The 56,193-nt window shown below is 66.6% G+C and carries 51 protein-coding genes (1 of these 51 only partly in view); 40 read left to right on the top strand and 11 right to left on the bottom strand.

The features are described from left to right. The first annotated feature begins 41 nt into the window (after nt 1–41). Genes aceF through lpdA (ACSQ9A_RS17165) form a run of 3 tightly spaced genes read left to right on the top strand, consistent with a single transcriptional unit; the run spans nt 42 to nt 4,101 of the window. On the top strand, nt 42–1,700 hold the full coding sequence (gene aceF, locus ACSQ9A_RS17175; RefSeq protein WP_436304519.1) for a dihydrolipoyllysine-residue acetyltransferase: 1,659 nt from the start codon (nt 42–44) through the stop codon (nt 1,698–1,700). Continuing rightward, nucleotides 1,697–2,287: an MFS transporter gene (locus tag ACSQ9A_RS17170; protein WP_436304518.1), complete on the top strand. Its 591-nt coding sequence runs from the start codon at nt 1,697–1,699 to the stop codon at nt 2,285–2,287. The genes aceF and ACSQ9A_RS17170 overlap by 4 nt, the downstream gene beginning before the upstream one ends. After that, nucleotides 2,284–4,101 carry a dihydrolipoyl dehydrogenase gene (gene lpdA / locus ACSQ9A_RS17165; RefSeq protein WP_436304517.1) on the top strand — a complete coding sequence of 606 codons (1,818 nt, stop codon included), beginning with the start codon at nt 2,284–2,286 and terminating at the stop codon, nt 4,099–4,101. The genes ACSQ9A_RS17170 and lpdA (ACSQ9A_RS17165) overlap by 4 nt, the downstream gene beginning before the upstream one ends. A 59-nt stretch (nt 4,102–4,160) precedes the next feature. Here the strand turns inward: lpdA (ACSQ9A_RS17165) and ACSQ9A_RS17160 are convergent, their stop codons facing one another. Further along, nucleotides 4,161–4,757, bottom strand: coding sequence for a C40 family peptidase (locus tag ACSQ9A_RS17160; RefSeq protein WP_436292722.1), 597 nt, complete (start codon nt 4,755–4,757; stop codon nt 4,161–4,163). Between the two features lie 207 nt (nt 4,758–4,964). Between ACSQ9A_RS17160 and ACSQ9A_RS17155 the strand changes: the two genes are divergently transcribed. Both ACSQ9A_RS17155 and ACSQ9A_RS17150 read left to right on the top strand, forming a co-directional pair. Further along, a complete protein-coding gene (locus ACSQ9A_RS17155) occupies nt 4,965–6,074 on the top strand; it encodes a PQQ-dependent sugar dehydrogenase (RefSeq protein ID WP_436306313.1) in 1,110 nt (369 codons plus the stop codon). 72 nt (nt 6,075–6,146) lie between these two features. Next, entirely contained in the window at nt 6,147–6,746 is a 600-nt protein-coding gene (locus ACSQ9A_RS17150; RefSeq protein ID WP_436304516.1) for an isochorismatase family protein, read from the top strand. Nucleotides 6,747–6,761: 15 nt separating this feature from the next. Here the strand turns inward: ACSQ9A_RS17150 and ACSQ9A_RS17145 are convergent, their stop codons facing one another. Beyond that, nucleotides 6,762–7,691 (bottom strand): LysR family transcriptional regulator, encoded by a 930-nt coding sequence (locus tag ACSQ9A_RS17145; RefSeq protein WP_436304515.1) that lies wholly within the window; start codon nt 7,689–7,691, stop codon nt 6,762–6,764. A gap of 106 nt (nt 7,692–7,797) precedes the next feature. Here ACSQ9A_RS17145 and ACSQ9A_RS17140 point away from each other — a divergent pair, with 106 nt between their 5' ends. Beyond that, on the top strand, nt 7,798–9,324 hold the full coding sequence (locus ACSQ9A_RS17140; RefSeq protein ID WP_436304514.1) for a CoA-acylating methylmalonate-semialdehyde dehydrogenase: 1,527 nt from the start codon (nt 7,798–7,800) through the stop codon (nt 9,322–9,324). Between the two features lie 6 nt (nt 9,325–9,330). On the opposite strand, the gene ACSQ9A_RS17135 is transcribed toward ACSQ9A_RS17140, so the two are convergent. Further along, on the bottom strand, nt 9,331–10,446 hold the full coding sequence (locus ACSQ9A_RS17135; RefSeq protein WP_436304513.1) for a 3-deoxy-7-phosphoheptulonate synthase: 1,116 nt from the start codon (nt 10,444–10,446) through the stop codon (nt 9,331–9,333). Between the two features lie 109 nt (nt 10,447–10,555). Between ACSQ9A_RS17135 and ACSQ9A_RS17130 the strand changes: the two genes are divergently transcribed. The 4 genes from ACSQ9A_RS17130 (at nt 10,556) to ACSQ9A_RS17115 (ending at nt 13,265) form a co-directional block, all read left to right on the top strand. Then, a complete protein-coding gene (locus tag ACSQ9A_RS17130; RefSeq protein ID WP_436304512.1) occupies nt 10,556–11,587 on the top strand; it encodes an isocitrate/isopropylmalate dehydrogenase family protein in 1,032 nt (343 codons plus the stop codon). A 7-nt stretch (nt 11,588–11,594) separates the two neighbouring features. Continuing rightward, nucleotides 11,595–12,317, top strand: a complete 723-nt coding sequence (locus ACSQ9A_RS17125; protein ID WP_436304511.1) for a hypothetical protein — start codon at nt 11,595–11,597, stop codon at nt 12,315–12,317. A gap of 157 nt (nt 12,318–12,474) precedes the next feature. Continuing rightward, the gene (locus tag ACSQ9A_RS17120; protein WP_436304510.1) at nt 12,475–12,600 is read left to right on the top strand and encodes a hypothetical protein; all 126 of its coding nucleotides are present in this window, start codon (nt 12,475–12,477) and stop codon (nt 12,598–12,600) included. A gap of 155 nt (nt 12,601–12,755) precedes the next feature. Further along, nucleotides 12,756–13,265 carry a hypothetical protein gene (locus ACSQ9A_RS17115; RefSeq protein WP_436304509.1) on the top strand — a complete coding sequence of 170 codons (510 nt, stop codon included), beginning with the start codon at nt 12,756–12,758 and terminating at the stop codon, nt 13,263–13,265. On the opposite strand, the gene ACSQ9A_RS17110 is transcribed toward ACSQ9A_RS17115, so the two are convergent. Next, nucleotides 13,244–14,083, bottom strand: coding sequence for a tetratricopeptide repeat protein (locus tag ACSQ9A_RS17110; protein ID WP_436304508.1), 840 nt, complete (start codon nt 14,081–14,083; stop codon nt 13,244–13,246). The two genes, ACSQ9A_RS17115 and ACSQ9A_RS17110, sit on opposite strands and share 22 nt — an antisense overlap. After that, nucleotides 14,080–15,000, bottom strand: a complete 921-nt coding sequence (locus tag ACSQ9A_RS17105; protein WP_436304507.1) for a Ku protein — start codon at nt 14,998–15,000, stop codon at nt 14,080–14,082. The genes ACSQ9A_RS17110 and ACSQ9A_RS17105 overlap by 4 nt, the downstream gene beginning before the upstream one ends. Before the next feature lie 845 nt (nt 15,001–15,845). On the opposite strand from ACSQ9A_RS17105, the gene ACSQ9A_RS17100 reads away from it, so the two are divergent. Both ACSQ9A_RS17100 and ACSQ9A_RS17095 read left to right on the top strand, forming a co-directional pair. Continuing rightward, complete coding sequence (locus ACSQ9A_RS17100; RefSeq protein ID WP_436304506.1) at nt 15,846–16,088, top strand: helix-turn-helix domain-containing protein; 243 nt, start codon at nt 15,846–15,848, stop codon at nt 16,086–16,088. Further along, on the top strand, nt 16,088–17,374 hold the full coding sequence (locus ACSQ9A_RS17095; protein ID WP_436304505.1) for a type II toxin-antitoxin system HipA family toxin: 1,287 nt from the start codon (nt 16,088–16,090) through the stop codon (nt 17,372–17,374). The genes ACSQ9A_RS17100 and ACSQ9A_RS17095 overlap by 1 nt, the downstream gene beginning before the upstream one ends. Before the next feature lie 428 nt (nt 17,375–17,802). Here ACSQ9A_RS17095 and ACSQ9A_RS17090 read toward each other — a convergent pair whose 3' ends face one another. Both ACSQ9A_RS17090 and ACSQ9A_RS17085 read right to left on the bottom strand, forming a co-directional pair. After that, complete coding sequence (locus ACSQ9A_RS17090; protein ID WP_436296795.1) at nt 17,803–18,981, bottom strand: IS91 family transposase; 1,179 nt, start codon at nt 18,979–18,981, stop codon at nt 17,803–17,805. 12 nt (nt 18,982–18,993) lie between these two features. Continuing rightward, nucleotides 18,994–19,914 carry a tyrosine-type recombinase/integrase gene (locus tag ACSQ9A_RS17085; RefSeq protein WP_436304504.1) on the bottom strand — a complete coding sequence of 307 codons (921 nt, stop codon included), beginning with the start codon at nt 19,912–19,914 and terminating at the stop codon, nt 18,994–18,996. Between the two features lie 286 nt (nt 19,915–20,200). Here ACSQ9A_RS17085 and ACSQ9A_RS17080 point away from each other — a divergent pair, with 286 nt between their 5' ends. Together ACSQ9A_RS17080 and ACSQ9A_RS17075 are read left to right on the top strand one after the other, a co-directional pair. Further along, nucleotides 20,201–20,653 (top strand): hypothetical protein, encoded by a 453-nt coding sequence (locus tag ACSQ9A_RS17080; RefSeq protein WP_436304503.1) that lies wholly within the window; start codon nt 20,201–20,203, stop codon nt 20,651–20,653. 82 nt (nt 20,654–20,735) lie between these two features. After that, the gene (locus ACSQ9A_RS17075) at nt 20,736–21,320 is read left to right on the top strand and encodes a phosphatase PAP2 family protein (protein ID WP_436304502.1); all 585 of its coding nucleotides are present in this window, start codon (nt 20,736–20,738) and stop codon (nt 21,318–21,320) included. Nucleotides 21,321–21,746: 426 nt separating this feature from the next. Here ACSQ9A_RS17075 and ACSQ9A_RS17070 read toward each other — a convergent pair whose 3' ends face one another. Then, nucleotides 21,747–22,262: a hypothetical protein gene (locus tag ACSQ9A_RS17070; RefSeq protein WP_436304501.1), complete on the bottom strand. Its 516-nt coding sequence runs from the start codon at nt 22,260–22,262 to the stop codon at nt 21,747–21,749. A gap of 288 nt (nt 22,263–22,550) precedes the next feature. Here ACSQ9A_RS17070 and ACSQ9A_RS17065 point away from each other — a divergent pair, with 288 nt between their 5' ends. Continuing rightward, complete coding sequence (locus tag ACSQ9A_RS17065; RefSeq protein ID WP_436304500.1) at nt 22,551–23,183, top strand: hypothetical protein; 633 nt, start codon at nt 22,551–22,553, stop codon at nt 23,181–23,183. Between the two features lie 160 nt (nt 23,184–23,343). Then, nucleotides 23,344–24,381 carry a VWA domain-containing protein gene (locus ACSQ9A_RS17060; RefSeq protein WP_436304499.1) on the top strand — a complete coding sequence of 346 codons (1,038 nt, stop codon included), beginning with the start codon at nt 23,344–23,346 and terminating at the stop codon, nt 24,379–24,381. 16 nt (nt 24,382–24,397) lie between these two features. Here the strand turns inward: ACSQ9A_RS17060 and corA are convergent, their stop codons facing one another. Then, nucleotides 24,398–25,372, bottom strand: coding sequence for a magnesium/cobalt transporter CorA (gene corA, locus ACSQ9A_RS17055; protein WP_436304498.1), 975 nt, complete (start codon nt 25,370–25,372; stop codon nt 24,398–24,400). A 682-nt stretch (nt 25,373–26,054) separates the two neighbouring features. On the opposite strand from corA, the gene ACSQ9A_RS17050 reads away from it, so the two are divergent. The 6 genes from ACSQ9A_RS17050 (at nt 26,055) to ACSQ9A_RS17025 (ending at nt 35,535) form a co-directional block, all read left to right on the top strand. Then, nucleotides 26,055–27,965, top strand: a complete 1,911-nt coding sequence (locus ACSQ9A_RS17050) for a propionate--CoA ligase (RefSeq protein ID WP_436304497.1) — start codon at nt 26,055–26,057, stop codon at nt 27,963–27,965. A 167-nt stretch (nt 27,966–28,132) separates the two neighbouring features. Further along, nucleotides 28,133–31,018 (top strand): 2-oxoglutarate dehydrogenase E1 component, encoded by a 2,886-nt coding sequence (locus ACSQ9A_RS17045; RefSeq protein ID WP_436304496.1) that lies wholly within the window; start codon nt 28,133–28,135, stop codon nt 31,016–31,018. 51 nt (nt 31,019–31,069) lie between these two features. Further along, on the top strand, nt 31,070–32,344 hold the full coding sequence (odhB, locus tag ACSQ9A_RS17040; protein WP_436304495.1) for a 2-oxoglutarate dehydrogenase complex dihydrolipoyllysine-residue succinyltransferase: 1,275 nt from the start codon (nt 31,070–31,072) through the stop codon (nt 32,342–32,344). A gap of 11 nt (nt 32,345–32,355) precedes the next feature. Further along, nucleotides 32,356–33,786, top strand: coding sequence for a dihydrolipoyl dehydrogenase (gene lpdA / locus ACSQ9A_RS17035; RefSeq protein ID WP_436304494.1), 1,431 nt, complete (start codon nt 32,356–32,358; stop codon nt 33,784–33,786). 4 nt (nt 33,787–33,790) lie between these two features. Then, nucleotides 33,791–34,888 (top strand): cell division protein ZapE, encoded by a 1,098-nt coding sequence (zapE, locus tag ACSQ9A_RS17030; protein ID WP_436304493.1) that lies wholly within the window; start codon nt 33,791–33,793, stop codon nt 34,886–34,888. Then, nucleotides 34,885–35,535, top strand: a complete 651-nt coding sequence (locus tag ACSQ9A_RS17025) for a hypothetical protein (protein WP_436304492.1) — start codon at nt 34,885–34,887, stop codon at nt 35,533–35,535. The genes zapE and ACSQ9A_RS17025 overlap by 4 nt, the downstream gene beginning before the upstream one ends. A gap of 21 nt (nt 35,536–35,556) precedes the next feature. Here the strand turns inward: ACSQ9A_RS17025 and ACSQ9A_RS17020 are convergent, their stop codons facing one another. Then, nucleotides 35,557–36,372, bottom strand: coding sequence for a PP2C family protein-serine/threonine phosphatase (locus tag ACSQ9A_RS17020; RefSeq protein WP_093108108.1), 816 nt, complete (start codon nt 36,370–36,372; stop codon nt 35,557–35,559). 89 nt (nt 36,373–36,461) lie between these two features. Between ACSQ9A_RS17020 and ACSQ9A_RS17015 the strand changes: the two genes are divergently transcribed. Both ACSQ9A_RS17015 and ACSQ9A_RS17010 read left to right on the top strand, forming a co-directional pair. Further along, a complete protein-coding gene (locus ACSQ9A_RS17015) occupies nt 36,462–36,665 on the top strand; it encodes a DUF465 domain-containing protein (RefSeq protein ID WP_093108106.1) in 204 nt (67 codons plus the stop codon). Continuing rightward, nucleotides 36,665–38,665 carry an ATP-dependent DNA helicase gene (locus ACSQ9A_RS17010; RefSeq protein ID WP_436304491.1) on the top strand — a complete coding sequence of 667 codons (2,001 nt, stop codon included), beginning with the start codon at nt 36,665–36,667 and terminating at the stop codon, nt 38,663–38,665. Before ACSQ9A_RS17015 ends, ACSQ9A_RS17010 begins: the two co-directional genes overlap by 1 nt. Before the next feature lie 38 nt (nt 38,666–38,703). Here ACSQ9A_RS17010 and ACSQ9A_RS17005 read toward each other — a convergent pair whose 3' ends face one another. Continuing rightward, nucleotides 38,704–39,513: an outer membrane protein assembly factor BamD gene (locus ACSQ9A_RS17005; protein ID WP_436304490.1), complete on the bottom strand. Its 810-nt coding sequence runs from the start codon at nt 39,511–39,513 to the stop codon at nt 38,704–38,706. A gap of 23 nt (nt 39,514–39,536) precedes the next feature. Between ACSQ9A_RS17005 and ACSQ9A_RS17000 the strand changes: the two genes are divergently transcribed. The 16 genes from ACSQ9A_RS17000 to hflC all read left to right on the top strand — a co-directional run. After that, entirely contained in the window at nt 39,537–40,553 is a 1,017-nt protein-coding gene (locus tag ACSQ9A_RS17000) for an RluA family pseudouridine synthase (RefSeq protein ID WP_436306312.1), read from the top strand. A 129-nt stretch (nt 40,554–40,682) separates the two neighbouring features. Next, nucleotides 40,683–41,474, top strand: a complete 792-nt coding sequence (scpB, locus tag ACSQ9A_RS16995; protein ID WP_436304489.1) for an SMC-Scp complex subunit ScpB — start codon at nt 40,683–40,685, stop codon at nt 41,472–41,474. Next, nucleotides 41,471–43,105, top strand: coding sequence for a pseudouridine synthase (locus tag ACSQ9A_RS16990; RefSeq protein WP_436304488.1), 1,635 nt, complete (start codon nt 41,471–41,473; stop codon nt 43,103–43,105). Before scpB ends, ACSQ9A_RS16990 begins: the two co-directional genes overlap by 4 nt. A 150-nt stretch (nt 43,106–43,255) precedes the next feature. Further along, nucleotides 43,256–43,675 (top strand): nucleoside-diphosphate kinase, encoded by a 420-nt coding sequence (ndk, locus tag ACSQ9A_RS16985; RefSeq protein WP_436292747.1) that lies wholly within the window; start codon nt 43,256–43,258, stop codon nt 43,673–43,675. Between the two features lie 19 nt (nt 43,676–43,694). Beyond that, nucleotides 43,695–44,855, top strand: coding sequence for a 23S rRNA (adenine(2503)-C(2))-methyltransferase RlmN (gene rlmN / locus ACSQ9A_RS16980; protein WP_436304487.1), 1,161 nt, complete (start codon nt 43,695–43,697; stop codon nt 44,853–44,855). Nucleotides 44,856–44,859: 4 nt separating this feature from the next. After that, complete coding sequence (pilW, locus tag ACSQ9A_RS16975) at nt 44,860–45,693, top strand: type IV pilus biogenesis/stability protein PilW (RefSeq protein ID WP_436304486.1); 834 nt, start codon at nt 44,860–44,862, stop codon at nt 45,691–45,693. Next, nucleotides 45,686–46,624, top strand: coding sequence for a helix-turn-helix domain-containing protein (locus tag ACSQ9A_RS16970; protein ID WP_436304485.1), 939 nt, complete (start codon nt 45,686–45,688; stop codon nt 46,622–46,624). The genes pilW and ACSQ9A_RS16970 overlap by 8 nt, the downstream gene beginning before the upstream one ends. After that, the gene (ispG, locus tag ACSQ9A_RS16965; RefSeq protein ID WP_093108089.1) at nt 46,621–47,913 is read left to right on the top strand and encodes a flavodoxin-dependent (E)-4-hydroxy-3-methylbut-2-enyl-diphosphate synthase; all 1,293 of its coding nucleotides are present in this window, start codon (nt 46,621–46,623) and stop codon (nt 47,911–47,913) included. Before ACSQ9A_RS16970 ends, ispG begins: the two co-directional genes overlap by 4 nt. A gap of 8 nt (nt 47,914–47,921) precedes the next feature. Beyond that, the gene (hisS, locus tag ACSQ9A_RS16960; RefSeq protein WP_436304484.1) at nt 47,922–49,232 is read left to right on the top strand and encodes a histidine--tRNA ligase; all 1,311 of its coding nucleotides are present in this window, start codon (nt 47,922–47,924) and stop codon (nt 49,230–49,232) included. Nucleotides 49,233–49,238: 6 nt separating this feature from the next. After that, complete coding sequence (locus ACSQ9A_RS16955; protein ID WP_436304483.1) at nt 49,239–49,934, top strand: YfgM family protein; 696 nt, start codon at nt 49,239–49,241, stop codon at nt 49,932–49,934. Beyond that, on the top strand, nt 49,931–51,073 hold the full coding sequence (gene bamB, locus ACSQ9A_RS16950) for an outer membrane protein assembly factor BamB (RefSeq protein ID WP_436304481.1): 1,143 nt from the start codon (nt 49,931–49,933) through the stop codon (nt 51,071–51,073). Before ACSQ9A_RS16955 ends, bamB begins: the two co-directional genes overlap by 4 nt. 18 nt (nt 51,074–51,091) lie before the next feature. Then, nucleotides 51,092–52,438 (top strand): ribosome biogenesis GTPase Der, encoded by a 1,347-nt coding sequence (gene der / locus ACSQ9A_RS16945; RefSeq protein ID WP_436304480.1) that lies wholly within the window; start codon nt 51,092–51,094, stop codon nt 52,436–52,438. Nucleotides 52,439–52,623: 185 nt separating this feature from the next. Further along, the gene (gene hfq / locus ACSQ9A_RS16940) at nt 52,624–52,869 is read left to right on the top strand and encodes an RNA chaperone Hfq (RefSeq protein WP_093108079.1); all 246 of its coding nucleotides are present in this window, start codon (nt 52,624–52,626) and stop codon (nt 52,867–52,869) included. Nucleotides 52,870–52,923: 54 nt separating this feature from the next. Next, the gene (gene hflX, locus ACSQ9A_RS16935; protein ID WP_436304479.1) at nt 52,924–54,093 is read left to right on the top strand and encodes a GTPase HflX; all 1,170 of its coding nucleotides are present in this window, start codon (nt 52,924–52,926) and stop codon (nt 54,091–54,093) included. A 76-nt stretch (nt 54,094–54,169) separates the two neighbouring features. Then, nucleotides 54,170–55,507 (top strand): FtsH protease activity modulator HflK, encoded by a 1,338-nt coding sequence (gene hflK, locus ACSQ9A_RS16930; RefSeq protein ID WP_436304478.1) that lies wholly within the window; start codon nt 54,170–54,172, stop codon nt 55,505–55,507. 10 nt (nt 55,508–55,517) lie between these two features. Further along, nucleotides 55,518–56,193, top strand: the 5' portion of a protein-coding gene (gene hflC, locus ACSQ9A_RS16925; RefSeq protein ID WP_436304477.1) for a protease modulator HflC. 224 nt of this gene lie beyond the right edge of the window; the window shows 676 of its 900 coding nt (coding positions 1–676); its start codon is at nt 55,518–55,520; the stop codon falls past the right edge of the window.

Genomic DNA, 56,193 nt, shown 5'->3' with positions numbered 1-56,193 from the left:
AACCAACAATCAACTGCGCCTCTAGGGCGGGAGACACTTTTATGGCAACAGTGGAAGTCAAGGTGCCGGACATCGGCGATTTCGATGAAGTCGCAGTGATCGAAGTGCTGGTAAAGGTGGGCGATTCGGTGAAGGCCGAGCAATCGCTCATCACGGTGGAGTCGGACAAGGCCTCGATGGAAATTCCGTCGAGCCAGGCCGGCGTCGTGAAGGAACTCAAGGTCCAGGTCGGCAGCAAGGTCAAGGAAGGCTCGGTCGTGCTGGTGCTCGAAGGCGAGGGCGCAGCTGCGGCACCTGCTGCATCCGCGCCGCCGGCCGCGGCACCGGCGCCGGCAGCAGCTGCACCAGCGCCGGCTGCGGCTGCTCCGGCCGCTGCCGCGGCCACAGGCCCGGTCGAGGTCAAGGTGCCGGACATCGGCGACTTCAAGGATGTCGCGGTGATCGAGGTGCTGGTGAAGCCGGGCGACACCATCAAGGAAGAGCAGTCGCTGATCACGGTCGAGTCGGACAAGGCCTCGATGGAGATTCCGTCGTCCGCGGCCGGCGTGCTGAAGGAACTCAAGGTCAAGGTCGGTGACACGGTCAACATCGGGGACCTGATCGCGGTGGTCGAAGGTTCGGGCGGCGGCGCTGCCGCCGCTCCGGCGCAGGCGGCCGCGGTGCCTGCGCCGGCGAGCGCATCGGCGCCTGCGCCGGCAGCCGCCCCGGCGGTATCCGCTGCCCCGGCTGCCGCGCCGGCTGCGCACGATCCGACGGTCGCCCCCAGCGGCAAGCTGCCGCATGCATCGCCCTCGGTACGCAAGTTCGCACGCGAACTCGGCGTGCCGCTCGAGGAAGTCAAGGGCAGCGGGCCCAAGGGCCGCGTCACGCAGGAAGATGTCCAGAACTTCACCCGCGCGGTGATGAGCGGCGCGGCCAGCACCAAGGCTTCGGCGGCCAAGGCGCCCGCGGGCGGCGGCGGCGAAGCGCTCGGCCTGCTGCCCTGGCCCAAGGTCGACTTCACCAAGTTCGGCACCGTCGAGCGCAAGGACCTGTCGCGCATCAAGAAGATCAGCGGTGCCAACCTGCACCGCAACTGGGTGATGATCCCGCACGTCACCAACAACGACGAAGCCGACATCACCGAGCTCGAAGCTTTCCGCGTTTCGACCAACAAGGAAAACGAGAAGTCCGGCGTCAAGGTGACGATGCTGGCTTTCGTGATCAAGGCAGTGGTTTCGGCGCTGAAGAAGTACCCCGAGTTCAACACCAGCCTGGACGGCGACCAGCTCGTCTACAAGCAGTACTTCCACATCGGCTTCGCGGCCGACACGCCCAACGGGCTCGTGGTGCCGGTGCTCAAGGATGCCGACAAGAAGGGCGTTCTGCAGATCAGCCAGGAAATGGGCGAGCTCGCCAAGAAGGCGCGCGACGGCAAGCTCGGCTCGGCCGACATGCAGGGCGGCTGCTTCTCGATCAGCTCGCTCGGCGGCATCGGCGGCACGCACTTCACGCCCATCATCAACGCGCCCGAAGTCGCGATCCTCGGCCTGTCCAAGAGCGCGACGAAGCCGGTGTGGGACGGCAAGGCCTTCCAGCCGCGCCTGCTCCTGCCGCTGTCGCTGTCGTACGACCATCGCGTCATCGATGGCGCTTCGGCCGCCCGGTTCAACGCTTACCTGGGCCAGGTCCTCGCCGACTTCCGCCGCGTTCTCCTATGACCACGGTGGTGGCCGTCCGTAAAGGCGGTCAAGTGGTGATGGCGGCCGATGCGCTCGTGACCTTCGGGGACACGCGGCTGTCGTTCAACGCCGAGGCGAACCAGAAGCTCTTCCGGGTCGCCGACGCGGAGGGCGAGAGCGTCTTCGCCGTCGCCGGCGCGGCCGCGCACTTCCTGGTGCTGCAGCAGGCGCTGGCAGCCCAGCCGGCGGATGCGCTGCGCTTCGGCAGCAAGGACCAGATCTTTCGCACCTTCACGCTGCTGCATCCGGTGTTGAAGGAGTCCTTCTTCCTGCAGACCAAGGAAGACGAGCACGATCCCTACGAATCGAGCCAGTTCACGATGCTGCTCGCCAACCCGAGCGGCATCTACGGGATCTACAGCTACCGCGAGGTCTTCGAGTTCAAGCAGTTCTGGAGCATCGGCTCGGGACGCAGCTTTGCGCTCGGCGCCATGCACGCGGCCTACGACAAGGTGCGCTCGGCGCGCGAGATCGCGGAAGCCGGCGTCGCCGCGGCCTGCGAATTCGATCGCAATTCGGCGGGCCCCATCGACGTTCTCACACTCAAACTGAAGGTGTCCAAATGAGCGAACAGCAAATCAAGGTGCCGGACATCGGCGATTTCGACGAAGTCGCGGTGATCGAGGTGCTAGTGAAAGTGGGCGACACGGTGAAGGCCGAGCAGTCGCTGATCACGGTGGAGTCGGACAAGGCTTCGATGGAGATCCCGTCGTCGCATGCCGGTGTCGTCAAGGCGCTGGCCGTGAAGGTGGGCGACAAGGTGAGCGAAGGCTCGGTGGTGCTGACGCTGGATGTGGCGGAAGGCGCCGCTGCGCCGGCACCCGCGCCGGCAGCGCCGGCCCCGGCACCCGCCGCAGCGGCACCGAAGCAGGCCCCAGCGCCCACACAAGCTCCCGCCGTGGCGTCGAGCTACACCGGCTCGGTCGATCTCGAATGCGATCTGTTGGTGCTGGGCGCCGGCCCCGGCGGCTATTCCGCTGCCTTCCGCGCGGCCGACCTCGGCCTCAAGGTGGTGCTGGTCGAGCGCTACGCGACGTTGGGCGGCGTCTGCCTCAACGTCGGCTGCATTCCTTCGAAGGCCTTGCTGCACGTGGCCGCGGTGATCGACGAGGTCAGGCATTTCGCCGACCTCGGCATCAGCTACGGCGAACCCAAGGTCGACCGCGCCAAGCTGCTCGGCCGCAAGAACAAGGTGGTGGGCAAGCTCACCGGCGGCCTCTCCGCGATGGCCAAGATGCGCAAGGTGACGACGGTGCGCGGCATCGGCGAGTTCGTCGATCCGTACCACGTCAAGGTGCAGGAAACCACGGGCGACGGCAAGGCCACCACCGACAAGGCACAGACGGTCAAGTTCCGCCACTGCGTCATCGCCGCCGGTTCGCAGGCCGTGCATCTGCCCTTCATGCCCAAGGACCCGCGGGTGGTGGATTCGACCGGCGCGCTGGAGCTCGGCGTCGATCCCAAGCGCATGCTGATCCTGGGCGGCGGCATCATCGGCCTCGAGATGGGCTCGGTCTACTCCACGCTGGGCGCGCGGCTCGACGTGGTCGAGATGCTCGACGGCCTGATGCAGGGCGCCGACCGCGACCTGGTCAAGGTCTGGCAGAAACTCAACGCGCCGCGCTTCGACAACATCATGCTGAAGACCAAGACGGTCGGCGCCGAGGCCACCAAGGACGGCATCCGCGTCAGCTTCGAAGGCGAGCAGGCACCCAAGGAGCCGCAGCTCTACGACCTTGTGCTGCAGGCCGTGGGCCGTAGCCCCAACGGCAAGAAGATCGGTGCCGAGAAGGCCGGCGTGAACGTCAGCGACCGCGGCTTCATTCCGGTCGACATCCAGATGCGCACCAACGTGCCGCATATCTTCGCCGTCGGCGACATCGTCGGCCAGCCGATGCTGGAGCACAAGGCGGTGCACGAGGCGCACGTGGCGGCCGAGGTGATCGCCGGCGAGCAGAAGGGCGACAAGGAACTCGCGAGCGCGGCCTTCAACGCCCGCGTGATCCCCAGCGTGGCCTACACCGACCCCGAGATCGCCTGGGTGGGGCTTACCGAAGACCAAGCCAAGGCCGAAGGCGTGAAGATCGAGAAGGGCCTGTTCCCGTGGACGGCTTCGGGTCGCGCGATCGCCAACGGCCGCGATGAGGGCTTCACCAAGCTGCTGTTCGATGCCGAATCGCATCGCATCGTCGGCGGCGGCATCGTCGGCACGCATGCCGGCGACATGATCGGAGAGATCGCGCTGGCGATCGAGATGGGCGCTGACGCGATCGACATCGGCAAGACGATCCACCCGCATCCGACGCTCGGCGAGAGCATCGGCTTGGCAGCGGAGGCCGTGCACGGCCACTGCACGGATTTGCCGCCGGTCAAACGCTGAAGGCATCCGCCAAAAAAAGAACCCGCCGACGGCGGGTTTTTTTTGGTGAACTCTCCGACTCAGTCGCCCGTATTGGCGTTGATCTCGCCCTGCGCCGCCTGCACGCGACGGGCACCGCTGAAGCGGCGCTGCCAGTAGCTTCCACTCATGTCCTCGACGCGGACCTGCGCGCCGGGCTTGGGAGAGTGAATGAACTTGCCTTCACCGACGTAGATGCCGACATGGCTGAACGCGCGGCGCATGGTGTTGAAGAACACGAGGTCGCCGGGCTTGAGTTCGCTGCGATCGATTTTCTGGGTGGCGGCGGCCTGTTCTTCGGCGCGGCGCGGGAGCAGGTGGCCGACCGTCTGGTTGTACATCGCGCGCACGAAGCCGCTGCAGTCGAAGCCGGTTTCCACCGTGTTGCCGCCGCGGCGGTAGGGGACGCCCAGAAAACCGATGGCGGTAACGACCAGATCGGAGGTGCGATCGACGACGGTTTGGCGAACCTGCTGAAGCTGATTGATCAGCCCCTTGTCGGCAAGCAGGGAATCCAGTTCTTCGGTACGGTCTTGTTGCGGTGCGGCATGGGCGGCAAATGCAATCAAGAGGCAGGCGGGTAGGAGAAATCGCATGGCGCGTAGGATATGGATGACAAATAGCGATGTCAATTTCATGCGGATTCGGGATTCTGCATGCAACCCATTGTCCTGGCTACGTTTTTTACATTCGCTGATTTTATGAAATGTAAAGCTCTCCGTTATCAGCCATAAGTTGTTCCGTGATGTAAAGCGAAAGTTTTTAGTTATGGGTGATACTTTTTCGCCTGGTGCGCTTTCACTCATTTCGAAGGATCTCTCATGAATTCATCGAAAGTATTCAAGATGGTTCGGTTTCGGATTGCGTTGCTCTCGGGTCTGGCGATCGCCGCAGTGGGTGTCGCGATGGCGGCGCCGCGGCCGGAGGTGGTCGCTTCGGGTCTCGAAAATCCCTGGGGCGTGGGCTTTCTTCCCGACGGCCGCTTCCTGGTGACCGAGAAGTCCGGCCGCATTCGCGTCGTCGGTGCCGACGGCAAGCTGGGTGCACCCGTGGCCGGGCTGCCCGCCATCGCCACCGGCGGCCAGGGCGGGCTGCTGGATGTGCTGGTGGACTCGGCCTTCGCCAGGAACAGGACCTTCTATTTCTGCTTCTCCGAACCCGAGGCGGGTGGCTCGGCCAACAGTACGGCCCTGGCGCGTGCGCAACTGTCGGCCGACGGCAGCCGTCTCGAAGGCCTGAAGGTGATCTTCAGCCAGCGCCCCAAGGTCGCCAGCCGCCACCATTTCGGCTGCCGCATTGTCGAGGCCAAGGACGGCAGCCTGTTCCTGACGCTGGGCGATCGCTTCAGCCGCAAGGAAGACGCGCAGAAGCTCGACAACCACCTGGGCAAGCTCGTGCGCATCGCCAAGGACGGCAGCGTGCCCGCGGACAACCCCTTCGTCGGTCGAGCCGGTGCGCTGCCCGAGATCTGGAGCTATGGCCATCGCAACGGCCAGGGCGCCGCGCTGGCGCCCGACGGAAAGCTCTGGATGCACGAGCACGGTCCGCAGGGCGGCGACGAGATCAACATCCCCGAGGCCGGCCGCAACCACGGCTGGCCGGTGATCACCTATGGCGAGAACTACGGCGGCGGCAGGATCGGCGACGGCATCACGCGCAAGGACGGGCTGGAGCAGCCGCTGCACCACTGGGTGCCTTCGATCGCGCCCTCGGGCATGGCCTTCCTGACCAGCGATCGCTACGGCACGGGCTGGAAGGGGAATCTCTTCGTGGGATCGCTCAAGTTCGGCTACCTGGATCGCATCGAGCTCAAGGACGGCAAGGTCGTCGCCGAGCACAAGCTGCTGGAAGACGGCAGGGCGCGCATCCGCGATGTGAAGCAGGGGCCCGACGGGCTGCTCTATGTGCTGACGGACGAGTCCGACGGCAAGCTGCTGCGCTTGCGGCCGAACTGAGCGGCCCGATCGGGCCGATCTGTTCGGTGGTACGGTCTAGCCCCCTCGCTTTTTCGTGAAAGACTCCGCCTCATGCTGCTCGATGCATCGCAATCCCAACTGGTCCTGGTCGACTACCAGGCGCGCCTGATGCCGGCGATCTTCGAAGCGGAGGCCGTGGTCGAGAACGCGGTGCGGCTCGGCCGGATAGCCCGCCTGCTCGAGGTGCCGGTCTGGGGCACCGAAGAAAACCCCTCGAAGCTCGGCGAGAACCTGGCCGACATCCGCGCCCTGTGCCAGCGCACGCTGGCCAAGATGCATTTCAGCGCGGCGGAAGAGGGGCTGGGCGAATGGCTGCGCGCGCCTGCCAAGGCCCCCCAGGGCAATGCACGCAGTCTGCCCAAGCACTTGCAGAAGGCGGCGGCCGCCGAAGAGCGCAACACCATCGTGATCGCGGGCTGCGAAGCCCACGTGTGCCTGCTGCAGACCGCCCTCGATCTGCTCGAGGACGAGTTCGAAGTCTGGGTGGTGACCGATGCCTGCAGTTCGCGCACGGAGCGCAATCGCGATGCGGCCTTCGACCGCCTGGCCGGCGCCGGCGCGGAACTCGTCACCACGGAGATGGTCGGCTTCGAGTGGCTGCGAACGGCCGAGCATCCGCGCTTCGATGAAGTGCTGGCGCTGATTCGCTAGCGAAGCGCGGCCGCGTCAGGCCGCGAAGCCCGCCGCGAAGGCCTCTCGCAGATAGGAGACGAAGGCCTCCACCGCGCGCGGCACATGGGCGGAGTAGGGGCGGATCGCATACAGGCGCTCGCCGAAGGCCCCCACCGGCCGCCACTGCGGCAACACCTCTACCAGCCTGCCCGCCTGCAGGCCGGATTGCGCGCTGAAGTCCGGCAGCAGCGCGATGCCTAGACCTGTCGCCGCCCCATCGCGCAACGCCTCGCTGTTGTTGGCGGCGAACGGGCCGCTGACCGGCACCGTCGCCTGTTCGCCATCGGCGTCGCGCACGAAGCTCCAGGCGGGCGTGTCCTGCGTCCGCGGGTAGTGCAGGCAGTCGTGCTTCGCCAGGTCCTGCGGCAGGTTCGGTACGCCGCGGCGGCGCAGGTAGGCGCGACTCGCGACCAGCACCGAGCGGGTGGGCGCCAGCATCCACGCCACGTGCGTCTCCGGCGGCGCGGCGGTGTGCCGCACGGCGAGATCGAAGCCTTCCATCGCGAGCGAGCGCAGGCGATCCGACATGTCCAGCTCCAGGCGCACTTCCGGGTAGGCACGCAGGAAGTCTGCAAGGCGCGGCACCAGCTGCTGGCGCGCGAACGCCACCGGCGCCGTCACCCGCAGCAGGCCGCGCGGCGCGCTGGCCAGGTCGCGTACGCTGGCGAAGCTGTGCGCGATCCGCTCGAAAGGCGCGCGCATGTCGTCGACCAGGCGCTGGCCGGCCTCGGTGAGGCGCACGCTGCGCGTGGTGCGGCGCACCAGCGGCACGCCGGCAGCGCGCTCCAGCTCGGCGATGCGCTGGCTCATGGCCGCCTTGCTGACGCCCAACCTGGCCGCCGCCGCCGTGTAGCTGCCTTGCTGCTCCAGGACGATCAGCCAGTGCAGATGGGTCCAGAGCAGTTCAACTTTTTTGTCATCCATGGCTCTATTGTTCACTATGGCAAACAATCAATTCAGCGCCAGCGCCTAGGCAACAGCGGCGCGGCTTTCTAGACTGGCCGCCTTTCCCTCCACTACCGGCCCGGCCATGACCACCAAGATCTCCGTTCCCACCCCGATCGCGCACTACATCGCGGGCCGCCGTGCCGGCGGAGCTTCGTCGCGTACCCAGGACGTCTTCAATCCCGCCACCGGTGCCGTGACGGGCAATGTCGCGCTGGCCAACCGCGCCGACGTCGATGCGGCGGTGGCCGCCGCGCAGGCCGCCTTTCCCGCCTGGGCCGACACGCCGCCGATCCGCCGCGCGCGCGTGATGTTCAAGTTCCTCGAGCTGCTGAACCGCCATCGCGACGAGCTCGCCCATCTGATCACGGCCGAGCACGGCAAGGTCTTCACCGACGCGCAGGGCGAGGTCACGCGCGGCATCGACATCGTCGAGTTCGCCTGCGGCATCCCGCAATTGCTCAAGGGCGACTACACCGACCAGGTCTCCACCGGCATCGACAACTGGACGCTGCGCCAGCCGCTCGGCGTGGTGGCCGGCATCACGCCCTTCAATTTCCCGGTGATGGTGCCGATGTGGATGTTCCCGGTCGCGATCGCCGCCGGCAACACCTTCGTGCTCAAGCCCAGCCCGACCGACCCCAGCGCCTCGCTGCGCATGGCCGAGCTGCTGAAAGAAGCGGGCCTGCCCGACGGCGTGTTCAACGTCGTTCAGGGCGACAAGGAGGCGGTCGACGCGCTGATCGAGCATCCCGATGTCAAGGCGATCAGCTTCGTCGGCTCGACGCCGATCGCGAACTACATCTACGAGACCGGCGCGCGCCACGGCAAGCGCGTGCAGGCACTGGGCGGCGCCAAGAACCACATGGTGGTGATGCCCGACGCCGACATCGACCAGACGGTGGACGCGTTGATCGGCGCGGGCTACGGCTCGGCCGGCGAGCGCTGCATGGCGATCAGCGTCGCGGTGCTGGTGGGCGACGCGGCGGACAAGATCATGCCGAAGCTGATCGAACGCGCGAGGACGCTCAAGGTGCTCGACGGCGAGAACCTCGCGGCCGAGATGGGCCCGATCGTCACGCGCGCGGCGCATGAGCGCATCACCGGCTACATCGCGCAGGGCGAGAAGGAAGGCGCGAAGCTGGTGGTCGACGGCCGCCGCTTCGATGCCGCGCAGGCAGGCGAGGGTTGCGCCAACGGCTTCTGGATGGGCGGCACGTTGTTCGACCACGTCACGCCCGAGATGCGCATCTACAAGGAAGAGATCTTCGGCCCGGTGCTTTCCTGCGTGCGGGTGCACGACCTGAAGGAGGCCGTGGACCTGATCAATGCCCACGAGTTCGGCAACGGCGTCGCCTGCTTTACGCGCGACGGCAACGTGGCGCGCGAGTTCTCGCGCCGCGTCCAGGTCGGCATGGTGGGCATCAACGTGCCGATCCCGGTGCCGATGGCCTGGCACGGCTTCGGCGGCTGGAAGAAGAGCCTGTTCGGCGACATGCACGCCTATGGCGAGGAAGGCGTGCGCTTCTACACCAAGCAGAAGTCGATCATGCAGCGCTGGCCCGAGAGCACGCCCAAGGGCGCCGAGTTCGTGATGCCGACGGCGAAGTAAGCGGCGTCAAAGCCGCCGCCGCGCCCGAACCGCCGCGGCAAGTTCCTGCAGCACCGGCACCGTCTGCGAAAAACCGATGCACGCGTCGGTGATCGATACCCCGTGCCTGAGCGGGACGCCTGGAACCAGGTCCTGCCGGCCTTCCTCCAGGTGGCTTTCGATCATCACGCCGGCGATGCGTCGCTCGCCGGCGGCGATCTGCCCGGCCACGTCGTGCACGACGTCGATCTGGCGCTGGTACTGCTTGCTGCTGTTGCCGTGGGAGACGTCGATCATGACCTGCTCGCGCAGGCCCAGCGCGCGCAGCGCCTCGCAGGTCGCGGCCACATCCGCGGCGGCATAGTTGGGCGTCTTGCCGCCGCGCAGGATGACGTGGCAGTCGTCGTTGCCGCGGGTTTCGAAGATGGCGGCCATGCCCATCTTCGTCATGCCCATGAACGCATGCGGAGCCCGCGCCGCAAGGATCGCGTCGGCCGCGACCTTGATGCTGCCGTCGGTGCCGTTCTTGAAGCCGACCGGGCAGCTCAGTCCCGAGGCCAGCTGCCGGTGGCTCTGGCTTTCCGTCGTTCGTGCGCCGATGGCGCCCCAGGCAATCAGGTCGGCGATGAACTGCGGGCTCAGCAGGTCGAGGAACTCCGTGCCGGCAGGAAGGCCCAGCGTCGTCAGCTCCAGCAACAGGCGCCGCGCCCGCTCGAGGCCTTCGTTGATCGCGAAACTGCCGTCGAGGTGCGGGTCGTTGATGTAGCCCTTCCAGCCCACCGTGGTGCGCGGCTTCTCGAAGTAGGTGCGCATCACGATCAGCAGGTCGTCCTGCAGCTCGTCGGCCACGGCTTTCAGCCGATGGCCGTATTCGAGCGCCTGGTCGTGGTCGTGGATCGAGCAGGGCCCCACGACCACGACGAGCCGGTCGCTGCGGCCGTGCAGCACGTCGGCGATCGCCGCGCGGCTGGCTTCCACCAGCGAGAGCGTGTCGTCGCGCACCGGGACGCGTTCCTGCAGCAGCGCGGGCGTCATCAGCGGGCGGACGGCGCCGATGCGTACGTCGTCGATGCGGGTGGTATCGATCGTGCTGTCGCGGGAGCCGATCTCGGCGTCATGGAGGGGGTCGTCAAGTCTGGTCATGTGTTCGGTCGCGGCGCGGTTCATGCGTGGGGACCACCGGATTGTCCGTCGATAATCGCCCGGTCCGCGCTGCCGAATCGAGCGCTTCTTTACTTCCTGGAGTCACCCCATGTCCGATGTCATTCCCGCAACCTTGATCGCCGGGGACGGCATCGGCCCCGAGATCGTCGATGCGACGCTCGCCGCCCTCGATGCTTTGCACGCGCCTTTCGAGTGGGATCGCCAGGTTGCCGGCCTCGCCGGCGTGCAGCTGGCTGGCGACCCGCTGCCTGCAGCCACGCTGGACAGCATCCGCCGTACGCGTCTTGCGCTGAAGGGACCGCTCGAAACGCCATCGGGCGGCGGCTATCGGTCCTCGAACGTTCGCCTGCGCGAGGAGTTCCAGCTCTACGCCAACCTGCGCCCCGCGCGCACCATCATTCCCGGCGGCCGTTTCGACAACGTCGACCTGATGGTCGTGCGCGAAAATCTCGAGGGCCTGTACATCGGTCACGAGCACTACGTGCCGATCGACGGCGATCCGCATGCAGTGGCGATGGCCACCGGCATCAACACGCGCCAGGGCAGCCGCCGCCTGCTCGAATATGCATTCGAGACCGCCGTCGCGACCGGCCGCAAGAAGGTCACGATCGTGCACAAGGCCAACATCATGAAGGCGCTGACCGGCATCTTCCTGGAGACCGGACTCGAGCTGTACGAGCGCAAGTACAAGGGCAAGTTCGAACTCGACACGGTCATCATCGACGCCTGTGCGATGAAACTGGTGCTCAACCCCTGGCAGTTCGACATGCTGGTCACGACCAACCTCTTCGGCGACATCCTGTCCGACCTGGTGGCGGGGCTCGTCGGCGGCCTGGGCATGGCGCCCGGTGCCAACATCGGTGCCGACGCGGCCATCTTCGAAGCAGTGCACGGCTCTGCGCCCGACATTGCCGGCAAAGGCATCGCGAATCCCACGGCGCTGCTGCTGGCCGCCGCATTGATGCTCGATCACTGCAAGCTGCCGGAACTCGCGGGGCGCTTGCGCAAGGCCATCGACGAGACGCTGAACATCGACAAGGTGCGCACGGGCGACCTGGGCGGCAGCGCCGGGACCGCTGCTTTCACGAAGGCGCTGGTGAGCCGGATAGCCGGCGGCTGAGAAGCGGATGTCACTTCCGACCGGCCAAGCCGCTCAGGCGCGCGCAGTCGCGGCGCCGGTGAGGGTGGCCGGCTGGGCCATGGCCGCGGGCGCGCTGGGTGTTCTGGTCACCAGCCTGTTCTACGTGCTGTCGCCTCGCGCGGGCGCGATGCCGGTTCAGCCCTTCGACCTCTCTGCCGCGCTGGCGGGTGCAGCGGCCGGCGCCGCGACCATGAAGGCGGCGGGAATGGCGGGCATCTTCGGCGACCTCATCTGGGCCGTCGGTACTTTCCTGATGGCGCAGCACACGGCGCGCTGCGGCCGTGGCCTGGCCACCGCCGGCTGGGTTGTCGGCTTGCTGAGTCTGGCGATCTTCACGCTGGTCGACGCCATGGTGGGCTTCGTCTTGCCCCAGCTGGCCCTCATGCCCGGCGCGGAAGGCGCCTTCGCCGGCTTCAAGCGTCTCTTCGACGTGCTGTTCCTGCTGGGAACCGTGGCCTACGGTTTCAGCGCGGTCCTGGCGCTGGGCAGCGAGGCGCGCACAGGGGGATCCCCGGTCCATCCGGTCCTGGCCGCCGCAACGGCTGTTGTCGGCGGGGTCGCGGTGATCGCCGGCCTGGCGGGCCTGGCCGGACTTTCCGTCGACCTGCTGGTAGGTGCAAGCGTCGGTGTGGGCTCGGCTCTTTTCATCGCCATCGGGTTGCAGATCGCCTTGGCGAAGTCCGGTGAAGCGTCCGCATGGTCGTCGTAGCAGACAAAGTTCGACAGGACGCCCGAGCAGCCCACCCCGGCTGTTGACGTCCTCCCGTCACATCTCATGGGCGAGCTGAGCCGACCGGCTGTTGCCCGCGACCGGACCAGTCAGCGACAGGCAGTACCCGATACGGATGGGCGCTGACGCAGTGGGCATGTCAGACGCCCGCGCCAGCTCGGCCAGCGAGAAGCTGCAGCTCCCAGGCCAAGGCGACAGCGCTGGCGCCGCCATGCTCGAGAACGACGCTCGCGACGCCAGTAGCGGCGGGCTGCGCGCGTGACGGCCCATTGCGCGACAGCGGCAGGCGTGAAGTTGGATGGGGCCGCCGATGCCTGGCGTGCAGCTTCCTTCGCGAGCTGGACGAAGCGCCGGGCCGCCTCGAACTCCTGGTCCTCCGGGCTGAGGCCTTCCAGTTCGATGCCGAAGAACCGGCCCATGCGCGTCGAAGCCGAGCTGGCATCGAGGCTGGTGGGTGCGTTCACGGCAGGCATCGCCCGCCGGGCTGCGGACTGCAGCAGCGCGACGAGCTCGGTCGCGACAGCGTCGTCGATCGCGCCGCCGGCCGGTTGCGCGGACCAGGCGGCCGAGCGTCGCGCCGAAGCCCGGTCTGCCCGCGGCGTTGAGCAACTCGGCGGCCTGCCCCGTGGTCTCGGTGTCGAAGACCACTGCCTTGCGGCTCGCGCGGTTCGGCGCGAGCGCTGTGCCTTTCGTGTCCTCGAAGATGTCGAAGTCGGGGCTGTAGCCCAGCAGCATCCGGTTCATGGTCGGCCTTTCTGGCGGAACTGGACGCCTATTCGCATAGGCCGTGCCACGCCAAGATCGCTGATCGACCGGGGTTTCGGGGAGGGGAAGCGAAAACAGCTTCGCCCGGGCTCACGATGGGCGCGGCAACGCGAACTTCGCTTCGCCGCAGCTATTCGCAGCTATTTCTGGAGGCGTCGATAGGCACTGAAGTGCCGAATGGCCTCCTGCTTGTGGCCGAGATGGTCATGCAACCTGGCGGCATTGAAATGTGCGTCGCCAAGGGAGGGGTCGAGCTGCAGGCAGCGCTCGTAGGATTGGAGCGCGTCGGTCAACTGCCCCAGATCTTCCAGCGCCACGGCGCGATTGAAGTGCAGCAGCGCTTCACGCGGGCAGTGGGCGAGGGCTTCGTCGTAGAGAGCCACGGCTTCGGCATGCCGTTCGGATTCGCACAGCATCGCGCCGAGGTTCAGATAGGCATCCGCATGGTTGGGAGCGAAGGCCAACGCCTTTCGGTAGGCGAGCTCGGCGGCTTCGCAGTCTCTGGTTTCGAGGTCTTCTCCTTGTGCAAACAGCTCGTCTGCAAGAGCTTGCCCCAAGCTCGGATCTTCGCTGCGCAGGTGTTCCACGAAGGCCACTGAACCGCGCGCTGCGGCGATCTCGAAGTCCATGAGCAGTTGGCCTGATTCGGCCTCCCATTGGCTGTCGCGCTCATGGACCGCAATCGTGTTTCCCACCGCGGTGATTCGCAGTCCGGTCAGCGGCAACTCCGCAGGAAGCGTCGCCTTCAGTCGCTGCAGCGCGCGCACGATCTTGCGAGTCGGGATGTCGGCCGCCTGCAGCTGATGGGCGGTCCTCAGAAGCACGACATCGCGAAAGGAAAAACGGTACTCGTTGCGCGGTCCGCGCGAGGGACTCACGAAGCCGTTCGCTATCAGCCCTGCAATCGCACTTCGGGAGAGACCCAACATCTCCTGAATGCTGCGCAGGGTGTGCGGTGCCTCCGACGGATCGTTGCTCACTTCCTCAATCGCGCGCTTGCCGGGGAGGCTGGAGCGGCGGTCTTGGGCGCTCGCTTCACGCCCTTGCGTTCGTTCGATGCCAGTGCCGTGACTGCCTCTGCGGCCGGCACGCGACTCGGGCGCTTCGTGCCGCCGGCGCCGCCCCGTGCCAGGCTGGCGCGCAGCATCTCGGTCAGGTCGATGATCTGGCCGCTCACAGCCGGCTCATGATGCTCCGCGGCGACGATTTGCTTCCCGGCGATCTTCGCGTCGATGGCTGCCAGGATTCGCTTCTTCTCTTCGTCCTCGAACTGCGTCGGGTCGTAGCTTTCCTCGGATATCTGGTCGATGAGCTGGAGCGCCAGCTTCACCTCCGCATCGGAAGGCGTGATCTCCTCGATCTCGAGGTCCTTCATCGACCGCACCTCTTCGGCGTAGAGCAGTTGCTGCAGCACCAGGCCGTCCTCTGCCGCGCGGACCTGGACGATGTACTGCTTTCCCTTCCAGGCCCACTTCGCGAGCGCGCAGCGGCCGCTCTTGCGCATCGCGGCGCGCAAGAGGGTGTACGGCTTGGCGCCGCGCTTGTCGGGTGCGATGAAGTACGCCTTGTCGTAATGGAGGGGGTCGACCGCCATTTCCGGGATGAAGGCAACGATGTCGATCGTGTGGGTCGCGCTTTCTTCCACGGCCTTCAACTCGTCAGGGGTGAACAGGACGTAGCGGTCCTTTTCGAACTCGTACCCCTTGACCATTTCCGAACGGGGAACGACGGTGGTCTGATCCTTCTCCGAAACATATTGCTGCTTGAGGCGAGAGCCGTCCTTGGCCAGCAAGTTGAACTTGACCGTTGCGGCGCTTTCGGTCGCGGAATACAACTTGACCGGGATGGAGACCAATCCGAAGCTGAGAGACAAGGATGCGATGGAACGAGCGGGCATGCCGACCTCCGTTGGACGTGCGGCCGGCACCTCCTGGCCTGAGGATGCCACTTTCCTGAGTCCTCGAACAGAGCGAAGGGGAGGCGCCGCCGCGGTCGGTGGTGGTGGTCACGCGAAATATGGTGCCGAAGGAGCTCGACAGGCGTTGCCGAGCGCAGAGGGCCTTGGTGCTGCTCGCATCTCAGCCGCTTGGGAGTTTCAAAACGACCTATTTCCGGCAGCTTTGCTTGCAAGGCGTAAGAAATAGAGTGCGCAAATTCCAACCCGTCCGCTCACCTTGGAGTCGAGGGGCACGTGCCGAGCAACGTAACGCAGGTTCGCTTCCGGCGCGCCTCGTGCATTCCGTGCTATGGCACAGTTCGGCCAGATGCTGTCGGTCGCTGGTGTATCAGAATTCGCCAAAACCGGACCCTCGCATCCGTCTTTCGCAGCGCACACTTTGGCAGTTCTCTGGGTTGTGCGGGCCTGGCCTGTCACCGTGGCAAAGGGTTGCGCACCTCGCCTTGCGGCGTGAGGCGTGAGGCGTGCGAGAGACATCGACTTTTTCAGTGCCATTTGCGCAATTGGCTAGACCCTCAGTCGCCCAGCCCTGGACGGTTAAGATCTCCTGGGAGAGCGGTAGAGGCAGACAATCGCTCTGTGGAGAACGATAAACGGCAACGCCCTTGCGCGACGGGCCCGCGCGAGCAATAATCGCTCCCATGGGAACGCTTAGGTCGAATAACAGTTCTGATAAGACCGATAAGCCAAGAGGTTCTGCCTCCGCTTCTCCGATTCCGCTTCCGGTGGAGCGCGCCCTCATGAAGCTGGGAAACGACATCTGCCTAGCTCGCCGGCGCCGGCGCATGTCCCAAGAATCGCTGGCTGTGCGCATCGGCGCATCGCTTTCGACGGTGCGCCGCATGGAGAAGGGCAGTGTCAACACCCCCTTGGTCTTTCTGGCCAGGACGCTGCACGTGTTCAGCGAACTCCCGCGGCTTGAGAACCTCTTGGACACGGCCAAGGACGACATCGGTCTCACACTCATGGACGAGGAGTTGCCGCAGCGCATCCGCACGCCCAAGAAGCCAACAAGCGGGGCGCTGTGATGGCCACCCCGGACATTCGCGAGACGGTCGAAGTCTGCCTCGGCCAGGCGGGCATCCCCATCGGCTCGCTGACCTATACCCGCCAGGGTCGGCGGGAGAACTCAGCCTTTGCTTATAGTCAGGGGTGGCTTGCTAGTTCCGACCGCTTCAAGGTGTCCTCTGACCTTGAGCTGACTACCGGCTACCAGTTTCGCAAGGCACCAACTAAGGACGATTCGCCGTTCTTCTGCGCCCTTGCCGATACCGTGCCGGACACCTGGGGCCGTCGGGTCAACCTGCGCGACCATGCCAAGCGCCGCCAAAGGGGCGAAAAGCTGCGCGACCTGAACGAACTGGACTTGCTGCTAGCCGTGGACGACTTCAGCCGCATTGGCGCGTTGCGCCTGCGCGATGGTGCAGGCACGTACCACCGCACGGTCGAGGCCGGTAAGCGCGCCACGCCCCCCTTCGTGGACCTGGGCAAGCTCTACTCGGCCAGTCGCGCCGTGGAGACTGGCAAGGAAACAGCGCAGGACCTGCGCTATCTGCGCGGCAACGGAACTTCCCTGGGCGGCATGCGGCCCAAGGCAACCGTCATCGACCAGAGCGGCCTCCTGGCCATCGGCAAGTTTCCGAGCATCAACGACGACCGAAGCATCACCCGTGGGGAGGTGCTGGCGCTGCGCCTGGCGGCCCTTGCCGGCATCGACGTGGCGCACGCACGCATCGAGCCCATCGAAGGTGTCCCGGTTGCGCTTATTCAGCGATTCGACCGCACTGCCGACAGCGGGCGCATCCCGTACATGTCGGCCGCGTCGATGCTACAGGCCTCGCGCCAGGACGAGCACTCGTACACCGAGATTGTTGATGCCATGCGCGCGTATTCCGGGGACCCGGTCGCGGACGCACAGCAGCTGTGGCGCCGCATAGTCTTCAACCATCTCATCACCAACGTCGACGACCACCTACAGAATCATGGTTTTCTGCATGTCGGCAGCGGCTTCTGGCGACTTGCGCCGGCGTTTGACGTCAATCCGTTCCCAGACAAGGAGCGCGAGTCGAAGACTTGGCTCTCCGAGGCTGATGGGCCCATCGTGTCCATTGAACAGCTCGTGGACAGGAGCGACTACTTCAACCTGAACTTGAAGCAGGCCCATGCGGCGCTGGCGGACGTCTACAGCGCAGTGATTCGCTGGCGAGAGGTTGCGGTGAGTGCAGACGTTGGGCTGACCGCAGCGGAACTCGAGGACTTCGCGCCGGCGTTCGAGCATCAGGCGCTTGAGGAAGCCCGTCTGGTGCTGCGCTAAGCACTGCGTGCGAGGGCGGTTCACTCTTTCCGCCAGGTGCAGCACAGTGGTTGAGGCTAAGTTCTTCCAAACACGTGAATGACCGCGGTCGGAGAGCATTTATCTGACGCCGTGCCGACGCTGATCGAGCGCGCTGGTGTTGCGGCGGCAGATAAACGTCGATGGACTGAACCGCCGCTCCGGGGTGGCGTGCGGGGCTGTTGGGGAATGTAAGGTTCAGACGCGGTGACGGTAGTAGGTGCGGGGTGTGCAGGCGTGAACGTGGGTGCTCAGGCGGCGATTGGTGACGGCCGTTGGGCGGTCGAGGCGCAAGCGATGGGTCGTTCGCGGCATACCGATGGTTCGGCCACACACGTCGGGACGATCCGCACCGCCGTCGCGATGTCGGTGACGGACAAGTTCTTGGACGGTGATGCGCCGGCCGGGTATCACGGCGGACCCCGGCATGCAACGGCTTGCGGTGCAGCGCAGCCGCGCTGGGGTGGCAACACCTGCACGGTACGCCAGTGCCCCAAGCGGCAGTGCGGGCAGCACGAGACTTCGATGCCCGTGACGCGCTGGAGGAACGTGGCGGCGTCCTCTCGAGCCTGGGCATTGGCCGCCGGCATCGACAGCGCCAAGCGGGCCTGCGCCAGGCGCTCGGCCTTGACGGCCGGGCTCAGCAACCCGTAGTGGCGGATGCGCTTGAACCCCGGCGGCAGCACATGCTGCAGGAAGCGAGCGATGAAGGTCGGTCCGTCGATGAGGACCGTTCGCTTGCCGCCATGATCGTCGGCGCGCACGCGCAGTCGCACCCCGTTGGCATCGATGCCGACGATGCGCTCGTTGGAGACTGCCACGCGGTGCGTGTAGCGCGACAGGTAGTCCAACACCGTCTCGGGGCCAGTGAGCGGCGTCTTGGCATACACCACCCAGTCGTGACGCTTGAGCTCGGCCAGCCGTACCTGGCGCATCGCCGGCGTGTTGGCGGGATCGCGGGGCAACTCGCCGGCCTGACTCGCGCGGCGCAGCGCGTCGACGAACTTGCCTCTGAACACGCGTGACAGCGCATGCACCGGGAACAGGAACGTCGGGCTCCGCTTGGGTGCACACCACAGGCCATCGCCGTCCAACCCACCGCAGGCCATCAGCGCGTGCACATGGATGTGGCGGCGCAGGTCCTGCGTCCAGGTATGCAGCACCAGAGTGAAGGCAGCTGTTGCACCGAGCCAGCGCGGGTTCGCGGCGAACTCGCTGAGCGTGGCCGCCGCGCATTGCATCAGCGTGCCGTACGCCCAGCGCGCGTGGAACTGCGCCAGGGCGTTGAGGGCGTGCGGCAGCGTGAAGACCAGGTGGCAGTACGGTACCGGCAGCAACTCGGCAAGCTGGGCCTGGCGCCAGGCGTCGCGGGCGTCGTTCTGGCACTGCGGACAGTGCCGGTTGCGGCAGGAGTGGAACAGCCGCTGCTCCCGTGCGCACTGGTCACAGCGCTGCAACTGACCACCCAGCGCCGGTGTGCGGCAAGCGACGATGGCGCGCCAGGCACGCGCCTGCGGCGTGCTCAGCGTGTGCTGGCGCAGATAGGCCGGCTCGAAGGTGTGCAGCACCTCGGCCAGGGTGGCACTCATCGCGCAGCGGCTTCAGTGCAGCGGCGGTCGCGGTGGCGTCGGCGGTGACGACGGCGCCTTTGGCTCGACCTTGGGCAGATGGGCCAGCAACGCCAGCGCGCTGTCACCGACGCTGTGGCCGGGGCGAGCCATGCGAAGGTAGCGGCTGGTGGTGCTGAGCTTGGCGTGGCCGAGCAACTGGCTGATGCTGTTGAGGTCCACGCCGGCTTCCAGCAGATGTGTGGCAAAGCAGTGGCGCAGCGTGTGGATGCCGCCGACCTTGGCGATGCCCGCAGCGTTGCGCGCGGCGTAGAAGTAGCGCCCGGCGCTACGGGTGTCCAGGTGCTGGGAGGGGTTCAGCCGCGCAGGGAACAACCAGTCCTCGGCCTGTGCAGTGCGTCTGCATTGCCGCCAGTACAGCCGCAACTGCTCGAGCAACTCCGGGCTGAGCAGGCTGTAGCGGTCGTGCCCTCCCTTGCCCGCGATGACGTGAATGCACATGCGGTCGGGCGAGGAGTCGATGTCGCAGCCGCGCAGTTGACACAGCTCGCTCACGCGCAGCCCGCTGGCGTAGGCCGTCATCAGAAGCGTGCGCGCCTTCATGGACATCGGCGCAGCCAGCACCGCTGCCACTTCGGCGCGAGACAACACGTCGGGCAGCCGCTGCGGGGCGTGCCCCATGGGGATGCGCTGGCGTCGCTCGTTCTGGCCGAGCACCTCGCACACCAGAAACCGCACGGCGCTGGAAGCCTGATTGACGCTGCTTCGCGCCAGATGCCGCTCGCGCACCAGGTGCAGCAGATAGGCCTGGACCTCTTGGTCGGTGATCAGCTCCGGGGTTCGGCGGTAGTGACGGGCCATCTGCGCGACAACCCTCAGGTAGGACTCTTGCGTGCGTGGCCTGAAGCCGCGCAGCACCATCGCATCGATCATGCGTTGACGTAGTGGTGTCATCATCGTCTCCGAGTTCCGGGGAACATTCCCCGCAACCAAGGTACAACTCAACTCCGCGCAACGCGATCTGCCCTCGTCGCACACATCCACCGCGTCAGCGGTTTAGTCCATCGGCCAAGAGCTGACCTTTGCGACGGTCCGCTTTGCGGAAAGTGGCACGTTGGCGGCACTCCCCAGCGCGCAGCTACGGCAGAAAGGGCGGCTGGGCTGATCGATGCTGCGGGCGGTTTTGTGAAGCTCAGTTCTCGTTCAGCGTCTGTTCATCCTCGCGACCTACGTTGACGCCATGCTGGCGCAGATTCGTCACCTTGTCGCAAGCCAACACGTATGGTGGTGTGTCATTGGCATGCTCCTCGCCGCATTGCAGCCCTTCATTGGCGCGCACTTTTGCCAGGATGGACTTGAGGACGAAGGGGACTTCCAGGTCCGCAGCATGAGCGCATCGGTGGAGTTCTACCCCGATGAACGCGCCGATCGTGCAGCCGAGCTAGAGACTACGCTGTTCCTGCCTTCGGCCGCGGGCATCGACCGGCCCCATGCACTTCAGCATGGCATCGATGCCTTGATGGCGCTTGTGCCTCTCCAGTTACCGCTGACGGTCGCCTTGGTGCGCCTGGTGGAAATGTTCGCCAGCGTCGATCCCCAGGCAGTGCCCCACACCAGCGGCGCGCCTCCTCCTCTCCCCACAGCGCCTTGGCGACGACTGCCGCCAGAGACCGCACCTCCCCTCACGATTTGACGGACGGCGCCAGACACGGCGTCGAGGCCCTGCTGCGCGCCGCGCAGCCGGCTCTTCTGTTCGTGGTTCGGAGGTTTCAATCATGAGTGCAGCCCCATCCGTTCCTGACGAGGGTTCAACGGTCCTCACCCGCGTGCATGCATGCCTCGCGGTGGTCGTCTTCCTTTTATGCCTGCTCGTCGGCGCCCATGAGGTCCGCGCCGACTCGCAACGGCGCGCCGGCGATTTCCTGGCGACAGCCATACCCCTCGCGACACTCGGCACGGAGCTGTATCGAGGCGATCGGGAAGGCGCCTGGCAGTTCGCAATGACGTTCGCGGCGAGCACCGCCGCCACCGACGTGCTCCAGCGGGTGACCCACGTCGAGCGGCCCGACGGAACCAACCATCATTCGTTTCCGTCGGGGCATGCGGCACGCGCCTTCTCGGCGGCTGCCTACGTGCGTCGGCGCCACGGATTCGACGTGGCGTGGCCGCTGTACCTCGCGGCGCTGTACGTCGGGCACACACGCGTGGCTGCCGACCGCCACCGCTGGGGTGACATCGCTGGCGCTGCCCTGGTGTCGGAGGTGGCTGCCTGGTGGCTCGTGGAGCCCGAATCCAAGGTAGTCGTCATGCCGGTGCTCGGCCGCCGCTACGTCGGCGTGCAGATCGCCGCGCGCTGGTGAAAGGTTCCGTCCTTCACGACGCATTCACCGCAGGGCTTCGACTGTCAGGTCATCAAAGTAACGACGCGAATGCTATCGCTGTTCCTAGTTTGAACTCGACTCGCGCGCGCCGCGCCGCCGTCGCCACGGCAAGCGCCACCTGCTCACCGCCGGCAGCGGGCGGGGCGAGGGCACCTGGCTGGCCGCCAACATGCGGCAGGCGGATCTTTAGCCGCTAAAAATCGGCGGCGTTTCTAGCCGGCTCGTCAGCTGCCGGCTGCTGGGCATTGCTCGCGTCTTTCCGGATCGGAACAAACCATCGGGCCTGCTCGCCGCGTACTTCACAAATTCTCCGTCGATGCCCGTCCCGGCCTAAAGCGATGAACCGCCCAGGGCAAGGCGGGCGCAGTTTTCACGGCAGCCGCGCCGGAAACTGGCGCGACGGGTTCATTGCTGCTTCCAGACCCTCGCGTCGATCGGTTGGATGTCGTAGTCGCCACCCTGTGCCTGCTTGGTCACCTCCGGCGACAGGTAGACGGGAAAGCTATGCGTCGCGCCAGCGGGGATGTTGTCGACGCCCGCCACCCAGAGAGGCTCGATAGCGATAACCTTGCCGGCCTCGTCCTTCACAGCGACGCTCACTCGCACACCGCAGGCAATGGAGTTGTTGTTGCGCACCGCGCCCGTGACGATCATGCGTCCACCCTCGACGCGCGCACTGCGGCTCTCAATTTCGAAACCGCCTGCGCTGCAGATCGGAGGGTCGTCTTGCGTAAAGACGGATCTGATCAACGACCAGCCGTTAGTAAAGAAAATGGCAGCAATCGCGAGTATTGCCGCCGTGCCGACGCCGACGCCGATGATGGCCTTCCTCAGTTTCATGACGAGAACGCGCGCAGCATCAACGCGGTGATGATCTTCCTGACATGATGCATCCATTCCCAAGTTGATGTGCGCAAACATGAGACTCAATAAAAAGCGCCGACTTCAACCGCTTGCCGAGGGCACCTAAAGCCTGCTGCGGGCCGTCGCTCTTCGCTCAGGGCGACAGGTCCTCATTGTCGACTGCGGTCACGATCCTCGTCGAACTGAGGTGTCAGATCAACATGACTGTTGGCTGGCTCAGATTTGGATCGGGGCGGACAGTCACTGCCTCGACGTTTGCCATGCCTAGAATGCGCGGCACAACTCCGGGGGCAGGCGATGGGGGCAACGCGCGCGACGGTTCGACGCCATGCGCTGGCGGCATGCATGCTGGCCAGCGGCAGCGCCTGGGCTGGCGGGCACTTCGATGTTGACGACGCCGGGACACTCGATCCCGGCCAGTGCCAGTACGAAGTCTGGGTCACCCGCATCGAGGTCGAGCCGGCCAAAGTCTTCCACCTCGGGCCGTCCTGCCGGGTGGGGCCGGTCGAGCTGGGCTTGAGTTTCGAGCGGCTTTCCACGCCCGATGGCAGGCAGCGCATGCTCGGCCCGCAGATCAAGTGGACCTTCTTCGGCGGCGGCGAGGCGCCGCTGAGTGCCGCGCTGGGATGGAGCGCAACCTTCGATTTGACGCGTCATGGCAAGCCGGGCCGCCAGATCCTGGTGCCTGTCACCTGGCGGGCGACCGAGAACCTGCAGGTTCATGCCAATGTTGGCCTCGATTGGTTGCCCGTCGATGGCGTGCGTACGCGCCGTGGTGGTATCGCCGGCGAATGGGCGGTCGACGATCGCTTGTCGCTGATCGTTGAGCGCAATCGCGCCGCAGGCTTCTGGACCTCACGCGCCGGCGTGCGCTTCAGCCTCACGCCGCTCATCAGCCTCGACATCAGCGCTTCGCGCACCACTCCGGGCGGCATTCGGAGCTTTGTGATCGGGCTCAACCACGAGTTCTCTCGCTGAGCCTCAAAGCTCAAAGTGCGAAGGTACCGGCGTCCACGCTCGTGCGGCGCCATCGCGAAGCGTTGTCGGGGTACGGCAGGCCAACGATAATTTCACCCACAGAGGAACGAAATGTGCTTGTCCCTGTGCCTGCCGTGTTTCGCCTCGCTGGAGAACCGCCGTGACGTTCAAGTGGCCTGAAATGCTGTGGTCGGCCTTGGTGCTGCCGGTGTTGGCCCTGTTCTACGTCTGGATGCTGCGCCGACGCAGGCCGACCGCGCTGCGCTACCCCGGGCTGGCTTTGGTGCGGCAAGCCGCCGGCAAGTGGATGAGCTGGCGTCGCCATTTGCCGCCGACACTGCTGTTGGGTGCCCTGGGCGCAGTGATCGTGGCGGGCGCGCGTCCGATGGCGGTCGTGACGCTGCCGACGCAGCAGCAGACCGTCATCCTGGCCATGGACGTTTCGGGCAGTATGAGTGCGACCGATGTCGCCCCCGATCGCATCACGGCCTCCCAAGTGGCCGCGAAGACCTTTGCGCACGAGTTGCCACGCGGGGTGCGCATTGGCGTGGTGGCGTATGGTGGCTCGGCCCATCTGGTGCAGGCGCCCACGCTGAGCCGCGAAGACGTGCTGGCTGCCATCGATCGGTTTCAACTGCAGCGCGGCACGGCGATCGGCAGCGGCATCATGGTCGCACTGGCCACGATTTTTCCGGACGCCGGAATCGACGTGTCGCAGCTCAGCGGTCAGCGTAACCAGGCGTGGAGGCCTGGCGGCCTTGGCCGTGTCGACCCTCCGGCTTTCAAGCCGGTGGCACCCGGCTCGTATGGGTCGGCAGTGATCGTGCTTCTCACCGACGGACAAAACACCGCCGGTCCCGATCCCATGGATGCCGCGCAGATGGCCGCCAGCCGGGGCGTCAAAATATTCACTGTCGGCTTCGGCTCGAAGGACGGCGGTGTCATCTCCTTCGAAGGGTGGAGCATGCGTGTTCGCCTGGACGAAGACACGATGAAAAAAGTGGCCAACCTGACTCACGGCGAGTACTTCTATGCAGGCAGCGGCACGGATCTGAAGAAGGTCTACGAGGCGCTCCAGAGCCGGCTGGCGCTCGAGAAGAAGGAAACCGAGATCACGGCCCTGTTTGCCTACCTCGCGGGGGTGCTGATGCTCCTTGCCACTGCACTTTCGTTGTGGTGGTTCGGAAGGGTCGCGTGACCCGGTCCGTGCACGTTCAAAGCCAGCCTGCTCGCCGGAACCGGTAGTACAGGTAGCTGCATGTGCCGGAAATGAGGAAGAGCGCCCCGGCATAGCCATAGGTCCACTTCAGTTCGGGCATGTGCTCGAAGTTCATGCCCCAGATGCCGGCGAACGCGGTGCACACGGCAAAAATACTCGCCCAGGCGGCGAGGCGTTTCATGACCTCGTTTTCCTCGATGGTGACCATCGAGAGGTTGACGTGGATCGCCGTCCCGATGGTTTCGCGCATCGCTTCGATCGATGCGTTGATGCGCCCCAGGTGATCGACCACGTCGCGAAAGTACTCCTGCGAGCCCGCGCAGACCTGGGGCACGCGTCCGCCATGCAGTTTGCTGGCGCCTTCGAGCAGAGGCGCCACCGCGTGCTTCAGAACCATCACGCGCTGCTTCAGTTCATAGAGCTGCTGGATGTTCGCGCGCGGGGCGCCCTTGGTGAAGATCCGCTGCTCGATCGCCTCCAGTTCGACCTCCAGCGAATCAATCACCGGGAAATAGCGATCGACGACCGCATCCATCAGCGCGTAAAGCACGAAACCGGCGCCGCTGCGCAGCAACTCGGGCTCTCGCTCACAGCGCTCCCGCACGCCCAGGAAGCCGAGCTTGCTGCGATTGCGTACCGACAGCACGTAGTTGCGGCCGACGAAGACGTCGACCTCTCCGACGTTGAGGCCGTTCGCGCTCTCCGAGGCCGGCTCGATCAGATGCATCACCGCGAAGAGCGAGTCGCCGTACTCCTCGATCTTGGGGCGCTGGTGCCCATGACGCGCGTCTTCGACGGCGAGCGGATGCAGGCCGAATTCCTCCTGCATCTCGTTGAGTTCTTCGGGCGTGGCGTCGCTCAGCGCGACCCAGACAAAGCAGCCGGGCTGGACGATGTATTCGCTGATGTCCGCGACGGGAATGTCGGCCAGCTTGGCGCCGTCTTTGTAGGCAACGCAGTTGATCAGCATCGGTGGATTTTCCTGCTTGGTGGGCAATGAGCGCGAATCTTGCCATGCCCACAAGTCCTTCGAGCGGATCTGACGGTGCACAAAGGCTCAGGAATCGCGGTGCGAGCGGACCACGGGTCGTCGCAGCGTTCGATGCTGACCCCTACCCAGTCGTCCTTCGCCGCCGGCGAGTCCGCAGCGATAGGCGCAACCCGCTCCTTGAACAGGCCCGTGTGTGTTGCCCACAGAACGGCCCTCGCTCGGGAGGCCCATGGCAATCGACCCCATAGGCAGTAACCGTGTCACATCCCTCCCAGGTTGCCGGCCCGTTGCAAATGACCGCTTTGAGCCAGTCAGTTTCGATTGCCGACCGACTGCAGTGGGCCCATAGCCGCCCTTGAGCGGACGCAAAGGATGCCCTGAAGCGGTCGGCCGATTGTGCAGTTTCTCTGCGCGGGGGAGGGAAGCTAGTGAGCCATTCGGGCTCGGGCGCTGAGGGATCTGCCGATCCACGTTTGGCACTCTATTTGTCGTCTCAATCGGGCATCAGGGCTGAGTTTGGAACTCCATTTCGCGTTCTTACACTCTATTTGCTCGCACCAGGTGGTGGTCCGACTGCCTGTCAGCCTGCTGCAAGCACGGCCTTCATAATTATGAATTCAGTTTCTACGACAAGTCAAAGCCAGAACTGGAGACAACGCCCATGAGCCGCTATGCAGAGTTCTATCGCCAGTCGATCGATGCGCCGGAGGCCTTCTGGGCCGAACAGGCCAAGCTCATCGACTGGAAAACGCCGCCGCAGCAGATCCTCGATGCCTCTAACGCGCCCTTCGCGCGCTGGTTCGCGGGCGGCACGACCAATCTCTGCCACAACGCGGTCGATCGCCACCTCGCCACCCGCGGCGATCAGCCCGCGCTGATCGCCGTTTCCACCGAGACCGGCACCGAAAAAAGCTACAGCTTCAAGGAACTGCATGCCGAGGTGCAGCGTTTTGCGGCGAGCCTGATGGAGCTCGGCGTCGGCAAGGGCGACCGCGTGCTGATCTACATGCCGATGATTCCCGAGGCCGCCTTCGCGATGCTGGCCTGCGCGCGCTTGGGCGCGATCCACTGCGTGGTGTTCGGCGGCTTCGCCAGCGGCTCGCTGGCCTCGCGCATCGAGGATGCGACGCCGAAAGTCGTCGTCAGCGCCGACGCCGGGTCGCGCGGCGGCAAGGTGCTTGCGTACAAGCCGCTGCTCGACGAGGCGATCCGGCAGTCCTCGCACAAGCCCGAGTCGGTGCTGCTGGTCGATCGCGGCCTGGCGCCGCTGGCCCTGACCGAAGGGCGTGACCATCTGGCGGCCGCGCTGGTCGAGAAGCACCGCGATGCGCAGGTGCCCTGCACCTGGCTGGACGCGACCGACATCAGCTACACCATCTACACCAGCGGCACCACCGGCCGGCCCAAAGGGGTGCAGCGCGACACCGGGGGCTATGCCGTGGCCCTGGCCGCCAGCATGAAGCACATCTTCGACGGCCGGCCCGGCGAAACCTATTTCTCGACCAGCGACATCGGCTGGGTGGTGGGCCACAGCTACATCGTCTACGGCCCGCTGATCGCGGGGATGGCGACCCTCATGTACGAGGGCCTGCCCACGCAGGGCCTCGACCGGCAACCCGACGGCGGCATCTGGTGGCGGCTGGTGGAGAAATACAAGGTGACCGTGATGTTCAGCGCGCCGACCGCGGTGCGCGTGCTCAAGAAGCAGGACCCGGCGCTCTTGAAGAAGTACGACCTCTCGAGCCTGCGCGCGCTGTTCCTGGCCGGCGAGCCGCTCGACGAGCCCACGGCGCGCTGGATCAGCGAGGGCCTGGGCGTGCCGATCATCGACAACTACTGGCAGACCGAGTCGGGCTGGCCCATCCTCACGGTGGCCAACGGGGTTGAGCAGACGCGAAGCAAGTTCGGCAGCCCCGGCGTTCCGATGTACGGCTACAAGGTGAAGATCCTTCATGAGGCGACCGGCGAGGAACTGAGCGGCGCCAACGAGAAGGGCGTGGTGGTGATCGAGGGGCCGACGCCGCCGGGCTTCATGCAGACCGTGTGGAAGGACGACGAGCGCTTCGTCAACACCTACTGGAAGAGCGTGCCGGGCAAGCTGGTGTATTCCACCTTCGACTGGGGCATCCGCGACGAGGACGGCTACTTCTACATCCTCGGCCGTACCGACGACGTGATCAATGTCGCCGGCCATCGGCTCGGCACGCGCGAGATCGAGGAAGCGATCTCGGGCCATGCGAAGGTCGCCGAAGTCGCGGTCGTCGGCGTAGCCGATGCGCTCAAGGGGCAGGTGGCGATGGCCTTCGTGGTGCCGAAGGATGGTGCAGCGCTCGGCGACGACCAGGCAGCCCTTCTCCTCGAAGGGGAAATCATGAAGCAGGTGGCCGACCAGCTCGGCGCGCTGGCGCGTCCCGCGCGCGTGCGCTTCGTGAGCGCTCTGCCCAAGACGCGCAGCGGCAAGCTGCTGCGCCGCGCGATCCAGGCCGTGTGCGAACAGCGCGACCCGGGCGACCTGACCACGATAGAAGACCCCGGCGCCCTCCAGCAGATCAGGCAATCGCTATCCCCTTGAGGGCTTGCGAAGGCGCTTTCCGCCGTCACGTAGTTGCCATGGCACAATGCCAGGGTACTCAGGCCCTTCCCCAGCCACAGTCGCATCCGCCATCCGGTTCAGCCGTGTCGCGGAAGGTTTCTTAAACCAGCTAATGCTTCCTACAGGGAAGCGAAGGTCAGCGGAATATGAGCGATTCATCGTCGACGCCCGGCGCGTCCGTCTATCACGCCTACCAAGGCAACACCTACCTCTTCGGCGGCAACGCGCCCTATGTCGAGGAGATGTACGAAAACTACCTCAGCAATCCCGGCAGCGTGCCCGACAACTGGCGCTCGTACTTCGATGCGCTGCAGCACGTGCCCGCCACCGACGGCAGCACCACCCGCGACGTGCCGCACCAGCCGGTCATCAATGCCTTCGCCGAGCGCGCCAAGCAGGGCACCACGAGGGTGGTGCAGGCCAGCGGCGCCGATTCGGAGCTGGGCCGCCAGCGCACCGCCGTCCAGCAGCTGATCGCGGCCTACCGCAACGTCGGCGTCCGCTGGGCCGACCTTGACCCGTTGAAGCGCGCGGAGCGCCCGTCGATTCCGGAACTCGAGCCTTCGTTCTACGGTTTCACCGATGCCGATCTCGAAACGGTGTTCAACACGAGCAACACCTTCTTCGGCAAGGACACGATGTCCTTGCGCGACCTGCTCAACGCGCTGCGCGAGACCTACTGCGGCACGATGGGCGTCGAGTACATGTACACCACCGACCAGAACCACAAGCGCTGGTGGCAGCAGAGGCTCGAGAGCGCGCGGACCAATCCGAAGCTCAGCACCGAGCAGAAGAAGCGCATCCTCGAACGCCTGACGGCGGCCGAAGGCCTGGAGCGCTTCCTCCACACCAAGTACGTCGGCCAGAAGCGCTTCTCGCTCGAAGGCGGGGAGAGCTTCATTGTTTCGATGGACGAGCTGATCAGCCAGGCCGGCGTCAAGGGCGTGCAGGAGATCGTGATCGGCATGGCCCACCGCGGCCGTCTCAACGTGCTGGTCAACTCGCTCGGCAAGATGCCGGCCGACCTGTTCGCCGAGTTCGACCACACGGCGCCTGAAGACCTGCCCAGCGGCGACGTCAAGTACCACCAGGGCTTCAGCTCCGACGTTTCGACGCCCGGCGGTCCGGTGCACCTGAGCCTGGCCTTCAACCCCTCGCACCTCGAGATCGTGAACCCCGTGGTCGAAGGCTCCGTGCGCGCGCGCATGGACCGCCGCGCCGACCCGCTCGGCAAGCAGGTGCTGCCGGTGATCGTGCACGGCGACGCCGCTTTCTCAGGGCAGGGCGTCGTGATGGAAACGCTGGCGCTGGCCGAAACGCGCGGCTATTCCACCGGCGGCACGGTCCATATCGTGATCAACAACCAGATCGGATTCACCACCAGCGACCCGCGCGACAGCCGCTCGACGCTGTACTGCACCGACATCGTCAAGATGGTCGAGGCGCCCGTGCTGCACGTGAACGGCGACGACCCCGAAGCGGTGGTGCTCGCGACCCAGCTCGCCCTCGAATTCCGCATGGAGTTCCAGAAGGACGTGGTGGTCGACATCATCTGTTTCCGCAAGCTCGGCCACAACGAGCAGGACACGCCCTCGCTCACCCAGCCGCTGATGTACAAGAAGATCGCGGCGCACCCGGGCACGCGCAAGCTCTATGCCGAGAGACTCGCCGCCCAGGGCCTGGGCGATGCGCTCGGCGACGACATGGTGAAGGCGCAGCGCGCAGCCTTCGACGCCGGCAAGAACACCACCAATCCGGTGCTGACCAACTTCAAGAGCAAGTACGCGGTCGACTGGAGCCCCTTCCTCAACAAGAAGTGGACCGACGCCGGTGACACCGCCATTCCCACCGCGGAATGGAAGCGCCTGGCCGAGCGCATCACCAGGGCGCCGGAAAAGTTCACCGTGCATCCGCTGGTCAAGAAGGTGCTCGACGACCGTGCGGCCATGGGCCGCGGCGACGTCAACGTCGACTGGGGCATGGGCGAGCACATGGCTTTCGCCTCGCTGGTGGCCAGCGGCTATCCGGTGCGCCTCTCGGGCGAGGACAGCGGCCGCGGCACCTTCACGCACCGCCACGCCGTGCTGCACGACCAGAACCGCGAGAAGTTCGACGAGGGCACCTACGTGCCGCTTTCGAACGTGGCCGACAACCAGGCGCCCTTCGTCGTCATCGACTCCATCCTTTCCGAAGAGGCGGTGCTCGCCTTCGAATACGGCTACGCGTCGAACGATCCGAACACGCTGGTGATCTGGGAAGCGCAGTTCGGTGACTTCGTCAACGGCGCGCAGGTCGTGATCGACCAGTTCATCGCCTCGGGCGAAGTGAAGTGGGGCCGCGTCAACGGCATCACGCTGATGCTGCCGCACGGCTACGAAGGGCAGGGCCCCGAGCACAGCTCGGCGCGCCTCGAGCGCTTCATGCAGCTGTCGGCCGACGCCAACATGCAGGTCGTGCAGCCCACCACCGCGAGCCAGATCTTCCACGTGCTGCGCCGGCAGATGGTGCGCAACCTGCGCAAGCCCTTGGTCATCATGACGCCCAAGTCGCTGCTGCGGAACAAGGACGCGACCTCGCCGCTGTCCGAGTTCACCAAGGGCAGCTTCCAGACCGTCATTCCCGACAACAAGGACCTGAAGGCCGAGAAGGTCAAGCGCCTCATCGCTTGCTCCGGCAAGGTCTACTACGACCTGGCGAAGAAGCGCGAGGAAAAGGGCGCCGACGACGTGGCGATCATCCGCGTCGAGCAGCTCTATCCGTTCCCGCACAAGGCCTTCGCCGCGGAACTCAGGAAGTACCCGAACCTCGTCGACGTGGTGTGGTGCCAGGACGAGCCGCAGAACCAGGGCGCCTGGTTCTTCGTGCAGCACTACATCCACGAGAACATGCTGGAAGGCCAGAAGCTCGGCTACTCGGGCCGCGCCGCCTCGGCATCGCCCGCGGTCGGCTATTCGCACCTGCACCAGGAACAGCAGAAGGCGCTGGTCGACGGCGCATTTGCCAAGCTCAAGGGCTTCGTGCTGACCAAGTAAGAAGAACCACATTCACACCTACGAAGAAACACGAAGCGGAGCACATCAGTAATGTCTATCGTTGAAGTCAAAGTCCCCCAGTTGTCCGAATCCGTGGCCGAGGCCACGATGCTGCAGTGGAAGAAGAAGGCCGGCGAAGCCGTCGCGGTCGATGAGATCCTGATCGAGATCGAGACCGACAAGGTCGTGCTGGAAGTTCCGGCGCCGGCCGCCGGCGTGCTGGCCGAGATCGTGGCGGGCGACGGTGCCACCGTCGTCGCCGACCAGTTGATCGCGAAGATCGACACCGAGGGCAAGGGCGCGGCAGCCGCGCCCGCCGCTGCTCCGGCGGCAGCGCCAGCGGCCGCTCCGGCTCCCGCGGCAGCCGCCGCTGCCGCCCCGGCCGGTGGCTCGAAGTCCGATGTCGCGATGCCCGCGGCAGCCAAGCTCTTGGCCGACAACAAGCTCACGACGGGCGACGTGGCCGGCACCGGCAAGGACGGCCGCGTCACCAAGGGCGACGTGCTCGGTGCGGTCGCCTCCGGCGTCACGGCCAAGGTGACTGCGCCGGTGGCCATCCCGACGGGCGCGCCCAAGACGGCGCTGCCGCAGGTCGCTGCGCCTGCCCGCGCGCCGGATCTCGGCGAGCGTCCGGAAGAGCGCGTGCCGATGAGCCGCCTGCGCGCCCGCATCGCCGAGCGCCTGCTGCAGTCGCAAGCGACCAACGCCATCCTGACCACCTTCAACGAGGTCAACATGGCGCCGGTGATGGAAATGCGCAAGCGCTACCAGGAGAAGTTCGAGAAGGAGCACGGCGTCAAGATCGGCTTCATGAGCTTCTTCGTGAAGGCCGCGGTGCATGCGCTGAAGAAATACCCGGTGATCAACGCCTCGGTGGACGGCAACGACATCGTCTACCACGGCTACTTCGACATCGGCATCGCCGTCGGTTCGCCGCGCGGCCTGGTGGTGCCGATCCTGCGCAATGCCGACCAGATGAGCTTTGCCGACATCGAGAAGAAGATCGCCGAGTACGGCCAGAAGGCCAAGGACGGCAAGCTGGGCATCGAGGAGATGACCGGCGGCACCTTCTCCATCTCCAACGGCGGCGTGTTCGGCTCGATGCTGTCGACGCCGATCATCAACCCGCCGCAGTCCGCCATCCTCGGCGTGCATGCGACCAAGGACCGCGCCGTGGTCGAGAACGGCCAGATCGTCGTGCGCCCGATGAACTACCTCGCGATGTCGTACGACCACCGCATCATCGACGGCCGTGAAGCCGTGCTGGGCCTCGTGGCCATGAAGGAGGCGCTGGAAGATCCTGCCCGCCTGCTGTTCGACATCTGAGGAGCCACCTGATGTCCAACAAGCAATTCGACGTCATCGTCATCGGTGGCGGCCCCGGCGGCTACGTCGCGGCCATCCGCGCAGCGCAGCTCGGCTTCAACGTCGCCTGCATCGACGAGTGGAAGAACGGCAAGGGCGGCCCGGCACTGGGCGGCACCTGCACCAACATCGGCTGCATTCCCTCGAAGGCGCTGCTGCAGTCGTCCGAGAACTATGACCACGCCGGGCATCACTTTGCCGACCACGGCATCAAGGTCGAGGGCCTGAGCCTCGATCTGGCCAAGATGCTGGCGCGCAAGGACGCGGTCGTGAAGCAGAACAACGACGGCATCACCTACCTGTTCAAGAAGAACAAGGTCACGTTCTTCCACGGCCGCGGCTCCTTCGTGAAGGCGTCCGGCGCCGGCTATGAGCTGAAGGTGACGGGCACGGCCGAGGAATCCATCGAGGGCAAGCACATCATCCTGGCGACCGGCTCCAATCCGCGCCCGCTGCCGGGCGCGGACTTCGACGAGGAGAACATCCTCTCGAACGACGGCGCGCTGCGCATAACCGGCGTGCCCAAGAAGCTGGGTCTGATCGGCTCCGGCGTCATCGGCCTCGAAATGGGTTCGGTCTGGCGCCGCCTGGGCGCCGAGGTCACGGTGCTCGAAGCGCTGCCGACTTTCCTCGGCGCGGTCGACGAGCAGATCGCCAAGGAAGCGCACAAGGCCTTCACCAAGCAGGGCCTGAAGATCGAGCTCGGCGTCAAGGTGGGCGAGGTCAAGTCAGGCAAGAAGGGCGTCAGCGTTGCCTGGACCAATGCCAAGGGCGAAGCGCAGACGCTCGAGGTCGACAAGCTCATCGTCTCGATCGGCCGCGTACCCAATACCATCGGCCTCAACGCCGAGGCGGTCGGCCTGAAGCTCGACGAGCGCGGCGCCATCGTGGTCGACGACGATTGCAAGACCAGCCTGCCGAACGTGTGGGCCATCGGCGACGTGGTGCGCGGCCCGATGCTCGCGCACAAGGCCGAGGAAGAGGGCGTGGCGGTGGCCGAGCGCATCGCGGGCCAGCACGGGCACGTGAACTTCAACACCGTCCCGTGGGTGATCTACACCTCGCCCGAGATCGCGTGGGTCGGCCAGACCGAGCAGCAGCTCAAGGCCGAAGGCCGCGCCTACAAGGCCGGCACCTTCCCGTTCATGGCCAACGGGCGCGCCCGTGCGCTCGGCGACACGACCGGCATGGTCAAGTTCATCGCCGATGCGGCGACCGACGAGATTCTCGGCGTTCACATCGTCGGCCCGATGGCCAGCGAGCTGATCTCCGAGGCGGTGGTGGCGATGGAGTTCAAGGCCAGCGCCGAGGACATCGCGCGCATCTGCCACGCGCATCCATCGCTGTCCGAAGCGACCAAGGAAGCTGCATTGGCCGTCGACAAGCGCACGCTCAATTTCTGACCACTTGAGCGTCAAACAGGCTTACGAAGCGGAGCTGGCTGCGCGGGGGTACCAGAGCGACCCCGCGCAGCTGCGCGCCGTCGAAGCGCTCGATCGCTGCGCGAGCGAGTGGGGCGACTACAAGGCGCGGCGCTCCAATGCGCTCAAGAAGCTGATCAACCGGCTGGACATTCCGCGCGGCGTCTACATGTACGGCGGGGTGGGGCGCGGCAAGAGCTTCCTGATGGATTGCTTCTACAACGCGGTCCCGCTCAGGCGCAAGACCCGGCTGCACTTCCACGAGTTCATGCGCGAGGTCCATCGCGAGCTGGCCGAGCTGCAGGGCACGGTCAACCCGCTCGACGAACTCGGGCGCCGGATCGCCAAGCGCTACAAGCTGATCTGCTTCGACGAGTTCCATGTCGCCGACATCACCGATGCGATGATCCTGCATCGGCTGCTGACGGCGCTGTTCGAGAACGGGGTGGGCTTCGTCACGACCTCGAATTTCAAGCCCGACGATCTCTATCCCGGCGGGCTGCATCGCGACCGCATCCTGCCCGCGATCGCGCTGCTCAACGAGCGGCTCGAGGTGATCGGCGTCGACAACGGCACCGACTACCGTCGCCGCACGCTGGAGCAGGTACGCCTCTACCTCACGCCCAACGGCGCGGCGGCCGACAAGGAGATGCGCCACGCCTTCGAGCGCCTCGCCGAAAGCGCGGACGAGAACCCCGTGCTGCACATCGAGTCGCGCGAGATCCACGCGCGCCGCAAGGCCGGCGGCGTGGTCTGGTTCGACTTCAAGACCCTGTGCGGCGGTCCGCGTTCGCAGAACGACTACCTGGAGATCGCGACCCAGTTCCACACCGTGCTCCTGTCCGACGTGCCGTACATGCCGGTGCGCATGGCCTCTGAAGCACGTCGTTTCACATGGCTGGTCGACGTGTTCTACGATCGGCGCGTGAAGCTCATCATGTCGGCGGAGGTTGCGCCGGAGGCGTTGTACACCGAGGGTCCGCTGGCCCACGAATTTCCTCGCACCGTGTCCAGACTCAACGAAATGCAGTCGGCCGAATTCCTCGCGCTCGAGCGCCGCGTCGTCGACACCCGCCTCACATGAAGAACACCGTCCTTGCACTCTTGATGGCCTTGACCGCGCTGCCGCTGTGGGCGCAGTCCACCGCCACGACCGGCAACACCGATTTCGAAGCGGAGCGAGCGCGCCTGTCGCAGGAGCGCAAGGTGGTCGAAGAACGCTTCCAGACCGAGCAGAAGGCCTGCTACCAGAAGTTTGCGGTCGAGGGCTGCCTGGAAGACAGTCGCCGGCGCCGGCGCACCGCCACCGACGACATCAAGCGCCAGGAAGCCGCCATCAACGACATCGAACGCAAGCGCCGCGGGGCCGCTGCGCTCGATCGGCTCGAGGAAAAAAAGGCCAGCCCGCGCCCGCAGGACACACCCTCGCAGCGCGAGCAGTCGATCAAGAACCAGGAGGAGCGCGAGCAGCGCTCGGCCGATCATGCGACGAGCCGCGCCCGCCTGGCCTCCGATGCCGCCCTGCGGAAACGCGAGCTCGAAGACAAGCAGCGCGCGCATGCCGAGAACCAGGCCAAGGCTGCTGCCCGGCGTGCCGAGGCGCCGGTCGAGCGCGAAGCCTACGAGCGCAAGCAGCAGAAGGCAGAGGAGCATCGCGCCGATCGCGAGCGCCGCAACGCCGAGAAGACGAAGGACAAGGCCCGTTCGCCGTCCTTGCCGACGCCGCCTTGAGCGCGTGCCGGCGGCTCGGCCTCAGTCCGCAGCGTCCGCAGCCACCGGAAGCGCTTCGAGCTTCAGCACGACCAGCGAAATATTGTCCCCGGTGCCGCGCGCGCGGCGCCGCGCTTCCGACACCAGCAGTTCGGCTGCCGCGCGGGGCGATTGTTCGTGCAGCACCCTGCCCATCTCCTCCGGCGTGAAGTAGTGCCAGAGCCCGTCGCTGCAGGCCATCAGCAGATCGTCGGGTTCCAGCTTGGGAACCAGGTGGATGTCGACCGGCGGCGGCGTGGACTTCATGCCGAGGCAGCCGAGCAGGATGTTTCCTTGCGGGTGGATGTTGGCTTCCGCCTCGCTGATCTCGCCGCGGTCCACCAGCGCCTGCACGTAGGAGTGGTCCTTGGTTCGCTTGATCAGCTGGCCGTTGCGGAAATGGTAGATGCGCGAATCGCCCGCATGGATCCAGACGCAGTCGCCTCCCGGATTCATGAGGAACGCCGCCAGCGTGCTGTGCGGCTCCTCCTCGCTGGAGATCGCGGTGAGCTTGATCACCGTGTTGGCGTCTTCCAGCAGCTGCCGCAGTATGGCCACGGCCTCGTCGCGACCCGGCTTGTAGCGCGAGAACAACTGGCGTGCCGTCATCAGCACCTGGTCCGATGCCTTGCGCCCCCCGCTGCGTCCACCCATGCCGTCGGCGACGACGCCGAGCACGCAACCCGGCGTGCGCGGGTGGTTCATGATCAGGACCTGGTCCTGCTGGTAGGGGCGATCCCCCTTGTGAAGACCGGTGGCCGCTGCGAGTCGAAAGCCTGGGGTCGTGGGCGCGGAGGCGACGGTGGCTCGGTCTTTCATGTGGTCGTGTGATGGAAACGAAGACGTATTATCGAGTCAACCCCGCGCGAAGCCTGAATCGCCGTTGCATCGTCTTCGCATCGCCCCCGTTGGACTCCAATCTTCACTCCTTTTCCCGTCAGCTGATCGAACTGCGCATCGAGCACGCCGACCTGGACGCCACCATCGACCGACTCGTCGAGGCCGTGCCGCAGGACGAACTGCTGCTGCGGCGCTTGAAGAAAAGGCGGCTCGCCCTGCGCGACCAGATCGTCCGCCTGGAGCGCATGCTCGATCCGCAAGAGCCCGCCTGATGTCGCTCGATCAAATGGTGCGTGACGCCTTCGCGCAGGACGGTGTGCTGTCGCACGCGGCCGAACAGTTCCGCGAGCGCGAAGGCCAGACCCAGATGGCCCTGGCCGTGGCCCGCACCATCGACCAGGGCGGCGTGCTCGTGGTCGAGGCCGGCACCGGCGTCGGCAAGACCTTCTCCTACCTGGTGCCGGCGCTGCTGAGCGGCGAGCGCGTGCTGCTCTCGACTGCCACCAAGACGCTGCAGGACCAGCTCTTCGGGCGCGATCTGCCGCGGCTGGTCGAGGCGCTGGGCCTGCCGGTGCGCACCGCACTGCTCAAGGGGCGGGCGAGCTACCTGTGCCTGCATCGCCTCGACTTGGCGCGCCATGACGCGTCCCTGCCCGAACGCGGCAGCGTTCGCACGCTGGCGAAGATCGAGCAGTGGTCGAAGGCCACCCGCACCGGCGACCTGGCCGAGCTGCCGGGCCTGGACGAGCGCTCGCCGCTGATTCCGCTGGTGACCTCCACGCGCGAGAACTGCCTGGGCGCGCAATGCCCGCAGTTCAAGCCCTGCCACGTCAACCTGGCGCGCCGCGAGGCGATGGCGGCCGACGTGGTGGTCATCAACCATCACCTGTTCTTCGCCGACCTGGCGGTGCGTGAATCGGGCATGGCGGAACTGCTGCCGACCGTGCGCGTGGTCGTGTTCGACGAAGCGCACCAGCTCAACGAGACCGGCGTGCAGTTCCTCGGCGTGCAGCTCGGCAGCGGGCAGGCGCTGGATTTCGCGCGCGACATGCTGGCCGCCGGCCTGCAGCAGGCGCGCGGGCTGGTCGACTGGCAGCAGCTGGTGGCTGCAGTCGAACGCGGCGCGCGCGAATTGCGGCTCGCGGCCGGCAAGCAGTGGCCCGGTGCCAAGCTGCGCTGGGCAGGCGCGTCGCCGGAGGCCGTGCCTGCCGAGGCCTGGCAGGCCGCGCTCGACGCCCTGCAGCAGGCCTTCGAGCACGCAGCGCGGGCACTCGACACGGTGAGCGAACTCTCGCCCGATTTCGTGCGCCTGCACGAGCGCGCGGAACAGCTCGCGGAACGCGCGACCCGTTTTGCCCAGGCCTGCCCCGCGGAATCGGTGCGATGGGTGGACGTGGGCACGCAGCTGCGGCTGGTGGAGTCGCCGCTGGATATTGCCGAGGCGGTGCGCACGCGCGTGCTCAAGGCCGACGCGGTCGATCCGGAAGAACAGGGACGTGCCTGGGTGTTCACCTCGGCCACGCTCGGCGACGATCCGAAGCTGCGCTGGTTCACCGAACCCTGCGGGCTCGACGACGCCGAGGTGCTGCGCGTCCAGAGTCCCTTCGACTACGCGCGCCAGGCTGCGCTCTACGTTCCGCGCGCATTTCCCAAACCCAGCGATCCGGCACACAGCGTGCAGGTGGCGACGCTCGCGGCCCGGGGCGCCGAGGCCTTGGGCGGACGCACGCTGGTGCTCACGACCACGCTGCGTGCACTGCGCACCATCGGCGATGCCATCAAGCAGCAGTTCGAGCGGCTGGAAGCCGGGCGCCGGCCGCAGGTGCTGGTGCAGGGCGAGTTGCCCAAGCGCGCGCTGATGGACCGCTTCCGCGAAGGTGCGGCCGACGGGCGTGCCGGCTGCGTGCTGGTGGCCTCGGCCTCGTTCTGGGAAGGATTCGATGCGCCTGGCGATGCGCTGCAGCTGGTCGTGATCGACAAGCTGCCTTTTCCGCCGCCGAACGATCCGCTCGTTGAAGCGCGTTCGCAGCGCCTCGAATCGCAAGGTCGCAGCGCCTTCAGCGACTATTCGCTGCCGGAAGCGGCCGTGGCCCTCAAGCAGGGCGCAGGGCGCCTGATCCGGCGCGAAACCGACAGGGGCGTGCTGGTGATCTGCGACACGCGGCTGGTCGCGATGGGCTACGGGCGGCGGCTGCTGGCGGCCTTGCCGCCGATGCGCAGGCTGGACAGCGAAGACGCGTTCGACGCCGCGCTGCTGGAACTCGCGGGCTGAAAATCAAAAAGGCCCGGAAAGGGCCTTTGTTGGAGTCGTTACCAGAGCTTCCACCAGGGGTCGTCCTTGGCCCTGAAGCCGCGCGTCAGGTATTCGCTCTTCGGGTAGTTGCTGGTCAGCACGCGCTTGGCGTCGTCGCGCAGGTCGGTCAGGCCGAGCGCGTCGTAGGACTGGACCATGATGTAAAGCGCCTCTTCGAGCGCCGGCACTTCGCGGTAGTCGGCCAGGGCCAGCTGGGCGCGGTTGATGGCCGCCAGGTAGGCGCCGCGCGTGTAGTAGTAGCGCGCCACATGCACTTCGTACTGGGCCAGCGAGTTGACGATGTAGTTCATGCGCAGGCGCGCATCGGGCGTGTAGCGCGATTCCGGGAAGCGGGTGATCAGTTCCTTGAACGCCTCGAAGGACTCCTTGGCTGCCTTCTGGTCGCGTTCGGACAGGTCCTGCCGCGTCATCCACGCGAACAGGCCGAGGTCGTCGTTGAAGTTGATCACGCCCTTGAGGTAGATCGCGTAGTCGAGCGCGGGGCTGGCGGGGTGCAGCTTGATGAAGCGATCGAGGGTCGCGATGGCCGCGGGCCTTTCGCCGGCCTTGTACTGCGCATAGGCCTTGTCCAGCTGTGCTTGCTGCGCGAGCGGCGTGCCGGCGGCGCGGCCTTCGAGCTTCTCGAACAGCGGCACGGCCTTGTCGTAGGCGCCGGAGCTGGCTTCTTCCTTGGCTTCGGAGTAGATGCGGTTGGGACTCCAGTTCGCGGTCCGATCGACGGTGGTCGACGAGCAGCCGGCCACGAGCCACGCGGCCGCGCAAAGAGCCAGCCAGCCGGGGACAACCGATAATTTGGCGCGAAACATCACATAAGGCTTTCGTGAAACAGGTGCCGTCAATTATATCGGCCGACCCCCTGGACGAATCCCCAGGCGCGGTCGAGCACGACGAGGGCGCGGAGCTGTCCGAGCCGAGCGAGATTCGCAACTTCCTGTTCGGCCAGGACGAGCATGGGCAGCGGCTCGACCGTGCGCTGGCCGCGCTGGTGCCCGAGTTTTCGCGCAGCTACCTGCAGCAACTGATCGAAGCCGGCATGGTGGCGATCCAGGGGCGCGTGCTCACCAAGGCTTCGACCACGGTGCATGCGGGCGCTGCCGGGCGCATCGAGCTGCGGCCCACGCCGCAGAGCCAGGCTTTCCGGCCCGAACCGATGCCGATCACCGTGCTGCACGAGGACGAACACCTGCGCGTCATCGACAAGCCGGCCGGTCTCGTGGTCCATCCGGCACCCGGCAACTGGAGCGGCACGCTGCTCAACGGCCTGCTGGCCCTGGACCCGCGGGCCGCGCTGCTGCCGCGCGCCGGCATCGTGCACCGGCTCGACCGCGACACCAGCGGCCTGATGGTGGTCGCGCGCAGCCGTTGCGCGATGGATGCGCTGGTGGCGCTGATTGCGGCACGCGAGGTCACGCGCCAATACCTCGCGCTCGCGCATCGCAGCTGGCAGGGCGCCGCTGCGCGCCACGTGGACGCCGCGATCGGGCGCGACCCGCGCAACCGGCTGCGCATGGCGGCGGTCGATCTGCAGCGGCATTCGGGCAAGCCCGCGCGCACGCTGATCGAAGCGCTGGACAGCAACGAGCAGGGCTGCGCCGTGCGCTGCACGCTGGAGACCGGGCGCACGCACCAGATCCGCGTGCACATGGCTTCGATCGGCCATCCGCTGGTCGGCGACACGCTCTACGGCGGCGCTGCCGCGGCCGGCCTCGCACGGCAGGCGCTGCACGCCTTCAGGCTCGCGTTCGTGCATCCGGTCACGCATCAGCCGATGGAGTTTCGCGCGCCGCCCCCGCCCGATCTGGTGCAGGCTTTGCAGGCCTGGGGGCTGGATTACAATCGTGCCTGACGGCCCCGAGGGCCGCGCCGGCCACCCGATGCCGGCCTTGCTGCAAAGCGCCTGCGGGCCGGCAGCGCCTCTTCATCCTTCTGAAATCAAGCGTCCTTCGTGGCGCCTTTTTCCCGGATACCGCGAACCATGAATACGGCGGATGCCAAGCGCATTCTCGAAACCGCCTTGATCTGTTCGACGCAGCCCTTGCCGGTGCGCGAACTGCGCGTGCTGTTCGACGACGAACTGGGCGCCGACACGATCAAGTCGTTGTTGCTCGAACTGCAGGAAGACTGGTCGCAACGCGGCCTGGAGCTCGTGAGCGTCGCCACCGGCTGGCGCTTCCAGAGCCGTCCCGAACTGCGCGACCATCTCGATCGCCTGCACCCGGAAAAGCCGCCGCGCTATACCCGCGCCGCGCTCGAAACGCTGGCAATCATTGCCTACCGCCAGCCGGTCACGCGCGGCGACATGGAAGACATCCGCGGCGTCACCATCAATTCGCTGATCCTGAAGCAGCTCGAAGACCGCAACTGGGTCGAGGTGATCGGGCATCGCGAGACGGTCGGCCGGCCGGCGCTCTATGCGACCACGCGCCAGTTTCTCGACGACCTGGGCCTGGCTTCGCTGGATCAATTGCCGGTCATCGAATCGCCGGCGCAGCAGGGTGCCTTGATCGACGCGCTCGAACAGGCGTCCGGCGGCGACCAGCCGGCCTTGCCGATCGACGAGTCTTCCGTCGAGACCGCAGAGGCCGTGAGCGAGGCCGAAACCGAGGCGGTTGCCGAAACCTTGCCCGAGCCCGAGCCCGAGCCCGAAACCTTGCCCGAGCCCGAGCCCGAGCCCGAGCCTGAACTCCAGTCCTCGTCCCCCATCGAGCCCGATGCCGAGCCCGATGAGGTTGACATCACCGTCGTCTCCTCCGGAACCCGACCATGAGCCCATCCGATCCCGATGATGCAGCGACGCTGCCGGCCGAACCTGTTTCCGAAGATCGTGCGGCGGCGACCCCCGCACAGCCCGCGGACGGCGTGACCGAGCCGAGCCCCGAAGGCGCAGGCGAGGCGGAGGCGCCTCGCAAGCGGCGGCCGCGCCGGCGCAAGCCCGCTGGCCAGGCCCCCGTCGAGATGGCGGTGGAAGCGGCCGAATTCACCCCGCCGGCGGCCGGTGAAGCGCAGAACGTGGCCGAGGACGACCTGGACGACGAGGAAGAGCCGGACGAGGAGGAAGACGACCTCGACCGGGCTCGCCGCGCCGCCGAGCGCGAGCAGCGCAATGCCCCGCCGCCCGAGCCGATCCGTTTTGCCGATGTCATCTCGGGCCAGTTCGATGCCGACGAGGAAAGCCCCGAGGTCCCGCCGCTCAAGCGCGTGCTGCTGCCTGAAGCCGATTCGCCCAAGCTGCACAAGGTGCTGGCGCAGGCCGGCCTCGGCTCGCGGCTCGAGATGGAGCAGCTCATCCTGCAGGGCCGCATCTCCGTCAACAACGAGCCGGCCCACATCGGCCAGCGCATCCAGTTCGGCGACCAGGTCAAGATCAACGGCAAGCCGATCCGCTACCGCATCGCGCCGCCGCCGGCGCGCGTGATCGCCTACCACAAGCCGGTCGGCGAAGTCGTCACGCACGACGATCCGCAGAACCGTCCGACGGTGTTCCGCAAGCTGCCGCGCCTGCAGCAGGGCAAGTGGCAATCGGTCGGTCGCCTCGACCTGAATACCGAAGGCCTCCTGCTTTTCACCAGCTCGGGCGAACTGGCCAACCAGCTCATGCACCCGCGCTTCGGGCTGGAGCGCGAGTACGCGGTCCGTGTGCTGGGTGCCCTCAGCAGCGAGGAAAAGCAGCGCCTGCTCGAAGGCGTGCGGCTCGACGACGGCATGGCCCACTTCGGCACCATCGAAGAGGGGGGCGGCGAAGGCTCGAACTGCTGGTACCGCGTCACCATTTCCGAAGGCCGCAACCGCGAAGTGCGTCGCCTGTTCGAATCGGTCGGCCACGCGGTCAGCCGCCTGATCCGCATCCGCTACGGTGCGATGGTGCTGCCGCGCGGTCTCAAGCGCGGCGCCTGGATGGAGCTCGACGAGCGTGACATCCGCGCGCTGTTCCAGGCAGCCGGCGGTGCCGGCGAACGGCCGGGACGCGCGGGCGGCGGCCCGAAGGGACCGGGCCCGGAGGGCGGCGGCCGCAACAACCGCAACCGCAAGCGCCGCGGCAATCGCAACAACGGCGGCGGCGCGCAGGCCGAAGGCCGCGAGCCGCCGATCCCGAATCCGCTGGGCAGCGGTCCGGCGGCGCGGGGCGACCGGAATCGGGGAGGCGGCAATGGCGGTCCACCGCAGCAGGGCCGCCGCAACCGCCGCGACGACCGACAGGGCGGCAACCGCGGCGAGGATCGTCCGCCGAGCGGCGCCAACCAGCCCGATCCGATGAAGACTTCGCTCGGCTATATCGGGGCCGACAGCTTCTCGCGCCAGCGCAAGGAACAGCGTTCCGGCCCGCGACGCGGCGGCCCGCCCGGTGCGGGCGGGGGCAATTTCGGCGGGCAGGGCGGCGGGCGGCGCCGCGGCCGCTGAAATCGCGCATCGGTCGCGGTCTTTCACCGGCCCGTCACGGGTGGTGTCGAGCGCGCCGGTTAAAATCAGAGGCTTTGTCAAGGCAGTGCAACCGAAGCGTTGCGGCTTGACGGAACTCATCGAAATCCAAGCTCTCAGGAAAGCAACTCAATGGCCATCGAACGCACCCTCTCCATCATCAAGCCCGACGCCGTGGCGAAGAACGTCATCGGCAAGATCGTCTCCCGCTTCGAGGCTGCCGGCCTCAAGATCGTGGCGGCCAAGCTGGTGCATCTGTCGCGCGCCGACGCCGAGCAGTTCTACGCGGTGCACAAGGAGCGTTCCTTCTTCAAGGATCTGGTCGAGTTCATGATCTCCGGCCCCGTGTTCGTGCAGGCACTGGAGGGCGAGGACGCCATCATCAAGAACCGCGACCTGATGGGCGCGACCGATCCCAAGAAGGCAGCCCCGGGCACCATCCGCGCCGACTTCGCGGACAGCATCGATGCCAACGCTGTGCACGGCTCCGACGCCGTCGACACCGCGAAGGTCGAAATCGGCTTCTTCTTCCCCGAGCTCAAGGCACGCTGAGGCGGAGCCTTCCCACGCAATGACCACGGCCAACCTGCTCGATTTCGATCTCGAGGGGCTGGCTGCGTTCTGCGAAAAGCTCGGCGAGAAGCGCTTCCGCGCCACCCAGCTGTTCCGCTGGATCCACCAGCGCGGCGCGAGCGATTTCGCGCACATGACCGACCTTGCGAAGTCGCTGCGCGAGAAGCTCGCGGGCAGCGCGCGCGTCGAGGCGCTGCCGATGATCACGCAGCACGAATCGGCCGACGGCACCATCAAGTGGCTGTTCGACGTCGGCGACGGCAATGCGGTCGAGGCCGTGTTCATTCCCGAGGACGACCGCGGCACGCTGTGCGTCTCTTCGCAGGCCGGCTGCGCCGTCGGCTGCCGTTTCTGCTCGACCGGGCACCAGGGCTTCAGCCGCAACCTGACGACGGGCGAGATCGTCGCCCAGCTGTGGTTCGCCGAACACTTCCTGCGCCGGCACCTGAAGCGCACTGCCGATCAGGAAGGGCGCGTGATCTCCAACGTCGTGATGATGGGCATGGGCGAGCCGCTGCAGAACTATGCAGCGCTGGTGCCGGCCCTGCGCACCATGCTCGACGACAACGCCTATGGCCTGTCGCGCCGCCGCGTGACGGTGTCGACCTCGGGCGTGGTGCCGATGATCGATCGGCTCGGCGCCGACTGCCCGGTGGCGCTCGCGGTGTCGCTGCATGCGCCCAACGACGCGCTGCGCGACGACCTGGTGCCGCTCAACCGCAAGTACCCGATCGCCGAGCTGCTCGAGGCCTGCCAGCGCTACCTCGCGCACGCGCCGCGCGACTTCATCACCTTCGAGTACTGCATGCTCGACGGCGTGAACGACCAGCCCGAGCATGCGCGCCAACTGGTCGATCTGGTGCGCTCGCAGAGGATCTCCTGCAAGTTCAACCTGATTCCTTTCAATCCTTTCCCGGCGTCCGGCCTGCTGCGTTCGCCGCAGCCGCGCGTGCTGGCCTTCGCCAAGGTGCTGAGCGAAGCCGGCATCGTGACCACCGTGCGCAAGACGCGCGGCGACGACATCGATGCGGCCTGCGGCCAGCTGGCGGGCGACGTGAAAGACCGGACCCATGCGGCCGAGCGCATGGCGCAGCGGCGCACCGTCGTGCTGCACCCGGCCCGCAAGAAGGCCGCCACTTCCACTGCCCAGGAGCCATGAACCGATGAGCCAGGCCTTTCCGATCGTGCACCAGCGAGTGATGCAAGCGCTCTTCGGCCTTGCGGCCGCGTTCCTGCTCGCCGGCTGCGCCACCAAGGACCCTTCCGCGCCGGGCACGGGCAGCAGCAATGCCGCACCCATCATCACGGACTCGGACGAAACCAACGCCCGCAAGCGCGCCCGGCTGCGCGTCGAACTGGCCATCGGCTACTTCGAGCAGGGGCAGACCACCGTGGCGCTGGACGAGATCAAGCAGGCCCTGGCCAACGATCCGACCTTCGCCGATGCCTACAACCTGCGCGGCCTGGTCTACATGCGTCTCGACGATGCGCCTCAGGCCGAAGACAGCTTCCGCCGCGCGATCGCGCTGAACCCGCGCGAGGCGAACACCTTGCACAACTACGGATGGCTGCTGTGCCAGCAGAACCGCTTCGGCGACGCGCAGCAGCAGTTCTTGGCTGCGTTGGCCATCCCCACCTACGGCGACCGTTCCAAGACGCTCATGACGCAGGGCGTGTGCCAGCTCCGCGCCGGCCAGCGTGCCGAGGCAGAGCGCAGCCTGACGCAGGCCTACGAACTCGATGCCGGCAACCCGGTGGTCGGCTTCAATCTGGCCTCGCTGCTCGCGCAGCGCGAGGACTGGTCGCGCGCGCAGTTCTACATCCGCCGCGTCAACAACAGTCCGTCGGCCAATGCCGAGACGCTCTGGCTCGGCATCAAGATCGAACGCCGGCTCAACAACCGTGAAGCGATCACGCAACTCGCGAGCCAGTTGCAGCGGCGCTTCCCCCAGTCGCGGGAGGCGATTGCGTACGAGCGCGGGAATTTCAATGATTGAGAAGGCCAGCGAATTCGGGGCTTCGGCCGCGGTGCCGCTGGTGAGCGGCGACAGCACCTTCATGACGGCCGGCGACATGCTGCGCGAGGCGCGCGAGGCCCACGGTCTGCACATCGACATGGTGGCGGCCGCGCTCAAGGTGTCGACGCAGAAGCTGGCGGCACTGGAGGCCGACGACATCGACGCCTTGCCCGATCCAGTGTTCGCGCGTGCCCTGGCCGCGAGCGTGTGCCGGGCGCTGCGGATCGACCCGGCACCTGTGCTGGCGAAGCTGCCCGGCGCGCAGCCCGCGGGCCTGGCGGAGGCCGACCGCACCATCAGCAAGAGCCTGCGCTCGGCCGCGCCGCGCTCGGGCGGCGTCGGCGGTTCGAACGGGCAACCGTCGCGCGCGCTGCTGATCGTGGTCCTGCTGCTGCTGATCGGCGCCGCGGTGCTGTTCTGGCTGCCGCAGTCGGTCTTCGATCGGATCGGCGAGTCGATCTCTCGCCTGACGGCCGCCAGCAACAACATCGAGGCTTCGCCGTCGACGGAACGGTCGGCAGTGGTCAGCGGCACGGTCGTCGAGGCGGTACCACCCGCGGCACCAGTCGCTGCCGCTGCGGCTCCTGCAGCGCCCATCATTCCGCCGGCAGCGGCACCGGCGGCACCTGCGGCCCAGACGGCGGCAGCAGCGCCTGCCGTGGCCGGTGCCAGCCTGATCGTCTTCGTCGCGCGCGAAGACTCGTGGGTCACGGTGAACGAAGGCAACGGCAAGTCCTTGCTGCGGCGCACGGTGCAGGCCGGCGAGACCGTCGGGGTGACGGGCGCGCCACCCCTGTCGGTGGTCGTCGGTCGTGCCTCGGGTATCGAGGTGCAAGTGCGCGGCAAGGCTTTCGACCTGGCGCCCCTGACGCGTTCGGGCGGCGTCGCGCGTTTCGAGGTCAAGCCATGAACGACGACACGTCGAGCCCCCTGAGCTGCCTGCCGATCGAGTCCGCTGCGCCGCGGCCGCGCCGTTCGCGCCAGGCCAGCGTGGTCTGGGGGCCGCGCACCGTCACCGTGGGCGGCGACGCCCCGGTGCGCGTGCAGTCGATGACCAATACCGACACCGTCGACGCGATCGGCACCGCGATCCAGGTCAAGGAACTGGCGCTGGCCGGCTCGGAGATGGTGCGCATCACCGTCAACACGCCGGAAGCGGCGGCGCAGGTGCCCTACATCCGCGAACAGCTCGATCGCATGGGCGTCGACGTGCCGCTGATCGGCGACTTCCATTACAACGGCCACCGCCTGCTCACCGACTATCCGGCCTGTGCCGAGGCGCTCAGCAAGTACCGCATCAACCCCGGCAACGTCGGCAAGGGCGACAAGCACGACCGCCAGTTCGGCCAGATGATCGATGCGGCCATGCGCTGGAACAAGCCGGTGCGCATCGGCGTCAACTGGGGCAGCCTCGACCAGGAACTGCTGTCCAGCCTGATGGACATCAACAGCCAGCGCCCAGAGCCGTGGGACGCGAAGCAGGTGATGTACGAGGCCTTGGTGACTTCGGCGATCGATTCCGCGCAGCTCGCCGAATCGATGGGCATGAACGGCAGCCAGGTCATCCTGAGCTGCAAGGTCAGCGGCGTGCAGGATCTGGTCTCGGTCTACCGCGAACTCGCCAAGCGCTGCGACTACGCGCTGCACCTGGGCCTGACCGAAGCGGGCATGGGCACCAAGGGCACAGTGGCTTCGGCCACGGCGCTGTCGATCCTGCTGCAGGAAGGCATCGGCGACACGATCCGCGTCTCGCTGACGCCGCAGCCGGGCGAATCGCGCACGCAGGAGGTGCTGATCGCCAACGAGATCCTGCAGGCCCTGGGCCTGCGGGTGTTCGTGCCGAGCGTCACCGCCTGTCCGGGCTGCGGCCGCACGACCAGCACCACCTTCCAGGAACTCGCCAAAGAGATCGACGACTACCTGCGCATGCAGATGCCGGTCTGGCGCACCAAGTACCCGGGCGTCGAGACGATGAAGGTGGCCGTGATGGGCTGCATCGTCAACGGCCCGGGCGAGAGCAAGCATGCCGACATCGGCATCAGCCTGCCCGGCACCGGCGAAGCGCCCGCGGCGCCGGTTTTCATCGACGGCGAGAAGGCGCTCACGCTGCGCGGCGAGAACATCGCCGCCGAGTTCCATCAACTGGTCGAAAACTACATCGAGAAGCGTTTCGGCGGCCACGCCACCGAAGTCGCCTGACACAAGCAATGGCTGAAAAACTCAATGCCGTCAAAGGCATGAACGACATATTGCCGCCCGAATCGGCGCGCTGGGAGTGGCTCGAGGCCACCGTGCGCGAGCTGATGGCGCGCTATGCCTACCGCAACGTCCGCACGCCGATCCTGGAGCACACGGCGCTCTTCGTGCGCGGCATCGGCGAGGTCACGGACATCGTCGAGAAGGAGATGTACTCCTTTCACGACCGCTCGGACAAGTACGGCGACAACGACCACCTGACGCTGCGCCCCGAGAACACCGCCGGCATCGTACGCGCCGCGATCGAGCACAACATGCTCTACGACGGCGGCAAGCGCCTGTGGGCCATCGGCCCGATGTTCCGGCGCGAGAAGCCGCAGCGTGGGCGCTTCCGCCAGTTCCACCAGATCGACGTCGAGGCGCTGGGTTTCGCCGGGCCGGACGTCGATGCCGAACTGATCCTGTTGGCCAGCGGGCTGTGGAAGGCCATCGGCCTGACCGACGTGCGCCTGGAAATCAACAGCCTGGGCCAGCCGGCCGAGCGCGCCGAGCACCGTGCCCAGCTCATCGCGCACTTCGACGCGCACGCCGACCAGCTCGACGAGGATGCCAGGCGCCGCCTGCACAGCAATCCGCTGCGCATCCTAGACACCAAGAATCCGGCGATGAAGGCGGTGGTGGAGTCGGCGCCGAAGCTGATCGACTTTCTCGGCGCCGAGTCGCTGGCGCACTTCGAGGGGCTGAAGGCCATTCTCGACGCCAACGACATCGCCTACACCATCAACCCGCGGCTGGTGCGCGGCCTCGACTATTACAACCTCAGCGTCTTCGAATTCGTGACCGACCGGCTCGGCTCGCAGGGTACGGTGTGCGCTGGCGGGCGCTATGACGGCCTGTTCGAGCAGCTCGGCGGCAAGCCCGCGCCGGCGGTGGGTTGGGCGATCGGCGTGGAGCGTGTGCTCGAGTTGCTGAAGGAGCAGGGGACGGCGGTTCCCGTTTCGACCCCCGATGCCTACGCGGTGGTGCCGGATGCGGCGGCGATGCCGGTCGCGCTGCGCACGCTGCAGCAGCTGCGCGATGCCGGCGTGCGCGTGCAGATGCACGCGGCCACCGCCGACGGCCTCGGCAGCTTCAAGTCGCAGTTCAAGAAGGCCGACGCCAGCGGCGCCGCGCACGCACTGGTCTTCGGCGCCGACGAACTCGCGCGCGGCGAGGTCACGGTCAAGGCGCTGCGCGACGGCAGCGGGGCGCAGACTGCCCGCCCGCTGGCCGAGCTGCCCGCCTGGGCCGCCACCCTACAATCCCCGGCTCCCAACAACTGACAGCGCATGGCAACCCATCTCGACCTTGAAGAACAGGAGCAGCTCGACCAGCTCCGGCATTTCTGGAACACCTACGGCACGCTGATCACCTGGTTCGTGCTGCTGGCGGCCGGCGCCTTCATGGCGTGGAACGGCTGGCAGTATTTCCAGCGCGACAAGGCGGCGCGCGCTTCGGTGCTCTATGACGAGATCGAACGCAGCGCGCAGGCGGGCGACGTGGCTCGCATCGAGCGCGCGCTGGCCGACATGAAGGAGAAGTTCGCCGGCACCGCCTACGCCCAGCAGGCCGGCCTGCTGGCGGCCAAGACCTTGAACGAGAAGGGCAATGCCGACGCCTCGCGCACAGCGCTCGCGTGGGTGGCCGAGCATGCCGTCGATCCGGGCTACCAGGCCGTCGCCAAGCTGCGCCTGGCCGCCGAACTGCTCGAAGCCAAGTCCTACGACGAGGCGCTCAAACAACTTTCGGGCAACGTGCCCAAGGAGTTCGAAGCGCTGGTGGCTGACCGCAAGGGCGACATCCACCTGGCGCAGGGCAAGCGCGGCGAGGCCAAGGCCGAGTACCAGAAGGCCTGGACCGCCTTCGCGCCCGGCACCGACTACCGCCGCCTGGTCGAGATCAAGCTCAACGCCGTCGGCGTCGACCCGAAGAGCCTGGCACCGGCCGCTGCCGGCACCGCCACCCCTGCCAAGACCACACCATGAATTTCAAGCGTTTCGTGACTCCTGCATTCATCCTGCGCGCTGGTGCGGCCGCGGTCGTGGTCGCCGCGCTCGCGGCCTGCTCGGGCACGCCCAGGCCCAAGCCCGCGGAACTGTCGGCCAACCCGGCACTCCTGGGCGTTCGCCAGGCCTGGAGCGTGCGCATTCCGGCGGTGAGCTTCCCGCTGGCGACCAACGTGAGCGGCGACATGGTGGCGGTGGCCGCCACCGACGGCACGGTGGTCATGATCGATGCGCGTTCGGGGCAGGAATCGTGGCGCGCCAGTGCCGGTGCGCCGCTGGTGGCCGGCGTGGGCAGCGATGGATCGCTGGTTGCCGTCGTCACCGCCAACAACGACTTGGTCGCCATGCAAAGCGGCAAGGTGCTGTGGAAGCAGCGGCTCACGGCCCAGGCGTACACCGCGCCGCTGGTGGCCGGCCGTCGCGTCTTCGTGCAGGCTGCCGACCGCAGCACCAGCGCCTGGGATGGCCAGAGCGGTCGTCGCCTTTGGGCACAGCAGCGCACCGCCGAAAACCTGGTGCTGAAGAGGCCCGGGGTGCTGATCGCCGTGGGCGACACCCTGGTGAGCGGTATCGGCGGCCGGCTCGCCGGCATCAATCCGGCCAACGGCATTTCGCGCTGGGAATCGCCGATCGCCGCACCGCGCGGCACGAACGACGTCGAGCGCCTGGTCGACCTGACCGGCAGCGTGAGCCGTGTCGGCGATGTCGTCTGCGCGCGCGCCTACTATGCGAGCGTCGGCTGTGTGGACACCTCGCGCGGCGCGCTGCTCTGGAGCAAGCCCGCCACGGGCGCGGACGGCGTGAGCGGCGACGACCGCTTCGTCTACGGCACCGAGGAAAACGGCAATGTGGTGGCCTGGCGCCGCGCCGACGGCGAGCGCGCCTGGCAGATCGAGAGTTTCAAGTACCGCACCCTGACCGCGCCGCTCGCGGTCGGCCGCTCGCTGGTCATCGGCGACAGCACCGGCCTCGTGCATCTGATCTCGCGCGAGGACGGCGCGCCGCTGAACCGCCTCACCCCCGATGGCTCGGCCATCGCCGCGACGCCGGTGCTTTCCGGCAACACGGTCGTGGTCGTCACCCGCAATGGCGGCGTGTTCGGCTATCGGCCTGAATAATCGATCGAGAGCCCGACCATGAAACCGGTCATTGCGCTGGTCGGGCGTCCCAACGTCGGCAAGTCGACGCTGTTCAATCGCCTCACCCAGACGCGCGACGCCATCGTCGCCGACTTCGCAGGCCTCACGCGCGATCGCCACTACGGCAACGGCCGCCAGGGCAAGCACGAGTTCATCGTGATCGACACCGGCGGCTTCGAGCCCGACGCGGGCAGCGGCATCTTCAAGGAGATGGCCAAGCAGACGCGCCAGGCCGTGGCCGAGGCCGACGTGGTGATCTTCGTGGTCGATGCGCGCGAGGGAATCTCGGCGCAGGACCACGACATCGCCAATGAACTGCGCCGGCTGGGCAAGCCCTGCGTGCTGGTGGCCAACAAGGCCGAAGGCATGCAGGATGGCGCGAAGCTGGTCGACTTCTACGAACTCGGCTTCGGCGAGGTGCACGGCATCTCGGCGGCGCACGGGCAAGGCATCCGCAGCCTGGTCGAACTCGCGCTCGAGCCGCTCGGGCTGCCCGATCCCGACGAGGAGGCCGAAGAGGAAGAGACCAACAACAAGCCGATCAAGCTGGCGGTCGCGGGCCGCCCCAACGTCGGCAAGTCGACCCTGATCAACACCTGGCTCGGCGAGGAGCGCCTGGTCGCCTTCGACCTGCCCGGCACCACGCGCGACGCGATCGCCGTGCCCTTCGAGCGCAACGGCCAGCGTTTCGAGCTGATCGACACTGCGGGGCTGCGCCGCAAGGGCAGGGTGTTCGAGGCGATCGAGAAGTTCTCGGTGGTCAAGACCCTGCAGGCGATCGAATCGGCCAACGTGGTCCTGTTGCTGCTCGACGCCACGCAGGGCGTGACCGATCAGGACGCCCATATCGCGGGCTACATCCTTGAAAGCGGGCGCGCGGTGGTGATCGCAATCAACAAGTGGGACGCGATCGATAGCTACCAGCGCGAGCAGATCCAGCGCCAGATCGAGACCCGGCTGCCCTTCCTCAAGTTCGCCGCGCTGCACTTCATTTCCGCCATCAAGCGCCAGGGGCTGGGGCCGGTCTGGCAGGCCATCGCCCAGGCTCACAAGTCGGCCACCCGCAAGATGTCCACGCCGGTGCTCACGCGGCTGCTGATGGAGGCGGTGCAGTTCCAGGCGCCCAAGAAGTCCGGCATGTTCCGGCCCAAGCTGCGCTACGCCCACCAGGGCGGCATGAACCCGCCGGTGATCGTCATCCACGGCAACTCGCTGGAACACGTCACCGACGCCTACAAGCGCTTTCTCGAGGGGCGCTTCCGCAAGGAATTCGACCTGGTCGGCACGCCCTTGCGCATCGAGCTCAAGACCTCGCACAATCCGTACGCAGACAAGGAGGGCTGAAGGCCTCGTGTCCCCGGATGGGGCGCTTGGCCTCCATTGACCACCGTTGAGCGATGCCGGCGCCCGAAGTTCCCGCTTTTAGGTGCCGTTATTTTTGGAAGGCTATTCGGGTTTCGTGCTGCAGTGCGGAAGTGCTGTGTTAAGGTGACCGGTTCCAACAACTACTCTTGAACACGGAGAATATCGTGAGCAATAAAGGGCAACTCCTACAAGACCCCTTCCTGAACACCTTGCGTCGCGAGCACGTGCCGGTTTCGATTTATCTGGTCAACGGCATCAAGCTGCAAGGTCAGATCGAGTCGTTTGACCAGTACGTCGTGTTGCTTCGCAATACGGTGACCCAGATGGTCTACAAGCACGCCATCTCCACCATCGTGCCGGGTCGGGCCGTCAACTTCTCGGCTGCCGAGAACGACGAAGCAGCCGCCTGATCGGCACGGAGCGCGGCGGCTCGCCCGCCGCGCTTTCTTCCAATTTGATTCCGCTTGTCTGAACTGATTTCCCGGAAAGAGGGCGCCGTCGTACTCGTCGGTGTCGATTTCGGGTTGCCCCATTTCGACGGCGAACTCGAGGAACTTGGCCTGCTCGCGCAGACCGCAGGCCTCGAGCCGGTCGCGCGCCTGGTGTGCAAACGCAAGGCGCCCGATGCGGCGCTGTTCGTCGGTAGCGGCAAGGCCGACGAAATCCGCGAGCTGGCCGATCTGCATCGCGCGAGCGAAGTGGTCTTCGACCAGGCGCTGAGCCCGGCGCAGCAGCGCAACCTCGAGCGCCAGCTCGGGGTTGCGGTGTACGACCGCACTTTCCTGATCCTCGAAATCTTCGCCCAGCGCGCACGTTCGCACGAGGGCAAGTTGCAGGTCGAACTGGCGCGGCTGCAGTACCTCAGCACGCGGCTGGTGCGGCGCTGGTCTCACCTGGAGCGCCAGCGCGGCGGCATCGGCACGCGCGGCGGCCCGGGCGAAACGCAGATCGAACTCGACCGCCGGATGATCGGCGAGTCCATCAAGCGCACGCGCGAACGGCTCGCCAAGGTGCATCGCCAGCGTGGCACCCAGCGCCGCCAGCGCGAGCGGCGCGACACCTTCAACATCTCGCTGGTCGGCTACACCAACGCCGGCAAGTCCTCGCTGTTCAATGCGCTGGTGAAGGCGCGCGCCTATGCGGCCGACCAGCTGTTCGCGACGCTGGATACCACCACGCGGCACCTGTACCTGGGCGATGCTCGCCGCAAGGTGTCGATCTCCGACACCGTGGGTTTCATTCGCGAGCTGCCTCACGGCCTGATCGATGCCTTCAAGGCCACCTTGCAGGAGGCGGTCGATGCTGACTTGCTGCTGCATGTGGTGGACGCTTCCAACCCCCACCATCCCGAGCAGATGGCCGAGGTGCAGGCAGTGCTCAAGGAAATCGGCGCCGACACGGTGCCGCAGCTCCTGGTGTTCAACAAGCTCGATGCACTTGAAAGTACGCAACACCCCCTGCATCTGCGCGACGAGATCGACGTCGATGGCGCGCAGATGCTTCGCGTCTTCCTGAGCGCCCACACCGGCGAGGGGGTTCCGGCGCTCCGCGCCGAACTCGCGCAACGGTCGCAGTCGATGAACGAGGCCATGACCCCAGAGTACGACACCGAATTGCACGATGCCGCCAACTGATTGGCACAATCCCCCCTCACTGACGAGAGAACAGAACCGAATGAATGCAAAGCCAGTGTGGAGACGATTTCAGGGCATGTTCAACCTGAACGACGGACGATGGGGCCGGGGCGATGAGCCCTCCTCGAACGGCGACCGTCCGAATGCGAACCGCCCCGACGACGAGCCGACGCCTCCGCCCGGCAACAACAATCGCCCGCGCGGCCAGGGCCCGAACCAGGGGCCGCCGGACCTCGACGAACTCTGGCGCGACTTCAACCGCAAGCTCGGCGGCCTGTTCGGCGGCCGCGGCAATGGCAACGGCGGGCGCCCGAACGGCGGCAACGGCGGTGGCCTCAAGCCCGACATGAAGAACGCGGGCGTCGGCCTGGGTCTGGTCGCCGCGGTCGCGGTTCTGATCTGGCTGGGCACCGGCTTCTTCATCGTCAACGAAGGCCAGCAGGCCGTGATCACGCAGTTCGGCCGCTACAAGGCAACCGTGGGCGCCGGCTTCAACTGGCGGCTGCCTTACCCGATCCAGCGCCACGAGCTCGTGGTCGTGACCCAGATCCGCTCCACCGACGTGGGGCGCGACACCATCGTGCGTTCCACCGGCCTGCGCGAATCGGCCATGCTGACCGAAGACGAGAACATCGTCGAGATCAAGTTCGCCGTGCAGTACCGCCTGAGCGATGCGCGCGCCTATCTCTACGAGAGCAAGACACCGGCCGACACCGTGGTGCAGGTCGCCGAAACGGCGGTGCGCGAAGTGGTCGGCAAGATGAAGATGGACGCGGCCCTCGCCGAGGAACGCGACCAGATCGCGCCGCGCGTGCGCGCCCTGATGCAGACCATCCTCGACCGCTACAAGGTCGGCGTCGAGGTCGTCGGCATCAACCTGCAGCAGGGCGGCGTGCGCCCGCCGGAGCAGGTGCAGGCCTCCTTCGACGACGTGCTCAAGGCCGGGCAGGAACGCGAACGCACCAAGAACGAAGCGCAGGCCTATGCCAACGACGTGGTGCCGCGTGCCACCGGTACCGCTTCGCGCCTGAAGGAGGAATCCGAGGCCTACAAGGCGCGGATCATCGCGCAGGCACAGGGCGATGCACAGCGCTTCGCCTCGGTGCTGACCGAATACCAGAAGGCGCCGCAGGTCACCCGCGACCGCATGTACACCGACGCCATGCAGCAGATCTACGCCAGCACCACCAAGGTGCTGGTCGACTCCAAGCAGGGTTCGAACCTGCTGTACCTGCCGCTCGACAAGCTGGTGCAGATGAGCGGCCAGAGCGCCGCCGGCACTCCGGTCGACGGCGCCAGTCCCAACGTCGCCGGCACCGCGCCGCCGCAGTCGTCCGTGATTCCGGTCGTACCGCCTTCATCCGGCGACGCGCGTGCGCGCGACGGCCGCTCGCGTGACCGCGACGTGCGCTGAGGAAACACTCATGAACAGAATCGGATTCATCGCATCGTCGATCCTCGTGGTGCTCGCGCTCCTGAGCTCCACGCTCTTCGTGGTCGACCAGCGCCAGTTCGGCATCGTCTACGCCCTTGGTCAGATCAAGGAAGTGATCACCGAGCCGGGCCTGAACTTCAAGCTGCCGCCGCCGTTCCAGAACGTGTCGTACATCGACAAGCGCCTGCTCACGCTGTCCAGCCTCGACCCCGAGCCCATGCTCACGGCGGAGAAGCAGCGCGTGGTGGTCGATTGGTACGTGCGCTGGCGCATCACCAACCCCTCGGAGTACATCCGCAACGTCGGCCTGGACGAGAACGCTGGCGCCATGCAGCTCAACCGCGTGGTGCGCAACGCCTTCCAGGAAAACGTCAACAAGCGCACCGTGCGCGACCTGATCTCGGTGCGCCGCGAGGCCCTGATGGCCGACGTCCAGCGCGAAGTGCTGGCCGTGGTGAAGGGCGCCAAGCCCTGGGGCGTGGACATCATCGACGTGCGGATCACGCGGGTCGACTACGTCGAGGCGATCACCGAATCGGTCTACCGCCGCATGGAGGCCGAGCGCAAGCGCGTGGCCAACGAGCTGCGCTCGACCGGCTTCGCTGAAGGCGAAAAGATCCGTGCCGATGCCGACCGCCAGCGGGAGGTGATCGTCGCCAACGCCT

It is taken from the genome of Variovorax sp. LjRoot290 (assembly GCF_964253985.1).
In the GTDB taxonomy this organism is placed as follows: domain Bacteria; phylum Pseudomonadota; class Gammaproteobacteria; order Burkholderiales; family Burkholderiaceae_C; genus Variovorax.
The sequence above is the reverse complement of the archived record's forward strand: the minus strand, read 5'-3'. Positions and strand labels throughout refer to the sequence as shown.

Bases quoted from the DNA above. Each gene is read 5' to 3' on its own strand.
- ACSQ9A_RS16970 (WP_436304485.1), top strand. From the start codon at position 45,686: ATGATTGAGAAGGCCAGCGAATTCGGGGCTTCGGCCGCGGTGCCGCTG.
- bamB (WP_436304481.1), top strand. From the start codon at position 49,931: ATGAATTTCAAGCGTTTCGTGACTCCTGCATTCATCCTGCGCGCTGGT.
- hisS (WP_436304484.1), top strand. From the start codon at position 47,922: ATGGCTGAAAAACTCAATGCCGTCAAAGGCATGAACGACATATTGCCG.
- ACSQ9A_RS17095 (WP_436304505.1), top strand. From the start codon at position 16,088: ATGGCCACCCCGGACATTCGCGAGACGGTCGAAGTCTGCCTCGGCCAG.
- ACSQ9A_RS17115 (WP_436304509.1), top strand. From the start codon at position 12,756: ATGCGCGTCGAAGCCGAGCTGGCATCGAGGCTGGTGGGTGCGTTCACG.
- ACSQ9A_RS17070 (WP_436304501.1), bottom strand. From the start codon at position 22,262: ATGTTTGCGCACATCAACTTGGGAATGGATGCATCATGTCAGGAAGAT.
- ACSQ9A_RS17005 (WP_436304490.1), bottom strand. From the start codon at position 39,513: ATGTTTCGCGCCAAATTATCGGTTGTCCCCGGCTGGCTGGCTCTTTGC.
- ACSQ9A_RS17145 (WP_436304515.1), bottom strand. From the start codon at position 7,691: ATGGATGACAAAAAAGTTGAACTGCTCTGGACCCATCTGCACTGGCTG.
- ACSQ9A_RS17120 (WP_436304510.1), top strand. From the start codon at position 12,475: ATGTCAGACGCCCGCGCCAGCTCGGCCAGCGAGAAGCTGCAGCTCCCA.
- ACSQ9A_RS17090 (WP_436296795.1), bottom strand. From the start codon at position 18,981: ATGAGTGCCACCCTGGCCGAGGTGCTGCACACCTTCGAGCCGGCCTAT.
- ACSQ9A_RS16990 (WP_436304488.1), top strand. From the start codon at position 41,471: ATGAGCCCATCCGATCCCGATGATGCAGCGACGCTGCCGGCCGAACCT.
- ACSQ9A_RS17100 (WP_436304506.1), top strand. From the start codon at position 15,846: ATGTCCCAAGAATCGCTGGCTGTGCGCATCGGCGCATCGCTTTCGACG.
- lpdA (WP_436304494.1), top strand. From the start codon at position 32,356: ATGTCCAACAAGCAATTCGACGTCATCGTCATCGGTGGCGGCCCCGGC.
- ACSQ9A_RS17170 (WP_436304518.1), top strand. From the start codon at position 1,697: ATGACCACGGTGGTGGCCGTCCGTAAAGGCGGTCAAGTGGTGATGGCG.
- ACSQ9A_RS17150 (WP_436304516.1), top strand. From the start codon at position 6,147: ATGCTGCTCGATGCATCGCAATCCCAACTGGTCCTGGTCGACTACCAG.
- ACSQ9A_RS17020 (WP_093108108.1), bottom strand. From the start codon at position 36,372: ATGAAAGACCGAGCCACCGTCGCCTCCGCGCCCACGACCCCAGGCTTT.
- der (WP_436304480.1), top strand. From the start codon at position 51,092: ATGAAACCGGTCATTGCGCTGGTCGGGCGTCCCAACGTCGGCAAGTCG.
- ACSQ9A_RS17045 (WP_436304496.1), top strand. From the start codon at position 28,133: ATGAGCGATTCATCGTCGACGCCCGGCGCGTCCGTCTATCACGCCTAC.
- scpB (WP_436304489.1), top strand. From the start codon at position 40,683: ATGAATACGGCGGATGCCAAGCGCATTCTCGAAACCGCCTTGATCTGT.
- ACSQ9A_RS17025 (WP_436304492.1), top strand. From the start codon at position 34,885: ATGAAGAACACCGTCCTTGCACTCTTGATGGCCTTGACCGCGCTGCCG.
- ACSQ9A_RS17050 (WP_436304497.1), top strand. From the start codon at position 26,055: ATGAGCCGCTATGCAGAGTTCTATCGCCAGTCGATCGATGCGCCGGAG.
- aceF (WP_436304519.1), top strand. From the start codon at position 42: ATGGCAACAGTGGAAGTCAAGGTGCCGGACATCGGCGATTTCGATGAA.
- ACSQ9A_RS17155 (WP_436306313.1), top strand. From the start codon at position 4,965: ATGGTTCGGTTTCGGATTGCGTTGCTCTCGGGTCTGGCGATCGCCGCA.
- ndk (WP_436292747.1), top strand. From the start codon at position 43,256: ATGGCCATCGAACGCACCCTCTCCATCATCAAGCCCGACGCCGTGGCG.
- ispG (WP_093108089.1), top strand. From the start codon at position 46,621: ATGAACGACGACACGTCGAGCCCCCTGAGCTGCCTGCCGATCGAGTCC.
- ACSQ9A_RS17140 (WP_436304514.1), top strand. From the start codon at position 7,798: ATGACCACCAAGATCTCCGTTCCCACCCCGATCGCGCACTACATCGCG.
- hflK (WP_436304478.1), top strand. From the start codon at position 54,170: ATGTTCAACCTGAACGACGGACGATGGGGCCGGGGCGATGAGCCCTCC.
- ACSQ9A_RS17105 (WP_436304507.1), bottom strand. From the start codon at position 15,000: ATGCCCGCTCGTTCCATCGCATCCTTGTCTCTCAGCTTCGGATTGGTC.
- corA (WP_436304498.1), bottom strand. From the start codon at position 25,372: ATGCTGATCAACTGCGTTGCCTACAAAGACGGCGCCAAGCTGGCCGAC.
- ACSQ9A_RS17065 (WP_436304500.1), top strand. From the start codon at position 22,551: ATGCTGGCCAGCGGCAGCGCCTGGGCTGGCGGGCACTTCGATGTTGAC.
- ACSQ9A_RS17130 (WP_436304512.1), top strand. From the start codon at position 10,556: ATGTCCGATGTCATTCCCGCAACCTTGATCGCCGGGGACGGCATCGGC.
- ACSQ9A_RS17010 (WP_436304491.1), top strand. From the start codon at position 36,665: ATGTCGCTCGATCAAATGGTGCGTGACGCCTTCGCGCAGGACGGTGTG.
- ACSQ9A_RS17075 (WP_436304502.1), top strand. From the start codon at position 20,736: ATGAGTGCAGCCCCATCCGTTCCTGACGAGGGTTCAACGGTCCTCACC.
- ACSQ9A_RS17160 (WP_436292722.1), bottom strand. From the start codon at position 4,757: ATGAAATTGACATCGCTATTTGTCATCCATATCCTACGCGCCATGCGA.
- odhB (WP_436304495.1), top strand. From the start codon at position 31,070: ATGTCTATCGTTGAAGTCAAAGTCCCCCAGTTGTCCGAATCCGTGGCC.
- lpdA (WP_436304517.1), top strand. From the start codon at position 2,284: ATGAGCGAACAGCAAATCAAGGTGCCGGACATCGGCGATTTCGACGAA.
- ACSQ9A_RS17125 (WP_436304511.1), top strand. From the start codon at position 11,595: ATGTCACTTCCGACCGGCCAAGCCGCTCAGGCGCGCGCAGTCGCGGCG.
- ACSQ9A_RS17085 (WP_436304504.1), bottom strand. From the start codon at position 19,914: ATGACACCACTACGTCAACGCATGATCGATGCGATGGTGCTGCGCGGC.
- ACSQ9A_RS17135 (WP_436304513.1), bottom strand. From the start codon at position 10,446: ATGACCAGACTTGACGACCCCCTCCATGACGCCGAGATCGGCTCCCGC.
- ACSQ9A_RS16955 (WP_436304483.1), top strand. From the start codon at position 49,239: ATGGCAACCCATCTCGACCTTGAAGAACAGGAGCAGCTCGACCAGCTC.
- pilW (WP_436304486.1), top strand. From the start codon at position 44,860: ATGAGCCAGGCCTTTCCGATCGTGCACCAGCGAGTGATGCAAGCGCTC.
- rlmN (WP_436304487.1), top strand. From the start codon at position 43,695: ATGACCACGGCCAACCTGCTCGATTTCGATCTCGAGGGGCTGGCTGCG.
- ACSQ9A_RS17080 (WP_436304503.1), top strand. From the start codon at position 20,201: ATGCTGGCGCAGATTCGTCACCTTGTCGCAAGCCAACACGTATGGTGG.